49 protein-coding genes and 1 pseudogene (1 of these 50 running past the window's edge) are annotated in these 57,671 nt (G+C 53.2%); 37 read left to right on the forward strand and 13 right to left on the reverse strand.

Annotation, left to right across the window (positions count from 1 at the left end):
- Positions 1–207 (forward strand): annotated as a pseudogene (locus CPA45_RS22775) (hypothetical protein); the annotation flags it as partial.
- Positions 208–300: 93 nt separating this feature from the next.
- Here CPA45_RS22775 and cmoB read toward each other — a convergent pair.
- Both cmoB and cmoA read right to left on the reverse strand, forming a co-directional pair.
- A complete protein-coding gene (cmoB, locus tag CPA45_RS00010) occupies positions 301–1,311 on the reverse strand; it encodes a tRNA 5-methoxyuridine(34)/uridine 5-oxyacetic acid(34) synthase CmoB (RefSeq protein WP_096649144.1) in 1,011 nt (336 codons plus the stop codon).
- A 1-nt stretch (position 1,312) separates the two neighbouring features.
- Positions 1,313–2,056, reverse strand: a complete 744-nt coding sequence (cmoA, locus tag CPA45_RS00015; RefSeq protein ID WP_096649147.1) for a carboxy-S-adenosyl-L-methionine synthase CmoA — start codon at positions 2,054–2,056, stop codon at positions 1,313–1,315.
- A gap of 113 nt (positions 2,057–2,169) precedes the next feature.
- Between cmoA and pgi the strand changes: the two genes are divergently transcribed.
- From pgi to serB, 4 genes are all read left to right on the forward strand, one after another.
- Positions 2,170–3,864 (forward strand): glucose-6-phosphate isomerase, encoded by a 1,695-nt coding sequence (pgi, locus tag CPA45_RS00020; protein ID WP_096649150.1) that lies wholly within the window; start codon positions 2,170–2,172, stop codon positions 3,862–3,864.
- 181 nt (positions 3,865–4,045) lie between these two features.
- Entirely contained in the window at positions 4,046–5,941 is a 1,896-nt protein-coding gene (gene parE, locus CPA45_RS00025) for a DNA topoisomerase IV subunit B (protein WP_096649153.1), read from the forward strand.
- Between the two features lie 6 nt (positions 5,942–5,947).
- Positions 5,948–8,200, forward strand: a complete 2,253-nt coding sequence (gene parC, locus CPA45_RS00030; RefSeq protein ID WP_096649156.1) for a DNA topoisomerase IV subunit A — start codon at positions 5,948–5,950, stop codon at positions 8,198–8,200.
- A 20-nt stretch (positions 8,201–8,220) separates the two neighbouring features.
- The gene (gene serB, locus CPA45_RS00035) at positions 8,221–9,156 is read left to right on the forward strand and encodes a phosphoserine phosphatase SerB (RefSeq protein ID WP_096649159.1); all 936 of its coding nucleotides are present in this window, start codon (positions 8,221–8,223) and stop codon (positions 9,154–9,156) included.
- Positions 9,157–9,262: 106 nt separating this feature from the next.
- Here the strand turns inward: serB and CPA45_RS00040 are convergent, their stop codons facing one another.
- On the reverse strand, positions 9,263–10,099 hold the full coding sequence (locus CPA45_RS00040; protein WP_340639792.1) for a DUF6694 family lipoprotein: 837 nt from the start codon (positions 10,097–10,099) through the stop codon (positions 9,263–9,265).
- Between the two features lie 160 nt (positions 10,100–10,259).
- On the opposite strand from CPA45_RS00040, the gene CPA45_RS00045 reads away from it, so the two are divergent.
- From CPA45_RS00045 to CPA45_RS00055, 3 genes are read left to right on the forward strand one after another with little or no spacing between them, the layout of a single operon-like run.
- Positions 10,260–11,111 (forward strand): ion transporter, encoded by an 852-nt coding sequence (locus CPA45_RS00045; RefSeq protein ID WP_096649162.1) that lies wholly within the window; start codon positions 10,260–10,262, stop codon positions 11,109–11,111.
- Positions 11,112–11,121: 10 nt separating this feature from the next.
- The gene (gene leuA / locus CPA45_RS00050; RefSeq protein ID WP_096649165.1) at positions 11,122–12,840 is read left to right on the forward strand and encodes a 2-isopropylmalate synthase; all 1,719 of its coding nucleotides are present in this window, start codon (positions 11,122–11,124) and stop codon (positions 12,838–12,840) included.
- A gap of 6 nt (positions 12,841–12,846) precedes the next feature.
- On the forward strand, positions 12,847–13,995 hold the full coding sequence (locus CPA45_RS00055; protein ID WP_096650188.1) for a hypothetical protein: 1,149 nt from the start codon (positions 12,847–12,849) through the stop codon (positions 13,993–13,995).
- A 201-nt stretch (positions 13,996–14,196) separates the two neighbouring features.
- On the opposite strand, the gene epmB is transcribed toward CPA45_RS00055, so the two are convergent.
- Complete coding sequence (gene epmB, locus CPA45_RS00060) at positions 14,197–15,219, reverse strand: EF-P beta-lysylation protein EpmB (RefSeq protein ID WP_096650189.1); 1,023 nt, start codon at positions 15,217–15,219, stop codon at positions 14,197–14,199.
- Positions 15,220–15,320: 101 nt separating this feature from the next.
- Here epmB and efp point away from each other — a divergent pair, with 101 nt between their 5' ends.
- Complete coding sequence (gene efp / locus CPA45_RS00065; protein ID WP_096649169.1) at positions 15,321–15,887, forward strand: elongation factor P; 567 nt, start codon at positions 15,321–15,323, stop codon at positions 15,885–15,887.
- 89 nt (positions 15,888–15,976) lie between these two features.
- Positions 15,977–16,957, forward strand: a complete 981-nt coding sequence (gene epmA, locus CPA45_RS00070; RefSeq protein WP_096649172.1) for an EF-P lysine aminoacylase EpmA — start codon at positions 15,977–15,979, stop codon at positions 16,955–16,957.
- 3 nt (positions 16,958–16,960) lie between these two features.
- Here the strand turns inward: epmA and asd are convergent, their stop codons facing one another.
- From asd to rsgA, 3 genes are all read right to left on the reverse strand, one after another.
- Positions 16,961–17,794: an archaetidylserine decarboxylase gene (asd, locus tag CPA45_RS00075; RefSeq protein WP_096650190.1), complete on the reverse strand. Its 834-nt coding sequence runs from the start codon at positions 17,792–17,794 to the stop codon at positions 16,961–16,963.
- A 10-nt stretch (positions 17,795–17,804) separates the two neighbouring features.
- Positions 17,805–18,647, reverse strand: coding sequence for a sulfurtransferase (locus CPA45_RS00080; RefSeq protein ID WP_096649175.1), 843 nt, complete (start codon positions 18,645–18,647; stop codon positions 17,805–17,807).
- A 130-nt stretch (positions 18,648–18,777) separates the two neighbouring features.
- Positions 18,778–19,797: a small ribosomal subunit biogenesis GTPase RsgA gene (gene rsgA / locus CPA45_RS00085; protein ID WP_096649178.1), complete on the reverse strand. Its 1,020-nt coding sequence runs from the start codon at positions 19,795–19,797 to the stop codon at positions 18,778–18,780.
- 147 nt (positions 19,798–19,944) lie between these two features.
- Between rsgA and orn the strand changes: the two genes are divergently transcribed.
- On the forward strand, positions 19,945–20,538 hold the full coding sequence (orn, locus tag CPA45_RS00090; RefSeq protein ID WP_096649181.1) for an oligoribonuclease: 594 nt from the start codon (positions 19,945–19,947) through the stop codon (positions 20,536–20,538).
- On the opposite strand, the gene queG is transcribed toward orn, so the two are convergent.
- The gene (gene queG / locus CPA45_RS00095) at positions 20,514–21,662 is read right to left on the reverse strand and encodes a tRNA epoxyqueuosine(34) reductase QueG (RefSeq protein WP_096649184.1); all 1,149 of its coding nucleotides are present in this window, start codon (positions 21,660–21,662) and stop codon (positions 20,514–20,516) included. The two genes, orn and queG, sit on opposite strands and share 25 nt — an antisense overlap.
- 104 nt (positions 21,663–21,766) lie before the next feature.
- Here queG and CPA45_RS00100 point away from each other — a divergent pair, with 104 nt between their 5' ends.
- The 11 genes from CPA45_RS00100 (at position 21,767) to CPA45_RS00150 (ending at position 35,088) form a co-directional block, all read left to right on the forward strand.
- On the forward strand, positions 21,767–23,260 hold the full coding sequence (locus tag CPA45_RS00100; RefSeq protein WP_096649186.1) for an NAD(P)H-hydrate dehydratase: 1,494 nt from the start codon (positions 21,767–21,769) through the stop codon (positions 23,258–23,260).
- A gap of 11 nt (positions 23,261–23,271) precedes the next feature.
- Complete coding sequence (gene tsaE, locus CPA45_RS00105) at positions 23,272–23,769, forward strand: tRNA (adenosine(37)-N6)-threonylcarbamoyltransferase complex ATPase subunit type 1 TsaE (protein ID WP_096649189.1); 498 nt, start codon at positions 23,272–23,274, stop codon at positions 23,767–23,769.
- On the forward strand, positions 23,760–25,262 hold the full coding sequence (locus tag CPA45_RS00110) for an N-acetylmuramoyl-L-alanine amidase (RefSeq protein WP_096649192.1): 1,503 nt from the start codon (positions 23,760–23,762) through the stop codon (positions 25,260–25,262). Before tsaE ends, CPA45_RS00110 begins: the two co-directional genes overlap by 10 nt.
- 22 nt (positions 25,263–25,284) lie before the next feature.
- Positions 25,285–27,225: a DNA mismatch repair endonuclease MutL gene (gene mutL, locus CPA45_RS00115; protein ID WP_422821994.1), complete on the forward strand. Its 1,941-nt coding sequence runs from the start codon at positions 25,285–25,287 to the stop codon at positions 27,223–27,225.
- Between the two features lie 30 nt (positions 27,226–27,255).
- Positions 27,256–28,194 (forward strand): tRNA (adenosine(37)-N6)-dimethylallyltransferase MiaA, encoded by a 939-nt coding sequence (miaA, locus tag CPA45_RS00120; RefSeq protein ID WP_096649195.1) that lies wholly within the window; start codon positions 27,256–27,258, stop codon positions 28,192–28,194.
- Between the two features lie 137 nt (positions 28,195–28,331).
- Positions 28,332–28,580: an RNA chaperone Hfq gene (gene hfq / locus CPA45_RS00125; protein WP_009099947.1), complete on the forward strand. Its 249-nt coding sequence runs from the start codon at positions 28,332–28,334 to the stop codon at positions 28,578–28,580.
- Between the two features lie 36 nt (positions 28,581–28,616).
- Positions 28,617–29,927 (forward strand): ribosome rescue GTPase HflX, encoded by a 1,311-nt coding sequence (hflX, locus tag CPA45_RS00130; protein ID WP_096649197.1) that lies wholly within the window; start codon positions 28,617–28,619, stop codon positions 29,925–29,927.
- 312 nt (positions 29,928–30,239) lie between these two features.
- Positions 30,240–31,517, forward strand: coding sequence for an FtsH protease activity modulator HflK (gene hflK / locus CPA45_RS00135; RefSeq protein WP_096649201.1), 1,278 nt, complete (start codon positions 30,240–30,242; stop codon positions 31,515–31,517).
- The gene (gene hflC / locus CPA45_RS00140) at positions 31,518–32,402 is read left to right on the forward strand and encodes a protease modulator HflC (RefSeq protein ID WP_096649204.1); all 885 of its coding nucleotides are present in this window, start codon (positions 31,518–31,520) and stop codon (positions 32,400–32,402) included.
- A gap of 197 nt (positions 32,403–32,599) precedes the next feature.
- Positions 32,600–33,793: an ATP phosphoribosyltransferase regulatory subunit gene (locus tag CPA45_RS00145; RefSeq protein WP_096649207.1), complete on the forward strand. Its 1,194-nt coding sequence runs from the start codon at positions 32,600–32,602 to the stop codon at positions 33,791–33,793.
- Positions 33,793–35,088: an adenylosuccinate synthase gene (locus CPA45_RS00150; RefSeq protein WP_078087156.1), complete on the forward strand. Its 1,296-nt coding sequence runs from the start codon at positions 33,793–33,795 to the stop codon at positions 35,086–35,088. The genes CPA45_RS00145 and CPA45_RS00150 overlap by 1 nt, the downstream gene beginning before the upstream one ends.
- A 133-nt stretch (positions 35,089–35,221) precedes the next feature.
- Here the strand turns inward: CPA45_RS00150 and cobO are convergent, their stop codons facing one another.
- Positions 35,222–35,821, reverse strand: coding sequence for a cob(I)yrinic acid a,c-diamide adenosyltransferase (cobO, locus tag CPA45_RS00155; RefSeq protein WP_096649210.1), 600 nt, complete (start codon positions 35,819–35,821; stop codon positions 35,222–35,224).
- Positions 35,822–36,032: 211 nt separating this feature from the next.
- Here cobO and CPA45_RS00160 point away from each other — a divergent pair, with 211 nt between their 5' ends.
- The 5 genes from CPA45_RS00160 to CPA45_RS00180 all read left to right on the forward strand — a co-directional run bounded on the left by CPA45_RS00160 (position 36,033) and on the right by CPA45_RS00180 (position 41,793).
- Positions 36,033–36,518, forward strand: coding sequence for a YajQ family cyclic di-GMP-binding protein (locus CPA45_RS00160; RefSeq protein WP_096649213.1), 486 nt, complete (start codon positions 36,033–36,035; stop codon positions 36,516–36,518).
- A gap of 76 nt (positions 36,519–36,594) precedes the next feature.
- Positions 36,595–39,225 carry an aminopeptidase N gene (pepN, locus tag CPA45_RS00165; protein WP_096649216.1) on the forward strand — a complete coding sequence of 877 codons (2,631 nt, stop codon included), beginning with the start codon at positions 36,595–36,597 and terminating at the stop codon, positions 39,223–39,225.
- A 38-nt stretch (positions 39,226–39,263) separates the two neighbouring features.
- On the forward strand, positions 39,264–40,223 hold the full coding sequence (yegS, locus tag CPA45_RS00170; protein WP_096649219.1) for a lipid kinase YegS: 960 nt from the start codon (positions 39,264–39,266) through the stop codon (positions 40,221–40,223).
- Positions 40,224–40,286: 63 nt separating this feature from the next.
- Positions 40,287–41,042, forward strand: a complete 756-nt coding sequence (locus tag CPA45_RS00175) for a hypothetical protein (protein WP_096649223.1) — start codon at positions 40,287–40,289, stop codon at positions 41,040–41,042.
- A 94-nt stretch (positions 41,043–41,136) separates the two neighbouring features.
- Positions 41,137–41,793, forward strand: coding sequence for a LysE family translocator (locus tag CPA45_RS00180; RefSeq protein ID WP_096650192.1), 657 nt, complete (start codon positions 41,137–41,139; stop codon positions 41,791–41,793).
- 28 nt (positions 41,794–41,821) lie between these two features.
- On the opposite strand, the gene CPA45_RS00185 is transcribed toward CPA45_RS00180, so the two are convergent.
- Complete coding sequence (locus tag CPA45_RS00185; protein WP_096649226.1) at positions 41,822–43,771, reverse strand: transglycosylase SLT domain-containing protein; 1,950 nt, start codon at positions 43,769–43,771, stop codon at positions 41,822–41,824.
- Between the two features lie 100 nt (positions 43,772–43,871).
- On the opposite strand from CPA45_RS00185, the gene CPA45_RS00190 reads away from it, so the two are divergent.
- The 4 genes from CPA45_RS00190 (at position 43,872) to sixA (ending at position 47,901) form a co-directional block, all read left to right on the forward strand.
- A complete protein-coding gene (locus CPA45_RS00190) occupies positions 43,872–44,219 on the forward strand; it encodes a YkvA family protein (RefSeq protein WP_096649229.1) in 348 nt (115 codons plus the stop codon).
- Positions 44,220–44,318: 99 nt separating this feature from the next.
- Positions 44,319–46,223, forward strand: a complete 1,905-nt coding sequence (htpG, locus tag CPA45_RS00195) for a molecular chaperone HtpG (RefSeq protein WP_096649232.1) — start codon at positions 44,319–44,321, stop codon at positions 46,221–46,223.
- Between the two features lie 99 nt (positions 46,224–46,322).
- Entirely contained in the window at positions 46,323–47,390 is a 1,068-nt protein-coding gene (locus CPA45_RS00200; protein WP_096649235.1) for an NAD(P)H-dependent glycerol-3-phosphate dehydrogenase, read from the forward strand.
- Entirely contained in the window at positions 47,383–47,901 is a 519-nt protein-coding gene (gene sixA / locus CPA45_RS00205; protein ID WP_096649238.1) for a phosphohistidine phosphatase SixA, read from the forward strand. The genes CPA45_RS00200 and sixA overlap by 8 nt, the downstream gene beginning before the upstream one ends.
- 111 nt (positions 47,902–48,012) lie before the next feature.
- Here sixA and gatB read toward each other — a convergent pair whose 3' ends face one another.
- The 3 genes from gatB to gatC all read right to left on the reverse strand — a co-directional run bounded on the left by gatB (position 48,013) and on the right by gatC (position 51,311).
- The gene (gatB, locus tag CPA45_RS00210) at positions 48,013–49,467 is read right to left on the reverse strand and encodes an Asp-tRNA(Asn)/Glu-tRNA(Gln) amidotransferase subunit GatB (RefSeq protein ID WP_096649241.1); all 1,455 of its coding nucleotides are present in this window, start codon (positions 49,465–49,467) and stop codon (positions 48,013–48,015) included.
- Positions 49,467–50,927 (reverse strand): Asp-tRNA(Asn)/Glu-tRNA(Gln) amidotransferase subunit GatA, encoded by a 1,461-nt coding sequence (gene gatA / locus CPA45_RS00215; RefSeq protein ID WP_096649243.1) that lies wholly within the window; start codon positions 50,925–50,927, stop codon positions 49,467–49,469. Before gatA ends, gatB begins: the two co-directional genes overlap by 1 nt.
- Positions 50,928–51,023: 96 nt before the next feature.
- Positions 51,024–51,311: an Asp-tRNA(Asn)/Glu-tRNA(Gln) amidotransferase subunit GatC gene (gatC, locus tag CPA45_RS00220; protein ID WP_096649246.1), complete on the reverse strand. Its 288-nt coding sequence runs from the start codon at positions 51,309–51,311 to the stop codon at positions 51,024–51,026.
- Between the two features lie 229 nt (positions 51,312–51,540).
- Between gatC and CPA45_RS00225 the strand changes: the two genes are divergently transcribed.
- From CPA45_RS00225 to CPA45_RS00250, 6 genes are all read left to right on the forward strand, one after another.
- Positions 51,541–52,578 carry a rod shape-determining protein gene (locus CPA45_RS00225; protein WP_078087170.1) on the forward strand — a complete coding sequence of 346 codons (1,038 nt, stop codon included), beginning with the start codon at positions 51,541–51,543 and terminating at the stop codon, positions 52,576–52,578.
- A 23-nt stretch (positions 52,579–52,601) separates the two neighbouring features.
- Positions 52,602–53,543 carry a rod shape-determining protein MreC gene (mreC, locus tag CPA45_RS00230; protein ID WP_096649249.1) on the forward strand — a complete coding sequence of 314 codons (942 nt, stop codon included), beginning with the start codon at positions 52,602–52,604 and terminating at the stop codon, positions 53,541–53,543.
- The gene (gene mreD, locus CPA45_RS00235) at positions 53,543–54,031 is read left to right on the forward strand and encodes a rod shape-determining protein MreD (protein WP_096649252.1); all 489 of its coding nucleotides are present in this window, start codon (positions 53,543–53,545) and stop codon (positions 54,029–54,031) included. Before mreC ends, mreD begins: the two co-directional genes overlap by 1 nt.
- 106 nt (positions 54,032–54,137) lie before the next feature.
- The gene (locus tag CPA45_RS00240; protein WP_096649255.1) at positions 54,138–54,773 is read left to right on the forward strand and encodes a Maf family protein; all 636 of its coding nucleotides are present in this window, start codon (positions 54,138–54,140) and stop codon (positions 54,771–54,773) included.
- Positions 54,774–54,831: 58 nt separating this feature from the next.
- The gene (gene rng / locus CPA45_RS00245; RefSeq protein WP_096649258.1) at positions 54,832–56,295 is read left to right on the forward strand and encodes a ribonuclease G; all 1,464 of its coding nucleotides are present in this window, start codon (positions 54,832–54,834) and stop codon (positions 56,293–56,295) included.
- 2 nt (positions 56,296–56,297) lie between these two features.
- Positions 56,298–57,671, forward strand: the beginning of a protein-coding gene (locus CPA45_RS00250; RefSeq protein ID WP_096650193.1) for a YhdP family phospholipid transporter. 2,502 nt of this gene lie beyond the right edge of the window; only the first 1,374 of its 3,876 coding nucleotides appear in the window; its start codon is at positions 56,298–56,300; its stop codon lies beyond the right edge, outside the window.

The raw sequence follows: 57,671 nt of genomic DNA on the forward strand, positions 1-57,671 counted from the left end.
GCTTTCCTACTTCCCCGAAAAACTTGGTCCCTGATGTTGTTAACGAAGCGATCAAACCTACTGACCACACTGGCAGGACTGACACTCGCGACGCTGTTGTCGCCTTCTGCCTGGGCGCTGGACGAGAAGGCACAGGCTGCCAAAGATGAAGGCATGCGGCTATGGGACATTTCAGAATGGATAGAAATGCAGCCCTACTTGGAGTGATCTGCCGCAGCCGGTGAAGTGCATGGTTGCTTAAAGCCATGGCTTCCGGCTATGCCCCATTTTTGACGTTGCCGCTAGGGCGGCGACATATTCCTACTCCGGCTTATTCGCCAAAATTACCGCCCGGCGGGGGGCGGGGTAGCCTTCAATGGTGCGGGTGCGGTCATTGGGGTCAAGAAAGTCTGCCAGTGACTGGTAGGTCATCCATTCGGTTGAGCGTTGCTCTTCTAGCGTGGTGACCGCCTCATCGACGACCCGAACATTGGTGAAACCACTGCGTTCCAGCCAGTGGCATAGTGCCTTAGAAGAGGGTAGGAAATAGACATTTGGCATCGCAGCGTAGCGTTCACCGGGCACAAACACCGTTTGTTCATCACCTTCAACGACCAATGTTTCTAGTACCAGCTCGCCACCGGGGGTTAGTGCATCTTTCAACTGTTGTAAGTGCTCAAGGGGCGAAGGGCGGTGGTAGAGTACCCCCATGGAAAATACGGTATCGAAAAAGCCCAGCTTTTCCGGCACGTCTTCAATACCTACCGGCAGAAACTGAGTGCGCCCGCCATCTGCATCGCCAACAAAGTGACGTACCGCCTGAAACTGCCAATAAAAGCGTGGAGAAGGATCAATCACCAAGACAAATGCGGCTCCTTCACCGGCTATGCGCCATGCGTGGTAGCCGCTACCGCCACCAACATCCAGCACCTTACGGTATTTAAGGGGAGCAAGGTGTGGGGCAACGCGCTGCCATTTCCAGTCGGAACGCCATTCAGTGTCAATATCAATACCGCCCAGCCGAAAAGGGCCTTTGCGCCAGGGGGCTAGCTTTCTCAGCAGATTGAAGCACTGGCGCTGTTGACTATCGCTTAAAGCAACATCGATTGTCAGTGTGTCACTGGTTAGGTCAACGTGCCGCTCATCAGGCAGGGCCGGCAGTTTAGCGACGGCTTTCTCCCAGGCCGAAAGATCGCCATGGCGCTGGCGGTCTAGCCCTCGGGCGAGCTGTTCGGGCAGTTTGGCAAGCCACGGGGTTAAGGTGGCATCCTGGGTGGCTTGATCTAAAAATGCTTGGTACAGCACGCGATGATCGTCAGGAAGTAGCGGCACGTCACCCCTCCTTAAAGGCGATCAGTGAGGTGAAGTTAAGGTACTGGAACCACGTCATCGAGCGGGGAAAGCCCGCCTGAGCTAAACGGCCGTGGAGGGCGTCCAGGGTATCGGGAATCAGTACGTTTTCTAAGGCTGTGCGCTTTTGGCTAATTTCCATATCACTGTAGCCATTGGCGCGTTTGAAGTCGTGGTAGCGCTCAACTCGCCAGGCGTTGTCTCGCTCGTCGGCATCAATGGTTTTTTCCGACAAAATCAACACGCCCCCAGGCTCAAGGGCATCGTACAGCCGTTTCAATAGTGCATCACGATCGGCGGGGGGGAGAAACTGCAGCGTAAAGTTGAGAATGATCATGCCGGAAGGCGCATACTCAAGTGTACGTATGTCAGCTTCTTCAACCTGCATGGTGTGGTTAGAGCACTCTTCCTGAAAGGTTTGTTTGGCCCTGGCCACCATCGCAGGAGAAAGGTCTACCCCTGTGTAGCGAAACGCATCAGGGGGTAGCACGCCCGCCAGTGCCAGTCCAGATGCCCCCAGTGAACAACCCAGGTCGTAGACATGGGCGCCGTGGCGCAGGTGACGCTGGGCAATCAAGCTCAACATGCCAAGAATTTGCCCGTATCCGGGCACCGAACGACGAATCATATCAGGGAAGCACGCGACCACCTGTTCGTCGAAGGAGAACCTTGCCACCTTATCTAGGGGTGTTGAAAAGATAGCGTCGCGGTAAGATGCATCACTCATGGGCTAGCCAGGTTTATTAATGAGGCTGCGTAGTTTACGCGCCCTTGGTTAACCAGAACAGACCTGTCTATAACGATTCCTGCTGCATGGAACGACGCCAAAGGAGAGGGCACATGGCTTCAGCAACACGTACCACCCCTGATACGCTACCCGCTTGGCAAACGCTGCAACAGCACGCTCAGTCGCTGCAACGCGTTCATTTGAAAAATTTGTTCGGCGACGATGCCAGCCGTTGGACCAACTTTACCCGCCAGGTAGCAGGGCTTACCCTGGACCTTTCCAAACAGCGTTGGGACGATGACACGTTAGAGCATCTGTTAGCGCTCGCCCATGAAGCCGGTGTGCCAGCAGCAATTGATGCACTGTTGAGCGGGAAGCGGGTAAATGTGAGCGAGAACCGTCCTGCGCTACACACTGCTCTGCGGTTACCAGCCGATGCCGTTCTAAATGTGGAAGGCACTAACGTGGTCGGTGATGTGCACGAGAGCCTCGCCCAGATGGAGCGCTTAGTTCAGCGGCTGCATGCAGGGCAATGGCGGGGTGCCACTGGCAAGCCGATCCGCCATGTGGTGAACCTGGGGGTGGGTGGCTCAGACTTAGGTCCGCTAATGGTCACTCATGCGCTGGCAGATTATCGTCCGAAAGGTATTCACCCGCTAGAAGTGCATTTTGCGTCCACTATGGATGGCTCTCAGCTGGCGGACTACTTAAGCCGCTTTAACCCTGAAACGACTATTTTTGTGCTCTCGTCTAAGTCGTTTACTACCATCGACACACTTTCCAACGCCAATACGGCTAAGGACTGGTTGTTAGGCCGGCTCTCAACACATGGCGATATACCAAGTGCTACGCCCTTAAGCGCAGAGTTAATTGTCCGCCAGCACTTTATTGGGGTTTCTGCTTGCCCTGAAAAAATGAGCGAGTGGGGAATTACGGCAGACCACCAGCTTATGTTCTGGGAGTGGGTTGGCGGGCGTTATTCGTTGTGGGGGACCATTGGCCTGCCCATCGCATTGGTAGTGGGCATGGATAATTTCCGTGAGCTACTGGCGGGCGCCCACGCAATGGATACGCACTTCCGCGATGCGCCTATGGAAGACAACCTACCGATATTGCTGGGCTTAGCGGGTATCTGGAATGTTAACTTTCTGGACATTCGTGCTCATTCAATTCTGCCTTACGATGGACGGTTAGAGTACTTTGCTGCCTATCTTGAACAGCTGGAGATGGAGTCCAATGGCAAATCGGTTACCCGCCAAGGGCACCCAGTCAGTTACTCTACCTGCCCAGTGCTATGGGGCCAGCTGGGTCCCAATGCTCAGCACGCTTTTTATCAACTGCTTCACCAGGGGACTCAGTCGGTGGTATGCGATTTTATTGCCCCGTTGAAGCGCTACGATGATGTAGAAGATCCAGATACCCGCCGCCACTTAAAAGCCCAGCACCGCTTAGCGTTGGCGAACTGCTTTGCTCAGTCTCGGGTACTCATGCTGGGGGATGACGCCTTGGAAGATGATGGGCCGCGCCCTGAGCATAAACGCTATCGGGGTAATCAGCCTTCCACCACGGTGCTACTGGATAAACTAACGCCCGCCACCTTGGGGGCGCTGATCGCCCTATACGAGCACAAGGTATTTGTGCAGGCGGTGATTTGGGATATCAATCCATTTGATCAATGGGGGGTGGAGCTAGGCAAGCAAATTGCCACCGACACCCAGGCGATTATTGATGGTAAAGGTGATATCTCCCGTATGGACGCATCCAGTCGCGGTTTGATTGAGGCATTCTGGGCGGCAGAGCAGGAGTAGTAGAGCAGGAGTAGTACGGCATTTTGATTATCATGGCTGGATATACAGCTTTTTGCTTTTCCGCTATCCTGTGCTCTTTCGTCGGCCGCCTGCTGTGCTTTAAAGCAGTACCTTTAATTATGCTGTGTGGCCGCCAGGACTATTTTTTCAGGAAACGTTATTTTTCAGGAACCGACGCTACATGACCCAGTTTGATGCCTCCCAGTACGGCGCGAGCTCTATTGAAGTCCTGTCCGGGCTCGAGCCGGTACGTAAGCGTCCCGGTATGTATACCGATACCTCGCGGCCCAACCACCTCGCCCAAGAGGTGATCGACAACAGTGTCGATGAGGCGCTTGCCGGTCACGCATCAGCGATTAGTGTGGTGCTGCATAGTGATGGGGCTATCGAGGTGCAGGATAATGGTCGTGGCATGCCAATCGACCTGCACCCTGAGTATGGGGTATCGGGTGTTGAGTTAATATTTACCAAACTTCACTCGGGGGGGAAATTTTCCTCCTCCAGCTATCGCTTTTCAGGCGGCTTACACGGTGTTGGGGTTTCGGTGGTTAACGCCCTGTCGCGCCGGTTAGACGTAGAGGTCACCCGCAATGGTGCGCGCCACGCCATGGCGTTTGAATTTGGTGAAAAAGTCGCAGAGCTGCACGAAATTGGTAAAGCCGCCAAGCGGGCGACTGGCACATTAGTGCGGTTTTGGCCCGACGAAAGCTACTTCGACAGCCCTAAGCTTGCGCTTTCCAAGCTAAAACATCTGTTACGTGCCAAAGCGGTGCTGTGCCCAGGGCTTTCTGTCACGTTGGTAGAGCCTGATGGCACTAAAACCGAATGGGCCTACGCTGATGGCTTACGCGACTACCTGGCTGAAGCTACCGATGGTTACGAGGTGCTGCCCAAAGAGCCCTTTGTTGGTCACTTTGTGGATGATGAGCACGGCGTGGATTGGGCCATTCAGTGGTTGCCCGAAGGTGGCGAAGCGCTGTTGGAAAGCTACGTCAACCTGATTCCTACGCCTCAGGGTGGCACCCATGTGAACGGTTTTCGCTCAGGGCTGTTGGATGCGCTGAGAGAGTTTTGTGAATTCCGCAGTTTGCTGCCCCGGGGTATTAAGCTTACCGCCGACGACCTGTGGGAGCGGGCTTCCTTTGTGCTGTCGGTGAAGATGCTGGATCCCCAGTTTGCCGGGCAGACCAAAGAGCGCTTATCGTCGCGTACCATTGCTGGTTTTGTTTCCGGAGTGCTGAAAGATGCTTTCTCGCTGTGGTTGAACCACCACGTTGAGCAAGCAGAACAGCTGGCTGAAATGGTGATTAGCGCCGCCCAGCAACGCCAGAAAAAATCCAAGAAAGTTGCCCGTAAAAAGGTCACCTCCGGCCCTGCACTGCCTGGCAAACTGGCTGATTGCTCCGGCCAAGACCCTGCCCTGAGCGAGCTGTTTTTAGTAGAGGGTGATTCAGCAGGGGGCAGTGCTAAGCAGGCGCGCAACCGCGAAACCCAAGCGATTTTGCCGCTGCGCGGAAAAATTCTGAACACTTGGGAAGTCGATACCCACGATATTTATGGCTCCCAGGAAGTTCATGATATCGCCGTAGCAATTGGTGCCGACCCAGGCAGTGCCGATTTGGAAAAGTTGCGTTACCACAAGGTGTGCATCCTCGCCGACGCCGACTCTGATGGCCTGCATATCGCTACGTTGCTGTGTGCGCTATTTGTGCGTCACTTCCCAAGCCTGGTAGACGCAGGCCACGTGTATGTGGCGATGCCGCCGCTTTACCGTATCGATTTAGGTAAAGAGGTGCACTACGCCCTGGATGAGAGCGAGAAAGCCGCCATTCTCAAACAGCTGGCCAAGAAGCGTGGAACACCCAACGTCCAGCGCTTTAAAGGCTTGGGTGAAATGAGCCCATTACAGCTGCGGGAAACCACCATGGCTGTGGAAACCCGCCGTTTAGTTCAGCTCACCCTGGAAGAGGGCGACGGCACCATGGAAATGATGGATATGCTGCTGGCCAAAAAGCGAGCCAGCGACCGCAAAAAGTGGCTAGAAGATTACGGCAACCTCGCAGACATTGAGGTATAACCCCCGATGACCATGGATATTCAAGTAGCGGAGGGCGACGTCGAACGACTGTCCCTGCGCGACTACACCGAAAAAGCGTACCTCGACTACTCGATGTACGTTATTTTAGACCGCGCCCTGCCTAACATCGGCGATGGCATGAAGCCCGTGCAACGGCGGATTATCTACGCCATGCGTGAGTTGGCGCTGCACGCCAATGCCAAGTACAAAAAGTCAGCACGTACGGTTGGTGACGTACTGGGTAAATTCCACCCCCACGGCGATAGCGCCTGCTACGAAGCGATGGTGTTGATGGCCCAGTCGTTTAGCTACCGCTATCCACTGGTAGATGGCCAAGGTAACTGGGGTAGCCCGGATGACCCGAAATCCTTTGCTGCTATGCGCTATACCGAGGCCAAGCTTTCCAAGTTTGCTGAAGTACTCCTGAGTGAGCTAGGCCAGGGGACAGTGGAGTGGACGCCGAACTTTGACGGCACTATGCAAGAACCTGTCGTATTGCCAGCCCGACTACCTCATGTGTTATTAAATGGCGGTACCGGCATCGCAGTAGGTATGGCGACAGATATACCGCCGCATAACGTGACGGAAGTGGTCGAAGCTACCTGCCACCTGTTGCGTAACCCCAACGCTACCACTGCTGACTTGATGGAATTTGTGCCTGCGCCAGATTTCCCAACCGATGCGGAAATTATTACTCCGCCAGCAGACCTGCGGAAACTCTACGAATCTGGGCGTGGTTCGGTCAAGCTGCGTGCGCGTTACATTCGCGAAGAAGCCAATATCGTTATTACTGCGGTGCCCTACCAAGTGAGTGGCGCCAAGGTGCTTGAGCAGATAGCTGCTCAAATGCAGGCCAAAAAATTGCCTATGGTGGCTGATCTTCGTGATGAGTCGACCCACGAAGAGCCCACCCGCCTAGTGATTGAACCGCGCTCTAATCGCGTTGATGTTGAATCACTCATGGCGCACCTATTTGCGACCACTGACTTAGAAAAGAACGTGCGGGTGAACATGAACGTGATCGGTCTGGATGGCCGCCCACGGGTCATGCCGCTACCCGAAATGCTGGGGGAGTGGTTACAGTTTCGTCGTAGTACGGTGCGTCGCCGCTTAGAGCATCGCTTAGGCAAAGTGGAAGATCGTCTGCATATCCTGGAAGGCCTATTGATCGCCTACCTCGACCTTGATGAAGTGATCCGTATTATTCGCGAGGAGGACGACCCAAAAGCCTCGCTGATGGCTGCCTTTAGTCTCTCTGAGCGACAAGCAGAAGCCATTTTAGAGCTACGCCTGCGTCATCTTGCCAAACTCGAAGAGATGAAGATCCGAGGTGAGCAAGATGAGCTAGAGAAAGAGCGCAAATATCTGCAGGGGCTGCTGGGTAGCGAAGCCAAACTCACCACACTGATCGAAAAAGAGATTCGTGCAGCGGGTAAAGAGCATGGTGACGAACGCCGCTCACCCTTGGTTGAGCGTGCAGAGTCCAAGGCACTTTCTGAAGTCGAGCTAATGGGAGCTGACCCCATTACGGTGGTGCTGTCCGATAAAGGCTGGATTCGCGCAGCTAAAGGACACGATATCGATCCCGAGGGGCTCTCCTATAAGGCCGGCGATAGTTTCCACTTAGCGGCCCGAGGCAAAACCAATCAGCCGCTGGTGTTACTGGATGATACTGGGCGTGCCTATACGCTATCAGCACATAACTTACCTAGCGCCAGGGGGCAGGGGGAACCCGTCACCGGACGTGCTAACGTTGCTGCTGGAGCGAAAATGGCGGGTCTGATGTTGGCGCCACCCGAACGGCGCTTTTTGCTCGCTACAGATGGCGGCTATGGTTTCGTCGCGCGGCTCGATACGCTTACCGGTAAGAATAAAGCCGGTAAAGCGGTCCTTAGTGTGCCCAAAGGGTGCAGTGTAATGGCACCTATAGAAGTGCCTGAAGGTGAAGGGTTATGGGTAGCCTCGGTGTCCAATGAGGGTAGGCTGTTGCTCTTCCCATTGACGCAACTACCTGAAATGGCCAAGGGGAAGGGCAATAAAATGCTCGATATTCCTGGCCCTCGTGCGGCGCGCCGAGAGGAGTTTGTGCGAGCTATTACCGTGGTGGCTGAAGGCAGGGAGCTGATTATTCACGCGGGTAAGCGCAAACTCACCCTAAAAGCGGATGATCTCGCGTATTATCACGGCGAGCGAGGCAGGCGGGGGAGTAAGCTGCCACGTGGTTTCCAAAAAGTCGACCAATTAGAAGTAGGGGACTAAATAATGGCAGGAGCTAAGTGATGGCACGCGGTGATCTCCTTTTAACTGTATTAGCGCCGCGTTTAACAGCGGATATTCACGCGCAGGTGGCCGCTTTGGTCGCGCAGTTTGGCCTGCAGGAAGTAAGCATGCAGCAGCTGGCTGATGCGACGGCGTCACATGGCCAGGGCATTGACTGCACTGAGCAGCGTTTGAGTATGGGTAGTGGCAGCGCTGACCTTGACGCCCTGCGTCATGCTGCGTTATCGCTGGGTGAAACGCTGGACGTGGATATTGTTATTCAGCAAGATGAGCGTGATGCGGTGAGCCCCCGGTTGGTTTGCTTTGATATGGATTCCACACTGATTAAAGCCGAAGTGATTGACGAGTTGGCTCGTCGTCATGGGGTAGGCGATGAAGTGGCCGAAATCACTGAGCAGGCCATGCGTGGTGAGTTAGATTTCAAACAAAGCTTTCGTGCTCGAATGAGTAAGCTTGAGGGGCTGGATGAATCTGTGTTGGCGGAAATTGCCGCTGAGCTACCGCTGATGGATGGCGTTGAGCGCCTGATGAAAAACCTCAAACACTTGGGTTTTCGCACAGCGATTTTATCGGGCGGCTTTACCTATTTTGCCCACTATCTCCAGGACAGGCTTGGGTTTGATGAAGTCCATGCCAATGAACTGATCATCGAAGGTGGCAAAGTAACCGGTGGTGTACTTGAGCCGATTGTCGATGCTGAGCGTAAAGCCGACCTATTGGAGCATATTGCCCAAAGGGAGGGGTTTACCTTGGCGCAAACGGTTGCCGTAGGTGATGGTGCTAATGATCTGAAAATGCTGGCTAAAGCAGGGCTTGGCGTGGCATTTCGTGCTAAGCCGCTGGTGCGTGCCCAGGCGCGCCAGGCACTTTCTACAGCGGGTCTTGATGGTGTGCTTTACTTAATGGGCTACGGTGCGGCAGATTTAATCGACTGACAGATAGGTACAAGACAAGCCTGTGTTTAAGTAGTAACCCGGTGTTTAAGCAAACAGGTACTGCAGTGATGGCTAGCGGGGCGGTGCTGTGACACCGCCCCCTGCATTACTCATCAGCTGGCTGAGGAGTGGTGCTGCCATACTCGTGACGCAGCGTTTCAAGCCGTGCAATTTCATTGTCAGTCAGTGGAGGTGTACTCCAAAGCGGCTTGCCCTGGGCATCATTTACTCCTTGTAGGGTTAGCGTGAGAACCGCATTGCTAGGGATCTGGTCATTACCCCAAGGGCCAAAACGGTTCGGCGCAAGGCTCCAGTGAGCGGTTTCACCAGGCGCTAGCCCACCTGAAATGCGGTAGTAGAACGATTCATCGACCCAAGCCACTTCCTGGTTGGGGCTTTGCAGCAGACCACGAAGCAGTAGCTCTGAGATGGCTTGGTCGGAACCGTTAGTTACCTCAAGGTCAATCACTGGCTCCGGAGCACCAAAGGGACTGTTGCTGATATAGTATCTGGCCCTGTCGATACTCACCTGCGCTAGCTGCTGCTGGTCTTGCTCCGCATTAGCTTGTTTTGTTTCCAAGCGTTCAAGCATGCGCATTGCTTGCTCGCGCTCCCGTGCGCGACGCTCGCGCAGCATTCTATCGGCGCGCTCGATAACTTCGTCACCGGTCAAGCCATGCATATACGCATTGGCCGTTTCGGCAATCTCAGCGGCATTCATACGGTGTGGGCTTAATAAATTCACGCTACTAAACGATGACATAGCGATAATTTTTAGCGCTTGGTCAAACTCATCATGCTTATAGGTAGGCAATGAATTGCGTACTTTTTCAACAGAGACAACCGCCGCAGGCATTGAACTGGTATCGATTTTGGGGTCTGAGCACCCCGCCAATACCAGTGCCGTTAGGGATAGTGTCGACAGCCTAAATAGGCTCCACATAGGTGTACCTCACAACAGGCTAACAAACCGGGGGGAGCTTACCGTAAAGTAGTATGGACCACTAGCAGACAAGCCGAAAACTATGCATATGTCGGCCATGTGGAAAGATCAATAGTTTGGTATAAAGTGTGCCGATTAACCCCTAGAGAAACCTTGCTCCATGAGTGAACCCTTCAATACTTGGCAGGACCGTTTCGAAAAGCTGCGCAGTAATAAGCTATTTGAAACAGTGGTGATTGCCATTATCGTCGTGTCTGCCCTAATGATTGGGGCGCGAACCTACGATGAAGCGAGCCAGTTTGAGCAGTGGCTCATGTACCTTGACGTTGCGGTCACGGTGTTCTTTTTGGTTGAGTTGTTGATTCGCATGGCGGCAGAGCGAAACTTAATCAGCTTTTTCAAAAAGGGTTGGAATGTTTTCGATTTCCTCATTGTGACGGCTAGTCTCATACCCATGGATGATTCAGAAATGGTGCTGTTGGCGCGCCTGTTAAGAATCTTCAGGGTATTGCGCTTGGTATCGATGATTCCCGAGTTGCGCTTATTGCTGGTGTCACTGGTTAAGTCGATCCCGCGGATGGGCTATGTCGCACTGCTGATGTTCATTATTTTTTATATTTACGCTGCTATTGGTAGCTTTATCTTCCATGAGGTTGATGAGCAGCTATGGGGTAATATCGCTCTCGCCATGTTGACGCTGTTCCAGGTGGCGACTTTTGAAAGCTGGGCGACAGCAGTGCTTTATCCCACTATGGAGCACTTCCCCTATGCCTGGATCTATTTTCTGACCTTTATCTTTCTGAATGCGTTTATTTTCCTGAACATGATGATCGGCATCGTGCTGGACGTCATGCAAAAAGAGAGCGCGCTGATTGACTTGGAAAGCGGCGAGGGAGAGGCTGCAGAGATACAAGGATTACGTGCTGACGTAAAAGCGTTGCGTAGCCAGCTTGACCGTATGGAAGCCGCGCTTACCCAGCGTGCTGACACACCCAAAATCGACCGACGTTAGGAGCCCCGCCATGATGCTATCAGAGCCTTCGAAAAAATATCGTCCCTTCGTGGCTGTAGAGCTACCCGATCGCCAGTGGCCAAACCAACGTATTGAAGTAGCGCCTATCTGGTGCAGCGTTGACTTACGGGACGGCAATCAATCTTTGATTGATCCGATGGATCAAGAGCGTAAGCAGCGGTTATTCGATAGGTTGCTTAAAATCGGCTTTAAAGAGATTGAGGTCGGTTTTCCTTCGGCGTCGCAGACTGATTTCGACTTTGTGCGCTCGCTGATAGAGCAGGACAAAATTCCCGAAGATGTGACCATTCAAGTGCTGACTCAGGCACGTCCACATTTGATTGAGCGCACTTTCGAGGCCTTAAAGGGCGTCAAAAATGCGATTGTTCACGTCTATAACGCCACTGACCCAATGTTTCGTCGAGTGGTGTTTAACGTCGATAAAGCCGAATGTATTCAAATAGCGGTGGACGCCACGGCGCAAATTCGTGACTTGATGTCAGCTCATCCAGAGACGAATTGGACCTTTCAGTACTCTCCTGAACTGTTTACCACCACCGAGATGGATTTCGCGGTAGAGATCGTCGAAGCGGTAATGGACGCTTATGGCGCCAGCGCCGATAAACGTATGATCGTCAACCTGCCGGCCACTGTAGAGGTGGCGACGCCAAATAACTACGCTGACCAGATTGAATGGTTCTGCCGTCACGTTAAAAATCGTGATCACTTGATCGTTAGCGTTCACCCCCATAATGACCGCGGTACCGGAGTTGCAGCGGCAGAGTTGACGCTGATGGCAGGTGCTGACCGTGTGGAAGGGACGTTATTTGGCAACGGTGAGCGTACCGGCAACGTCGATATCGTCACCTTAGCCATGAACATGTATACCCAGGGTGTCCACCCGCAGCTCGACTTCTCCAATATCACCCCGATCATGCGTGAAGTGGAGTACTGCAACCAACTGCCCGTACATCCGCGCCATCCCTATGTGGGGGACTTGGTGTTTACCGCTTTCTCCGGCTCCCATCAGGATGCGATTAAAAAAGGCATGGCGGATCGCCGCGCTAACCCTGACGCTGTTTGGGATGTGCCGTACCTGCCCATTGACCCGTTGGATGTGGGGCGCAGCTATGAGGCGGTGATTCGCGTTAACAGCCAATCGGGTAAAGGCGGTGTGTCTTACCTGCTGGAGCAGGAGCACGGTATTGAATTGCCACGTCGGCTTTCCATTGAATTTAGCCAGGTGGTGCAAGAAGTAGCTGAGCGCACCGGTAAAGAGATCACCTCGCAGATGATCTATCAGGCGTTCTTAGATGAGTACCTTGAGAAGCGTGCTCCCTTTGGACTCATTAGCCACCGTCTCTCTTCTGAGCCTGATAGTCCCAAGGTGACGTTGGAGGCTGTGTTGGAAACCAAGCTAGCAACTGACACTAGTCGTCAAACGTTAAAAGGTGAGGGTAATGGCCCATTAGCTGCTTTTGTTAAAGCGTTGGTGGCAAATGGGCAAGATGTGGAAATCATCGACTATCACGAGCACTCCCGTGGTCAGGGGGCCGATGCCGAGGCCATCGCCTATGTAGAAGTACGTATCGAGGGTAACGCGGTATTTGGCGTGGGGACGGATGAGAGTATTACCAGCGCCTCCATGAAAGGGGTGCTTAGTGCCATTAATCGACACCTTTCTACCCAAGCTCCTGCTGCGAATGTGACGGTGGAGTCGCTGGGGTAAATGGCGATGCGGCCTTGGCAACTCATCGTGTTAACAGCGATTGTGATCGCAGGGCTGCTATCGGCCGTCGCTTCTAACGAGCCGTTTGATTCTCGGCTGGTGCACCTGGAAGTGCGGCGAGCGCTTCCAGCGCTTGCACCAACGCTTGAGCAAGAGTCACCCGAGATCAACGCGCTATTTCTCAGCTACGCGGCAGATCAGCCGCTGTGGATGAGTGCCTCGCTAGCGCTATATCGTCACAACGATATAGCGCGGAGTACGCTGCTCGACTATGGCTTTTCTCCTCAATTCCAGGAAGTGCTGGTGCGCTTTGGCGCCGATGCGGTGCTACCGGTGAGCTATTTCCGTGACCATGATATCGCCACGCTGCGTGCCCAGCACTGGGTTGGCGAGCGCTATCAGCAAGTCAGCCGCTGGTGGAGCGATGAGCCGTCGAATGGTGCTGAGATAAATGGTACAGCCGAAGCCGCAATAGCAGAATTAACTCCCTATCGACGTGGTCAGATGGGCATTGCGTTACTGGAGACCAACGGACACGGGCTGCTCAACCAGTTTGTGATAGGCGATGAGGGTAATGTTGAGTGGCTGCAAGGCGAGCGGGTAGTGTCGGGTGTGGGGGATTTCTTCACTAGTGGTTTACGCGATTTGGAAAGCCAGTGGAGACGCGGTGAGGCAATAGGCGCCAGTGACCTTGGCTGGGCTGGCGTTGATATATTGGTGATGGCCAGTACTGTCAAAGTGTTAAAAGCAGCTCGAACTGCACGTGCTGCCCGAGTAGGCAGCGTTGAAGCTCAGGGTACACGTGCAGGACTGCAGCAAGGAATCATTGCCTCTGGCGGTCGTTTCTCCACGCTGCCGCGCATGGCCAAGATTGCTGCGGTGGCTACCACCGGTTATGTGGTCGTTCGCCACCCGAGTCTAGTCAGTGCCTTAGGTGCTAACCTGTCTCAATGGCTAGGCTGGCCAACATGGCTTGGGCAGTTTCTTATCTGGCTCATTGTGCTATTGCCGGTGTTGATCATTACCCGGTTTATCTACCGCTGGCTGCTTACGCCATTGTTATGGTTACTGATGCCATTGATGCGGGTGTGTTTTAGGGCCGCTAGCCGTTCACGTGCCAGCCGAACTCAAGAGCAGTCCAAGGAGCTCGGCTAGTTAAGGCCCGTGTGTATGTGACTTACGGACGAGCCCTATAATCGGCGCTATGAGCGACTCACCAGCTATCCCTGCCAGCTACCAAGTCCGTAGCTACCAAGTCCGTAGCTACCAAGTCAGGTGATTCCCCGCCTTCAATGAACGTGCCTGCGTTACGAATAAGGCCACACTTTCACTTCCATGGTTTTGCCATTCATAACGTCACAGTGGCGTTTTACTCCCTCTGCCGGGCACTTCCCGCACGAGGCGCGGCATTAAGAATCCGGGTAAATGATCGCGCAATTGAGTGACCAATGTGCGTGCTTCATCATCGGGTACGTTAAAGTGGGCGGCACCCTGCACTGGGTCTAATACATGCAGGTAATAGGGCAGAACTCCTGCTTCAAATAGCCGTTCAGATAGTGTCTCTAAGGTGGCTACATCGTCGTTTACACCACGTAGCAGTACGCTTTGGTTAAGTAGCGTAGCGCCTGCTTGCTTAAGGCGCGTGCAGGCATCCATCACCGCTTGGTCAATTTCATTGGCGTGGTTAATATGCAGCACCACGACTTTTTGCAAACGAGTTGACGATAGCCAGCCAAGTAGGTCGTTATCAACGCGGTCTGGGATTACCACTGGCAGGCGGGTATGGATGCGCAACCGTTTCAGGTGCGGGATACTTTCAAGCTGTTCGACAAGCCATGACAGCTGGCGGTCGTTGGCAGCAAGCGGGTCGCCACCGGACAAAATCGCTTCATGTATAGAGGTGTTCCCTCGCAAGTAATCAAGTGCTTCCTGCCACTGGGCACGTGAAGGCGAATTATCACTATAGGGAAAGTGGCGCCTAAAGCAGTAGCGGCAGTTAATCGCGCAGTTGGGGCTGGCTATTAATAGTACGCGGTTTGCATACTTATGAATCAACCCTTTAACGGGTAGATGATCGGCTTCTTCCAGCGGATCTGTAACATAGCCGTGAGGCGTTAGCATTTCATCGCTAATGGGGAGAACTTGGCGGAGCAGTGGGTCATCAGGGTTATTGGCCTTAATTCGTGCCAGGTAGGCTTCGGGCACGCAAATATCAAACTGCAGGTGCCCTGCGTGAGCACCAGCTAGCCACTGGTCGCTCAAACCTAGCCGTTTGCAAAGGGCATTAGGGTCGCGGATCGCCTGGGAAAGTTGCTGCTGCCATGAGACTGGTGCCTGGGCAGACGTGCACTTACCAGCGATAATGATGTTCTCCTGCAAAAAGCCCTCCTTCGGGTTATCATGCGCGCACAGTTGAAGAACGATATAGCGAAGCGTGGCTTCGCGCATTATGCTACTGAAATAAAACATTGAGAGGCACTATGGCGAACTATTCTACCAACGAATTCAAGGGCGGTTTGAAAGTAATGCTCGACGGCGATCCCTGTTCGATCGTTGAGAACGAACTAGTTAAGCCAGGTAAGGGGCAGGCGTTTAACCGCGTTAAGCTACGTAACCTGATGACTGGTCGTGTGGGTGAGCGTACTTTCAAATCTGGTGATTCGCTGGAAGGCGCCGATGTCATGGATTTGGAGATGGAGTATCTCTACACCGATGGTGACATGTGGCACTTCATGAAAACCGATGGCTCCTTCGAGCAGTACGCTGTGGAAAAGAAAGCCTTGGGGGATACCGTTAAATGGCTTAAGGAGCAGGTTCCTTACACCATTACGCTGTGGAATGACAAAGCAATCTCTGTCACACCGCCCAACTTTATTGAGTTGGAAGTCGTTGAGACTGATCCAGGCTTGAAGGGTGATACAGCCCAGGGCGGCTCCAAGCCTGCTACGCTTTCATCCGGTGCTGTTGTACGTGTACCACTGTTTATCAATCAGGGTGAAGTGCTAAAGATTGATACCCGCTCAGGTGAGTATGTATCGCGCGCTTAATCACTGATTGATCAATAAGTCACGTAAGAGCCTAGCCCATAAAGCCACGCTGTACGCTGCGTGGCTTTATTACGTTGGGGAGAGAAGAAATGACGGTTAACTGGCGGCCGACAGCCTCAATTGAAACTTTGCGCGAGCGTGCGCGCTTAATAGCTACTGTGCGGGCTTTTTTTGCTGAGCGCGGCATCCTGGAAGTGGAAACGCCGGTATTGGGGCAGGGGGGGAGCACTGATGTGCATCTGGTGTCGCTTTCCACTCGGGCGCGTACTGATAAAGGCCAGCGTAGGCTGTGGCTGCAAACCTCACCAGAGTTTCATATGAAGCGCCTGCTAGCGGCGGGTAGTGGACCGATCTTTCAGCTTGCCAAGAGCTTCCGCGATGGTGAAGTGGGGGGGCGCCACAATATCGAATTTACTATGCTGGAGTGGTATCGCCCAGGGTTTACGCTTGCGCAGCTGATTGATGAAACCACCACGCTGGTTGCCACTGTGCTGCCAAGCTTTGCGGGCCCAGTGGTGCACTATCGCTATCGAGAACTATTTCATACCCACCTGTCGATTGACCCGTTTACTACCTCACTTGATGCATTGCGGACGTTGGCAGCAGAGCGTGGCCAAATGTCTATTCATGCATTAAAAGAAGAGGGGCGAGATACTTGCCTGGATCTATTAATGAGCATGGTAATTGAACCGCAGCTTGGCCAGAATGAACTAAGCGTGGTGGTAGATTACCCTGCTAGTCAGGCGGCCCTGGCGCGTCGCCATCAGGATGCGGATGGCGAGTGGGTAGCCTCGCGGTTCGAGCTTTATCTAAACGGTATTGAGCTGGCAAATGGCTATGATGAGCTAACCGATGCCGAGGAGCAGCGTCTGCGGTTTAGTGAAGATAACACTGAGCGACAGCGCTTGGGCTTGCCGGAAGTAGATGTGGATGAGCATCTGTTAGCCGCGCTGCAACACGGTATGCCTGAAAGTGCGGGTGTGGCGCTAGGAGTGGATCGTCTGCTGCAGCTGGCACTGGGTAAAGCACGCCTGGAAGACGTGCTCACGTTTTCAACACCTAACTGCTAATGGTTAGGGTGTACCCAGCGTTTGGCCCATCTCCACCTTTGCACCAAGAGGGTTATTTTCAAAGGTGACTGGCTCGGCAAAGCACATTACTACCGTGGAGCCTAGCTTAAAACGGCCCATCTCTGCGCCTTTTTCCAGGATGACTGGCTGGCCGAACTTCATACGCTGGGGATGACCGGAAAGCGGTGTTACCTGGCCTGCCCAGACGGTTTCGATAGCGGCGACGATCATCGCGCCGACTAGCACCATAGCCATGGGGCCGTGCTCAGTATCGAAAATACATACTAGGCGCTCGTTGCGGGCAAACAGGCCTGGCACATAGTTAGCAGTTGCCTGGTTAACCGAGAAAAGCCTTCCTGGTACATAGATCATTTCCCGTAGTGTACCGCTCACCGGCATATGTACCCGGTGGTAGTCTCTGGGGGAGAGATAGACAGTGGCAAAACTTCCGCCCATAAACTCTTCAGCCAGTGTGCAATCGCCACCCAATAACGTTTGAGCGGAGTAAGTGTGCCCTTTGGCTTGCACCAATTGGCCTGCGGTTAGGCGGCCATACTGGGAGAGCGTGCCATCGGCGGGGCTTAGTAGGCCCCCGCCTAGTGGGCGGGCATCGGCCTTTAGCGCCCTGGTGAAGAAATCGTTGAACGTGGCGTAGGCGGTGGGGTCTGGTTCCAGCGCTTGGCTCATATCGACATTAAAGCGCTTGATAAACGCCTTGATCAGGGTGTCTTTTACCCAGGGGTTATCACACTGGGCGAATTTGCCTGTCAGGCGCGAGAGCGCGTGGTGGGGCAATGGATATTGGAGTAGCGAAAAGGCTTTTTGAGAAAGGGTCACAGTAATATCTTCATTTTTCAATCGGAGTGTCGTCGCGGTTGCCCCATTCGCCCCAGGAGCCTGCATAACCGCGCATATTAAAGCCCAGTGCCTTGCCTACCAACCAAGTAAAGCTGCTGCGATGGTGGCTCTGGCAGTGGGTGGCAATTTCCATTTCCGGCGTTAGGCCGAGTGCTCCTAGCTCCGTAATGAGCTCGGCGTAGTCGCGGATGCGTAGTGCGCGGTTGCGATCCATTGCGTGCAGCCAATCCATATTGACGGCACCCGGTATATGGCCTAGATGCTTATTGTTACCGCGTATACCATCGTACTCATCTTTGGAGCGGGCATCCCATACCGCAAACTGCTTATCACCGAGCTTTGCTTTAATCTCGTCGCAGGTAATGGCCACCTGCGGATTGAGTATTTCGGCATGATATTCACTGGAGGTGGGGGCGACTGGCTCGACACTCTGATCAAAGCCCGCATCGCGCCATGCGTGAATGCCGCCATTCAGGTAGGAGTAACGGGTATGTCCGATTAACTCCAATGTCCATAGTAGCCGTGCTGCCCAACCGCCACCTTCATCATCGTAGGCCACCACGTGGGTATCGCGGGTTAGGCCAAGCGCACTAAATAATTGTGACAGGAACTCAACCGTGGGCACTTCGTTGGGCACTGGCCCTTCGCCGCGCATCAGGTAGCGAAAATCAAGATAAATGGCACCCGGTATATGGCCCTGACGGTAGCTGTCACCATTCGCCGGTACATCAATGATTAGCAGCTGCGGGTCATCTATATGCTGCAGCAGCTGTTCGGGTTCAACAATTAACGGCAGTACATTGGTTTCCGATGAGTGACTGACGGTGCTCATGTACGGCTCCCTGTCTCTATAATTTAAGGCTATTTAGGAGTTAAGGCGATAGAGCCTAAAGTGATAGAACTTAAGACGTTAGCACTTAAGACGTTAGCACTTAAAGCGATAGCACTTAAGACGCTAGCAACTATGTGTTCAAGCTATCAAGAATGCGCCGATAGCTGGTAAAGCGCTCTGGATGAATCTTGCCTGCCTCTACTGCTTCGAGTAAAGCGCAACCTGGCTCATTGCGGTGTCTGCAGTCGCGGAAGCGGCAGTGACCGAGGTATGGATGAAATTCAATAAAGCCATCGGTGACTTCCTGCTCATCTAAATGGATCAGGCCAAACTCACGAATACCCGGAGAATCGATCAGCTCGCCGTTACTCACCTCGTCGCTACGCATGGCATATAGCCTAGCCGTGGTGGTGGTGTGGGTACCCTTGCGCGAGTCTTCTGACAGAGCGCCAATGCGCAAGGTTTCATCGGGCAGCAGTAGATCAATGAGCGATGATTTGCCCACACCGCTTTGGCCTACAAACACCGAAGTACGGCCTTCCAATTGCTGGCGCAGTGCATCCAAGCCTGCTGGATTAGCTGTGGTGGTGCGTACCACGGGGTAGCCTAGCTGGTGGTAGCGCTCTAATAACTGACCTAGCTCACCGCCATCTTCGGGCAGCAGGTCGGTTTTATTGAGCACCAGTACCGGTGCAATACCGGTGGCCTCGGCGGCGACCAAGTAGCGGTCAATCAGGTTTGGGTGAGGTGCAGGCTCGACGGCAAATACGATCAGCAACTGATCAATATTGGCGGCGACGGGCTTTAATTGCCCGCGGGCATCTGGGCGCTTCAGGATGCTATCGCGCTCTTCACGTGCGACGACGACTCCAGAGCCATCCTGGGCTGCTCGCCAAATTACCCGGTCGCCGGTGACTAAGCCATCGAGGTTGGCGCGTAGGTGGCAGCGTACGGGCGTGCCGTCAGCATTGCGCACTTCCAGTGTGCGGCCGAAATGAGCCATTACTCGGCCCGGCTGTTCGGGGCCGTACTCACCCGCGGAGAGTTTTTCAGCATCTTGAACGTCGCGCTTTTCAGCACGTTGGGCACGTTCTGCTTGAATCTTCTCGACCCGCCACTGCTGCTGACGGCTTAATTTACGTTTGCTCATGACCACCCGTTGCTCGGTACAATAGGGGCATTGTACCCACCTGGGTGGCCTACTGTCCTGTATAGGGTTCGGGTTAGGGTAATATAAGCCACACTTTTACTTAATTCGCCGTCTTTTGAGGGCGAAAATGGCCAAGGAATGAAAGCAATGAGTGAACAAACCACACAGGGTGTTACACCACGCAGTGATCTATTGGTTTGGATCGACTTAGAGATGACCGGTCTAGAGCCAGACAAAGAGCGCATTATCGAGGTGGCGACGTTAATTACCGATGCCGATTTAAACGTGGTAGCGGAAGGGCCGATAATTGCGGTGAAGCAGCCAGATAGCCTGTTGGCCAAAATGGATAACTGGAATCAAAAGACCCATGGAGAGTCAGGTTTGGTCGCGCGGGTAAAAGCCAGTCAGATAGACACCGCTGAGGCCGAGCAGCAAACCCTGGCATTTTTGCAGCAGTATGTGGCGGCCGGTACGTCGCCCATGTGTGGCAACAGTATTCATCAGGATCGTCGCTTTTTAGAGCGTGAGATGCCTGCGCTGCTCAGTTTTTTCCACTACCGTAACCTGGATGTATCTACCCTTAAGGAGTTGGCAAAGCGCTGGAATCCAGGGGCGCTGGTGGGCTTTAAAAAGCAGAATGTTCATTTGGCAATGGATGATATTAAAGAGTCTATTGCTGAACTGGCTCACTATCGCAGTACTTTCTTGCGTGTTGATCAAGCCGGAGACGAAGAGGAGTAAAGTGTTTTAGTGGAAATGCGCTCACCGCGCTTAAGACGCTGCTCCTCAAGCGCCCAGGCGACATGTTCCCGCACCAACGCGCTGGGGTAAGCTCTACGTGCAAATAGTGCGGCTTCTACGGCTTCGCTCCAGGGAGCGTTGCCGAGGCCAATGGCGATATTGCGCAGCCAGCGCTCGTAGCCAATGCGCCGAATGGGGCTGCCAGCGGTTTTGTCCAGAAACTCTGCCTCGCCCCAGGCAAATAGACTGATAAGTGACGCGCGGTCAAGGTCGTGGCGTGGGGTGAAGTCGTCTTCCTGTGTGGTGCGAGTGAAGCGCGTAAAGGGGCATACCAGCTGGCAGTCGTCGCAGCCATAAACGCGGTTGCCCATAGGGCGGCGAAATTCAATTGGAATCGCGCCATGCAGTTCAATAGTGAGATACGAAATACACTTGCGTGAGTCGACCACTTTATCGTCAACGATGGCGCCGGTTGGGCAGGCGGTGCGGCAGGCGCTACAGCTGCCGCAGTGTTCGTGCTCAAAGGGTGGGTCAATGGGTAACGGTAGGTCGGTATACAGCTCGCCCAGGAAAAACAGCGAGCCTGCTTTGGGGTTGAGCAACATAGCATTTTTGCCAAACCAGCCAAGGCCTGCTTTTTGCGCGAGGGCGCGCTCCATTACTGGCGCTGAGTCGACAAATGCACGGTAGCCGATTTTTCCGACTTCCTGCTCAATCTTTTTCGCCAGTAGGGCTAAGCGTTTACGTATTAATTTGTGATAATCGCGGCCAAGAGCATAGCGGGACACATAAGCGCGCTGAGGTTGCCCAAGCACTTTTGCGCTTTCAACCTCAGCGGGCAGGTAGTCCATACGTACGCTGATCACCCTCTGAGTGCCAGGTTCAAGCTCTTCAGGGCGAGTTCGCTTAGTGCCATGCTTGGCCATAAAGCCCATCTCGCCGTGGTAGCCTTTCTCAAGCCAAGCATTCAGGTGCGTTTCGTGGGCGGCAAGTTGGGTATCTGTTATACCTACTTGCTGAAACCCGAGTTCGCGGCCCCAGCGCTTAATTAGCTCGGCAAGTTGGCTAAGCTGTTCACTAGTAAGTTGTTCACTAGAGAGTGGAAAAGTGGTGGAACTTGGCATTGTCAGTCAGCGTTAACCCGTTAAGCACGTTATGCTAACGCATTAGCCGCTGCTACAACATGCTGTCAGTGATAATGCTGGTGTAACACCCACAAGGAGATACCGTGTCCACGTTGAGTACGTCTTCACTACGCCCCCTCTACACCGCGGCGCAAGTGCGTGAGCTTGACCGCCGTACTATCGCGGGTGGAATCGAAAGTTTTGCCCTGATGCAACGGGCGGCATCCAGCGCTTGGCACAGCTTTCGTTCCCGTTGGCCTCATGCACGCAGCGTTACCGTGCTATGCGGCAGTGGTAATAATGGTGGCGACGGCCACGTGTTGGCGGCACTGGCAATGCAGTCGGGATTAAAAGTGCAGCGCATTTCTCTTAAACCGTTGGCTGTGTTGTCTGGAGATGTTGCCCGGGCAGCCGAACTTGCAACCGCGGCGGGTGTGGGGTTTGACGAGTGGCAGCCGGGCACCACATTGGTCGGTGAGGTAGTGGTAGATGCACTGCTGGGGACTGGGTTGGCCGGTGAGGTGGCGGGCGATGTAAAGCGCGCGATTAGCGCGATTAACGAGGCTAGCCAGCCGGTGTTGGCGTTGGATACTCCTTCCGGGTTATCTGCTGATACCGGGGCAGTGCTTGGTACAGCCGTAATGGCGACCTGCACGGTGACGTTTATCGGCGATAAAGTAGGTCTCCATACTGGAGATGCACCTGCCTATACCGGTGAGATTGATTTTCGTCCCTTGGGTGTTAAAGCTCAGGTGTATTTTGATATTCCCCCCTCGGCCTGGCGGCTGGATGACTCTCTTTTACTAGAGGCTTTTAGGCCGCGTTCACGCATATGCCATAAAGGCAGCCTGGGGCATGTGCTGGTAATGGGCGGTGCGCCAGGCTTTGGTGGCGCGGCACTGCTTGCTTCCCAGGCAGCGGCACGTTTAGGTGCAGGTAAGGTCACCTTAGCAACTTCTCCAGAACATGTGACCGCAAGTTTGGTGCGTTGCCCTGAGGTGATGGCTCACGGCATTCGTGGAGGCGCTGAGGCTGGCATGTTGCCCTCACAGGCGGATGTTGTCGTAGTGGGGCCAGGATTAGGGCAGGGCGCCTGGGGACAGGCGATTTTACAGAGCGCCTTGCAGTCATCTGCTCCCCTTGTTGTCGACGCCGATGCGCTTAACTTGCTGGCTAGTCACTGGCCAGAAGAGCGTCGTGATAATTGGGTTTTAACGCCCCACCCAGGCGAGGCTGCACGGTTACTGGGCTGTTCGGTGGCAGATATTCAGTCAGATCGGCCAGAGGCAGCGCGAGCACTACAGCGTGCACGAGGAGGGGTAATCATATTGAAAGGTGCTGGGAGCCTGGTGGTTGGGCCAAGTGGGTTAGTGGTGTGCCCCTATGGGAATCCCGGCATGGCGAGTGGCGGTATGGGGGACGTGCTAAGTGGCATGTTAGGTACGCTGGTAGCACAGAGTAGCACTATTGAACAGGCAGCTTGGTTAGGCGTTATGGCTCACGCGTTGGCGGGTGATGAGGCTGCAAAAACCGAGGGAGAGCGTGGCCTGCTGGCGAGTGATCTGGCATCCTATGCGCGAGCGTTTATTAACCCGTGAAGGCAGCCTACATGCAGGTGCAATTGAGTAATGAAACATTCCATGTGGCGTTTGGTGAAGCGCTAGGACAGGCGTTGAAAGGCCGTGGGCGTGTTTACTTAGAGGGCGACTTAGGCGCAGGCAAAACCACGTTAACACGAGGTATTTTGCGAGCGTATGGCTTTCAAGGGGCAGTGAAGAGCCCTACGTACACCTTGGTTGAGCCCTATGAAATAGGCGAGCAACGTATCTATCATCTGGATCTTTATCGTCTTGCTGACCCTGAAGAGCTAGAGTTTATTGGTGGGCGTGACGTGTTGGCCGATGGCGCGCTTTGCCTTATTGAATGGCCTAGTCGTGGAGAAGGCTGGTTGCCAGCACCAGACTTGCGTATAGAACTTAATGTTGCTGAGCAAGGGCGACTCGCAGTGTTAACAGCGAATAGTGAGCTAGGTGAGCTGGCTGTGAAGGTACTTGCGAAGCAAGCAGACGACATGCAACAGGAGCATGGTGTGATTCAATGGAAATGATAGGCGTATTAAAACGCTTAGCGCGTAAGTTAACTGCTGGCTGCGTCCTGACATTAGCAAGTATATCGTTGCTGCAGGCGGCTACTGTGGAAAGTATGCGCATATGGTCAGCCCCTGATCACGCACGCCTGGTATTCGACCTTTCTGAAGCTGCCAGTGCGAATGTTTTTTCGCTAGACAATCCCGCACGCTTAGTCATCGACCTTGATGAGAGTCGAATGAATACCGATGCCTCAACACTACCGCTAGATGGTAGTGCCATTGATGCTGTGCGTACCGGTACACGAGATGGCGGCGGACTACGAGTCGTGCTAGAACTCAACCGTGAAATCTCGCCACGTCACTTCTCCTTGCCGCCTAACGACCAGTACGGCCACCGTTTAGTCGTCGATCTGGAGTATCCTGGCGAGAGTGCGGTAGAGAACCCGATTGACCCTATTGAGGCGATGATCCGCGATCAAGAGATAATGGCCCAGCGGGCCAGTGTGCAAGCAGATTTACAGATAGCGGATGCGCAGGTTTCAGGTAGCGAAGCAGCCCCACCTGCAGAGCAGCGCCCACGCCCCGAAGCAGTACAGCAGCCTGCTCAGCCACATCCGCAGCGGGATATTATTATTGCTATTGATCCTGGTCACGGTGGAGAAGATCCAGGTGCAATTGGTCCAGCGGGTACCCGAGAGAAGGATGTAGTGCTTGAAATCTCACGTCGCTTGGCGTCGGAGATAAATGGCACGCGTGGCTTTAAGGCGGTATTAATTCGCGACGGTGATTACTATTTGGGATTACGCCAGCGTACCCAACTTGCCCGGGAGCAGAAGGCTGACTTTTTTGTTTCCATCCATGCTGATGCCTTTACTAGTCCTCGTCCTCAGGGTAGCTCAGTTTATGCGTTGTCTCAGCGGGGGGCGTCATCAGAAACTGCTCAGTGGCTAGCGGATAGCGAAAATCGTGCCGATCTAATAGGTGGCGTCGATGGCAGTCTTTCCCTACGTGATCGAGACCAAGTGCTGCGTGGTGTGCTATTAGACCTGACCATGACAGCAACGCTTAATGATTCGCTTTCGGTCGGTAGCCAAGTGCTGGAGCAACTTGGGCGTGTTAATAGGCTGCATAAATCTCGTGTTGAGCAGGCTGGGTTTATGGTGCTTAAGTCTCCAGATATTCCTTCGCTGCTTATTGAAGTAGGGTTTATCTCTAACCCGGAAGAAGAGCGACGGCTTCGCGACCCGGTGCATCAGCAAGGACTTTCTACTGCTATTTTTAGAGGGATGCGTGAGCACTTCGAACGCAACCCACCGCCAGCGAGCCTGCTGGCTTGGCAGAGAGATAATCAGCGCCAGCCGAGTGGCAACGAATACCGTATTCAATCTGGGGATACGCTATCGGCAATTGCGGTACGCCATGGTGTGCCTGTCAATCAGTTAAGGCAGGTGAACGATCTCAACGGCGATGTGATTCGCGTCGGTCAAGTGCTGCGTATTCCCAGTTCATGATAATAGACTTCTGAGGTGACGCTTGACTGAAGTGATCTCTTCGACATCACGTATCCATGTGCTTGACCCCCGGCTAGCTAACCAAATAGCCGCCGGGGAGGTGGTCGAGCGTCCTTCATCGGTGACCAAAGAACTGATAGAAAACGCGATTGATGCAGGTAGTCAGCGCATTGAAGTTGAGATTGAGCAGGGCGGTGCTCGGCTTATCAAAGTGCGTGACGACGGCATTGGTATTGGGGAGCAGGATCTGCCATTAGCGCTGGCGCGTCATGCTACTAGCAAAATTAGCAGCCTTGAGGATTTAGAGGGTGTTAGCTCGCTGGGGTTTCGCGGCGAGGCTTTAGCGTCGATTAGCTCAGTGTCGCGCTTAGAGCTGATCTCCAATGCCGAAGAGGATCCGCGTCAAGGCTGGCGAGTAGTGGCAGAGGGGCGTGGTATGGAAGCAAGAGTGACTCCAGCCCCTCATCCTCGTGGAACCAGCGTTGCCGTACGGGATCTTTTTTTCAATACTCCAGCGCGACGAAAATTTCTACGCACCGAAAAAACAGAGTTTGCCCATGTAGAAGAGGCGTTCCGTCGGCAGGCGTTGTCACGTTACGACATTGCCTGGGTGTTGCGCCATAACCAGAAAGTTATCCACCAGTTGCCGCCGGGTGTGACTGCTGTAGCGAGAGAGCGGCGCATTGCTTCACTGCTGGGCAAAAGTTTTATTGAGCACGCGCGTTATATCGAGCGTGAAGCGGGCGGGCTGCGATTAAGCGGCTGGGTAGGCCTGCCTACTCACTCACGCTCCCAAGCAGACCAGCAGTACTTTTTTGTAAATGGCCGTGTGGTGCGTGACCGCTTGGTTGCGCATGCGGTGCGCCAAGCCTACCGCGACGTACTTTATAACGGTCGCCACCCAGTGTTTGTGCTCTATCTTGAGCTAGACCCGGATGTGGTGGATGTCAACGTGCATCCCACTAAGCATGAAGTACGCTTTCGTGATGGGCGCATGGTGCATGATTTTCTGTACTCTAGTTTACACCACTGCCTGGCTGCTTCTAAGCCTGTTGACGACGGCCAGCAGCAGGGGGATGAGCAGCAGGATGATGAGTTGCAGGCTGTGGAGCGGCCGACTGGGCAGGCCGATGGGCTGGTAAATCAGCCATCTACGCCACGCTGGCAGCAACAGGGTATGGCCCTGGCGGAAAGCCCCGCACGTCACCCTGGTGCCGAGCGGGTACGTCGTTTTATGCAGGGCTATCAAGCATTGCATCCTGATCACGAAGAAACGCTACTCACGCCACAGCCGAGTGGGCCAAGCGCTAATAGCCTAAATGCCACGGAAGTGCGTGAAGCCCCGCTGAGTATGCCTGAGCATGATGCGACGGTAGCCCCGCCGCTCGGTTTTGCGCTAGGGCAGTTGCATGGGGTGTATATTTTGGCACAAAACGCTAAAGGACTCGTGCTTGTAGATATGCATGCTGCCCACGAGCGGATTGTGTATGAGCGTATGAAGAATCAGTTGGCAGCGGCGACGGGAATTGATGCCCAGCCCTTGTTGGTACCTGTTTCTCTAGCGGCGAGTCGTGCTGAAGTTGCCACCGCAGAGAGTGAGCGCGAAGCCATTACCCAGTTGGGCGTTGAGCTTGATGTGGCTGGGCCTGAAACTCTACTGGTGCGACAATTACCGGCCCTGCTAGCTCAGGCGGACCCAGAGGCGCTGGTGCGCGAAATGCTGGAAGAGCTGGCTCGCTTTGGCCGCACTCAGCAAGTGGAAGCGCGTATCCATGAACTGCTCTCCTCCATGGCGTGCCATGGCAGTGTGCGTGCTAACCGGCGCTTAACCATTGACGAAATGAATGCGTTATTGCGCGATATGGAGCGTACCGAGCGCAGTGATCAGTGTAACCATGGCCGCCCCACCTGGACGCAAATGAGTATGAAAGCGCTTGACCGCCTGTTTCTGCGCGGCCAATGAATAATAGATTAGATGGAGTGCTGAGAGCTGATGGCTGATACACGCCCCTGGGCGATTTTTCTTATGGGGCCAACAGCGGCCGGAAAAACAGATACCGCAATAGCGCTACATGAAAAGTTAGGGCATGAACTAATTAGCGTTGATTCTGCCATGGTATACCGAGGATTGGATATTGGCAGTGCCAAGCCCAGTGCAGATGAGCTTGCTCGAGCGCCCCATCGGCTAATTGATATCCGTGATCCAGCACAACCCTACTCGGCGGCTGATTTCCGTAACGATGCTCTGCATGAGATGCGGCAAATTAGCGCGGCAGGTAAAGTCCCGCTCTTAGTTGGCGGCACGATGCTGTATTACAAACGCTTGGTCGAAGGGGTGGCTAATTTGCCAGCGGCTGACGAGGCTATTCGCCAGCGCTTAGAAGAACAGCGCCAGTTGGAAGGATTAGAGGGCTTGCATCGTTCGTTGGCAAAGGTCGATCCCGCCTCGGCTACGCGCATTCACCCCAATGATCCACAGCGTTTAATGCGTGCGTTAGAGGTGTATTACGCCAGTGGTCGGCCTATGAGTGAGCTTTGGAAAGAGCAGCAGCCGGAAACCTTTCCTTGGCGAGTGCTGTCGATAGCGTTAGCTCCAAGTGATCGGCAGGTTTTACACCAGCGAATTGCTCAGCGCTTTAATATTATGTTGGCTGAGGGGTTGATAGATGAGGTTGCCGCCCTCAAACAGCGTAATGACCTTCACCTTGGTTTGCCTGCAATGAAAAGCGTTGGCTACCGGCAGGTATGGGATTATCTGGATGGTGAGTATGACCAAGCAGAGTTGTTAGAGCGCGGAATTATTGCCACTCGCCAACTGGCTAAGCGGCAGTTGACGTGGTTAAGAAGTTGGCCATCGCTTACATGGATTGATTCACAGCAACCGGACGTATTGGATAAGGTGCTGAAATTCGTGCGTGAAAGCGGTGCTTAGCGTAAGATAGTGAGTTCGTAAGCAAGTGTTTTCGAGTGGCCGGGTGAACAGGCCTTTCGGGCAACAAGATTGCGGCGTAGCACCAGTAGGGCACGCCATTGATAACCAACCCCAACGACAGTTTTAGGGAGAGCAACATGTCCAAAGGGCAGTCCCTTCAAGACCCGTACCTGAATATTTTGCGCAAGGAGCGCATTCCGGTCTCTATTTTCCTGGTAAACGGCATTAAGCTGCAGGGCCAGATTGAATCGTTTGACCAGTTTGTGATCTTGCTGCGCAATACCGTCAGTCAGATGGTTTATAAACATGCTATTTCTACGGTAGTGCCCTCGCGCAATGTGCGCTTGCCGGCACAGGATCCAGCCGCTCCTGATGCGGATATCTAACGCCGTTAGAAAGCAAGAGATTCGATGAGGTATTGATTGTTTTTTGAACGCCCAGATGCCGGTGAGACGGCAGTTCTTGTTCACGTTGATTTTCATGATGAGCAAGCACGTGAAGACCCGGGTGAGTTCTTGGAACTCGTGCGCTCTGCTGGTGCAGAGCCTGCGACATTGCTCACAGCGAGCCGGCAACGGCCTGATTCCCGTACGTTTGTCGGGACAGGTAAGTTGGAGGAGCTGCGAGCAATGCTCGCTGCTCACCAAGCCGAGCTGGTGATCTTCAACCACACCTTAAAACCTTCCCAAGAGCGTAATCTTGAGCGTGAGCTTAAGTGCCGAGTACTTGATCGTACCGGTTTGATACTTGATATCTTTGCGCAACGGGCAAGAACTCATGAAGGTAAGCTCCAAGTTGAGCTTGCCCAGCTTGAATATATGTCTACGCGCCTGATTCGCGGGTGGACGCACCTGGAGCGCCAGAAAGGTGGTATCGGTCTACGCGGCCCTGGTGAAACTCAGCTTGAAACTGACCGCCGCTTGTTGCGGGTGCGCATTAAGTCGATTCATAAACGGCTTGATAAAGTGCGTAGCCAGCGTGAGCAGAATCGTCGTGCTCGTTCTAGGGCTGAAATTCATAGTGTTTCACTGGTCGGTTATACCAACGCCGGTAAATCGACGCTATTTAACGCCCTAACGAATGCCGATGTTTACGCAGCTGATCAGCTATTCGCAACGCTTGATCCAACACTGCGTCGGCTTGAAATAGACGATGTCGGCCCGGTGGTTTTGGCAGATACGGTAGGTTTTATTCGCCATCTGCCCCATAAGCTGGTTGAAGCGTTTCGTGCGACATTGCAAGAGGCTGCTGAGGCAACGTTGCTAGTGCACGTTATTGATGCAGCGGATCCGGATAGAGACTTGAACGTCGAACAAGTCGAGCGTGTTCTGGAGGAAATTGGTGCCGATAGTGTGCCGGTCCTCAAGGTCATGAATAAAATTGACAAGCTAGATAGTGCGCCGCGTATTGAGCGTGATGGACAAGGTCGGCCGGAAGTAGTTTGGCTCTCTGCCCAGCAGGGGCTGGGGTTAAACCTTCTGCTTGAAGCGTTGACCGAGCGATTGGCAAATGATGTTATCGGCTTTTCGCTGACCCTTTCGCCTGAGCAGGGCAAGCTAAGGGCGGGGCTCCATGAGCTAAACGCTGTACGAGAAGAGTCTTTTGATGAGCAGGGGCGTTCAGTACTGGATGTGCGTCTGCCAAGACGAGATTTTAATCAGCTAATGGCCCAGCTAGGCGAGCGTGCTGACACCTATTTGCCAGAAGCGCTGCGTGAGTCTGACGAGTGGTAGTCTTTAAGCGTGATGACAGTCTTTAGATGATAGTCTTTAGATAGTCTTTAAACGTGGTGATAGCTTTTGCACATGAGGTGGCTTTTACGCGTGTTAGCCTTTGCGAGTTTTTTGTGTGTTAGCTTTCACGCTCACTTAGTTCTAAGGTTCGCTTTAGCAGCAGGTTTTATTAACAGCAGGTTTTATTAACAGTTGTATCACTTGATTGTAGAAAAGTGGTACAAGATTGATACAGTAATAATATTAAAAAGCACGGCGGCCTCACCTCCGAGCGAGGTCGTGTGCAGGTGAATACCTTAGTGGAGATGTAGTATGGCCTGGAACGAGCCTGGTGGCGGTAACCAGCATGACCCCTGGAGCAGCGGTGGCCGGCGCGGTGGTAATAGCGGCGGTGATCGTGGGGGTAACGGCGGTAATAATGGTGGCAATAACGGAGGAAACAACGGCGGCAATAACCAGGGTCCTCCCGATCTTGATGAGGCGCTTAAGAAATTCCAGGACAAGCTTAACGGTATGTTAGGCGGCGGTAAAAAGGGCGGCGGCAAAGGTGGTGATGGTAAGGGGGGCGGTAAGCCGCGTAACTCTCTTGCGTTACCTGGGTTGCTCGTTGTTGTTGCTCTTGCTATCTGGGCGGCGTCTGGTTTCTATCTGGTTGACCAGTCAGAGCGCGGTGTAGTATTGCGTTTTGGGGAGTTCCAGGGGATTGTTGACCCTGGTCTACAGTGGAACCCACCTCTCATTGATGATGTTCGCATGGTAAATGTGACGCGAGTGCGCTCAGTAGCACAAACGCAGTCAATGCTTACCCGCGATGAAAACATCGTTGAAGTAGAAATCTCTGCTCAATACCAAGTATCTAACCCGCGTGACTTCGTGCTTAACGTGCGCGACCCAGGGCTTTCTATTGAAAATGCCTTGGACTCTGCGTTACGCCACGTCGTGGGTGGTACCGATATGATTGATATTTTAACCTCAGGTCGTGAAATTTTAGGTAGCTCGGTAGCAAGCCGCTTACAGACTTACCTTGACGCCTATGGGGCGGGTATTCGTCTACAAACCATCAACATTGAGTCTACTTCTGCACCTGCACCAGTTATCGATGCGTTTGATGACGTTATTCGTGCCCGTGAAGACCGCCAGCGTACGATTAACGAAGGTATGGCTTACGCCAACGCCATTATTCCAGCTGCTCAGGGTCAAGCTCAGCGCGTGGTAGAGCAAGGTCAAGGTTACCGCGAGTCAGTGGTAGCTGAGGCTCAAGGTCAGGCTAACCGCTTTAATGCGCTACTAACCGAGTACCGTAATTCGCCCGCTATTATGCGTGAGCGTATGTACCTGGATGCCATTGAAGAAGTGTTTGGCAGCACGCCCAAAGTATTGCTGGATATTAGCGAAAATGCTCCATTGATGTACTTGCCTTTGGATCAAATGAGAGGCAGTGCAAGCAGTGGTAGTGGTAGCAGCGCTAGCAGTAGCAGCAGTAATAATAGTAGCGAGGCGATTGACCCGCGCGTCTTGGATTCTTTACGCACCAGCCAAGGTGGCACATCGTCTTCAAGTACTAGCTCTATTCGCAGGGAGGGCCGCTAAATGATTAATAATCGATCCCTGCTAATCGTAGGTGGCCTTGCTGCCGTGGCTTGGTTGGCCAGCAACAGCCTGTATGTGGTGGATGAAACCGAGCGGGCCGTTAAGCTGCGCTTTGGTGAAGTAGTTGAAGAGAACATCCAGCCGGGACTGCATACTAAAATACCGATTGCTCAGACAATCCGTAAGTTTGATACTCGCCTGCTGACGTTAGATACCGACACTAGTCGCTATCTGACCCTTGAGCAGAAAGCGGTAATTGTTGATTCTTACGTGAAGTGGCAAGTCGTGAATCCGACGCGTTACTACGAGGCGACAGCGGGTGATGAGATGATGGCAATTCGCCTGATCCAGCCGCGTGTTGACGAAAGTCTGCGTAACGAGTTTGGTCGGCTTAATCTGCAGGAAATTATTGCAGAGCGTCGCGATGATCTGATGACTGGCCCAACCGCAGAGTTGGATGAGTTAATGCATGATGAGCTTGGCGTGGCAATTCGCGATATTCGTATTAAGCGTATTGACTTGCCGGAAGACGTATCAGCTGCAGTATTTGAGCGTATGCGTTCCGAGCGTGAGCGTGAAGCTCGCGAGTGGCGTGCACAGGGTCAAGAAGAGGCTGAGCGTATCCGTGCTAACGCTGACCGCCGTCGTCAGGTACTGTTAGCCCAGGCTAATGAGCGCTCTGAGACGTTACGCGGTGAGGGTGATGCTGAAGCTGCAGCGATCTTCTCTCAAGCATATAGCCAGGACCAGGAGTTCTTCTCTTTCTGGCGTAGTTTAAATGCTTACCGTGAGAGCTTTGCTGGCGATGGCAACCTGCTAGTGTTGGAACCGGATAGCGATTTCTTCCGCTATCTGCGTAGCCCTTTGCCGGTTAATGCCGAGTAAAAGCGTTGGTTGAATCCCGTGGGCTTATGCATGCCTAGCGGGGTTCATCTCAAGATTAAACGTGATAGACTTTATTCACCGGGCGTCGCCCGGTTTTTTTGTGGCCCTCATTTCACGATTGCTCTTCTGAAGGCGAATTAAGCGCCTCAGTTGGGAGCTGGGTAAAAGGGCCTTCATCGTCTTGCAGGATTGTTCACATGACCATCGCTGACCGCTGGCTGCTGCCCGACGGCATGGATGAGGTGCTGCCGCCTCAGGCAAGCCGCATGGAAGAGCTGCGCCGTGCGCTGCTTGATCTTTACCATTGTTGGGGCTACGACCAAGTAATGCCGCCACCGGTGGAGTTTTTGGACTCCTTGCTTACCGGTACCGGTACCGACTTAGACCTTCAGACGTTTAAGCTAACGGACCAACTCACGGGCCGTATGATGGGGGCATCTGCTGATGTCACTCCTCAGGTGGCGCGTATGGATGCCCACTCGTTAAAACGTCAAGGGCCGGTGAGGTTGTGCTACTGCACCAACGTATTACGTGCCAAAGCCGACCAGCACCAAGGTGGGCGCAGTCCGGTCCAGGTTGGCGTTGAGCTGTTTGGGCATCCAGGGTTAGAAGCCGACAGTGAAATTATTCACTTGGCGCTGTCGAGCCTGAAGGCCGCTGGGGCTGAGGAAGTTCATTTGGCGCTGGGCCATATTGGTATCTACCGTAGCCTTGTGGAAGCAGCCGCACTGAGCAAAGAGCAGGAGGGGGCGCTATTTGCCGCGTTATCGCTAAAATCTCCTGGGCAGTTGGCTGAGCAGATTAGCGCAAGCGTGAGTGACCCCGTGTTAGCCGACATGCTAATGGCGCTAGGCGAGCTACATGGCGATGCTGATGTGCTGAGCCAAGCTCGTGAGCGATTTGCTGGTGCGCCTGCGCCGGTTACGGCGGCACTGGATCAGCTAGAGGCGCTTTACAAAGGCGTGTTGGCACGCTTTGACGTATCGCTCTATTTTGACTTGGCAGAGCTACGTGGCTATCAATATCACACGGGTATGATGTTTGCCGCTTATGTGCCTGGCTATGGACATGCACTGGCAAAAGGCGGACGCTACGATGACACAGGTCGTGCTTTTGGAAGAGCGCGGCCAGCGACCGGCTTTTCGATGGATTTAAAACAGCTTGCATCGTTAGCATTAGCGTCACCCAGTCGTGGGGCTATTTGGGCGCCAGCTCAAGAAGATGAGTCGCTTAATGCTGCCATTGCTGCGCTGCGCGAGCAGCAAGAACGTGTTATTCAAGCGCTGCCTGGGCAGCGTACTGGGCCGGCGGAGCACAGTTGCGACCGCCGTCTTGAGTTTATCGATGGCCGTTGGCAGACAACGGCCCTGACACAAGAGACGAGTGCATAATGGGTAAGAATGTCGTAGTCCTGGGTACCCAGTGGGGCGATGAAGGCAAGGGTAAAATTGTTGACTTGCTTACAGAATCCGCTTCAGCGGTTGTTCGCTTTCAAGGAGGCCATAACGCTGGTCATACGCTGGTCATTGAAGGTGAAAAAACCGTCCTTCACTTGATCCCTTCCGGCGTATTGCGTCCTGGTAAAACCTGCGTGATCGGCAATGGTGTTGTGCTATCTCCAGAAGCGCTAATCAAAGAGATTCGTGAGCTCGAGGCTAAAGGTGTGCCGGTGCGTGAGCGCCTTCGCCTGTCGCCTGCCTGCCCGCTGATTCTGCCTTACCACGTGCGTCTGGACCAAGCGCGAGAGAAAGCCCGTGGTGTGGCTAAAATTGGCACGACCGGGCGCGGTATTGGCCCTGCCTACGAAGATAAAGTGGCGCGTCGTGGTCTGCGGTTAGGTGACATGCTTCACCGCGAGCGTTTTGCCTCCAAGCTTGGCGAAGTGCTGGACTACCACAACTTCGTCCTGGTGAACTACCACGGTGAGCCAGCGGTAGACTTCCAGGAAGTGCTGGATAGCGCCATGCAAATGGCTGAAGAGCTACGCCCGATGGTGACCGACACTGTCAGCATGGTGCATGACCTGCGCAAAGCGGGAGAGAACATTCTGTTTGAAGGTGCCCAGGGCTCATTGCTGGATATTGACCACGGCACTTATCCTTACGTCACCAGCTCCAACACCACTGCAGGCGGTACCGCCACTGGTTCTGGTGTTGGCCCGTTATACCTGGATTATGTGCTGGGTATCACCAAGGCTTATACCACACGCGTTGGTTCTGGCCCATTCCCGACTGAGCTGTTTGATGATCATGGTCGTCATTTAGCCGAGCGTGGGCACGAGTTTGGCGCGACTACTGGCCGCCCTCGTCGTTGTGGTTGGTTTGATGCCGTGGCTCTGCGTCATGCGGTACAGATTAACTCGGTATCGGGTATCTGCTTAACTAAGCTTGATGTGTTGGATGGTTTAGAAAACATCCGCGTATGCGTAGGCTATCGCAGTAAAGATGGTGATGTGCTGGACAACCCGGTGGACTCAGAAGGCTACGAAGCAGTTGAGCCGCTTTACCACGATTTACCCGGCTGGAAAGAGTCTACGTTGGGTGCCAAGCGGGTAGAGGACTTGCCTGCCAATGCTCGCGCTTATATCAGTTTCCTGGAAGAGCAGGTAGGTACCAGCATTGATATTATTTCAACTGGCCCTGACCGCGTTGAAACTATTGTGCTGCGTAATCCGTTTGATGGATAAGCGGGTTTAGGTTGGTATAAATACACTGTGTTAATAAAGAGAGGGGCGATTTTATCGCTCCTCTTTTGTTTTTTTGTTCTGTTTGTTCAGTCTTGTTTTTTCGGCCGTGTTGGTTTGCAGCGCCACCAAAATGTTAGAAATCAATACCACGGCGAGCTTGTAGGCCATTATTGAAGGCGTGGCGTACTTCCTGCATTTCAGTCACCGTGTCTGCCATTGTCACCAGCTCTCGGTGGGCGTTGCGGCCTGTGATAATCACGGTTTGCTCATGTGGCCGGTTAATCAGTGCTTGTTTGACGGTAGCGATGTCCAGGTAGCCAAATTTTAGCATGTAGGTGATTTCATCCAGTACCACAAGGTAAGTGTCCGGATCCGCCAACATTTTCTCGGCTTCTCGCCACACTTCCAGACATGCCGCTGTATCTGTAGCACGATTCTGTGTGTCCCAGGTAAAGCCTGTGGCCATAATCGCTACGCTAAGGTTAGGGTCTTCTTCCAGTCGGTTGCGTTCGCCGCACTCCCAAAGCCCTTTGATAAACTGCACGACGCCTACCTTATAGCCATAGCCTAGTGAGCGTGTGACAGTGCCCCAGGCGGCGGTGGTTTTACCTTTACCATTGCCTGTATTGACGAGCAATAGCCCGCGCTGCTCTGTGGCATTAGCCACTTTTTCATCTACTCTTGTTTTCAGCTTTTCCATTGACGCCTTATGGCGTGAATCACGATCACTCATTGTCTTTCTCCATCAGGCGGTTGGTTTGTATCGTGGCAGTAGGTTACGTCATCTTTTTAAAATTTAACATTGCCTGGAATAATGCTTGTATAACTTTTGCGCTGCTGTGAGTTGTAAATGCAAAGTAATGTGCAGCTTTTGGCAAGAGAATTGGCCGGTTGGGGGTAAGCTGCTCTAGAATGGGGGGTCATGTCTTGTCAGGAACTACTCCATGCCCTCATTTGATATTGTGTCAGAGTTTGATCAGCACGAAGCATCCAATGCTATCGATCAAGCAAATCGCGAAGTTCAATCCCGTTTTGATTTTAAAGGTGTCGACGCCAGTTTTGCCTTGGAAGGGGACAAGGTTCAGCTAGAAGCCGAAGTGGATTTTCAGCTTAAACAAATGCTAGACGTGCTGCGTAATCGCTTAATAGCACGCGGTATCGATGCCCGCTGTATGGATATTAAAGATGCGCAGTTATCGGGAGTTAAGGCCCGCCAGGAAGTGGTACTTAAGCAGGGCCTGGATCCGGCAGAAGCCAAAGATATTGTTAAGCGTATCAAGGGCAGCAAGCTAAAAGTACAGGCTCAGATCCAGGGTGAGAAAGTCCGCGTTACGGGCAAAAAACGCGATGATTTGCAGGGCGTGATGGCGCTGCTGCGGGGTGAAGAAGGTCCTGAGCTGCCGCTGCAATTTGATAACTTCCGCGACTAACGCACGCCCCGTTGATGCGATGGCGCCGTGGTCGGCGCTATCCTTTCTTTAAAACAGCTTACAGGAGTCACGTACCATGTCTGATCCGCAGCCGGTTTATTTAAGCGACTATCAGCCGCCCAACTACCAGGTTACCCATACCGAGCTGACGTTTGATCTTGACCCTACCGCGACTCGCGTTAAAGCGCGACTGATGATTGAGCGTCACTCCGAGGCCAGTGATGATGCTCCACTGGTACTTAATGGCGAGCATCTGACGTTGCTTAAGCTAGCCCTGGATGGCAGCCCCCTCACTGAAGCAGATTACCGGCTTAATGATGAAACACTGCGAATCGAAGATGTGCCCGCAGCGTTTATATTAGAGAGTGAGGTGGAAATTGCCCCTAGTAGTAATACAGCCCTTGAAGGGCTCTACCAATCTAATGGTATGTACTGCACTCAGTGCGAAGCTGAAGGTTTCCGGCGTATTACCTATTACCCCGATCGCCCCGATGTCATGGCGACCTTCAAGGTTACCGTCATTGGTAATGCCACTAGTGAGCCAGTTCTGTTAGCTAACGGCAATCCGGTTGCTCAGGGGGCGTTAGAAAATGGGCGTCACTTTGTTACTTGGGAAGATCCACACCCCAAGCCTTGCTACTTATTTGCTCTGGTTGCCGGTGACCTGCATAAGGTTGAGGATCGCTTCACTACCATGAGCGGCCGTCAGGTGGCACTGCAACTGTGGGTGGAGCAGGAGAACCTCGACAAAACTGAGCATGCCATGGCCTCACTTAAGCGTGCTATGGTTTGGGACGAGCAGACCTATGGCCGTGAGTACGATCTAGACCTGTTTATGATTGTGGCAGTGAATGACTTCAATATGGGGGCGATGGAGAACAAAGGGCTTAATATCTTTAACTCTGCGGCTGTGCTCACCCATTCCAATACGGCGACAGATGCTGCTTTTCAAAATGTCGAGGGGATTGTTGCCCACGAGTATTTTCATAACTGGTCAGGTAATCGGGTAACGTGCCGCGACTGGTTCCAGCTATCGCTTAAAGAAGGCTTTACGGTTTTTCGCGACCAGTGCTTCTCGGCTGATACCAATTCAGCACCGGTTAAGCGTATTCAAGATGTTTCATTTTTCCGTACTGCACAATTTGCCGAGGACGCAGGGCCCACAGCGCATCCCATTCGGCCCGATCACTTTATTGAAATTACAAATTTCTACACCCTGACGATTTACGAAAAGGGTGCAGAAGTCGTTCGAATGCTACGTAATCTATTGGGGTGGGAAGATTTTCGTCGTGGCTCTGACCTCTATTTCGAGCGTTTTGATGGTCAGGCGGTCACCATTGAAGACTTTGTGGGCTGTATGGCAGAAGTATCGGGTGCCGACCTGGAGCAATTTATGCGTTGGTACTCCCAGGCGGGTACGCCTGAAATTGATGCCCGTGGCGAGTATGACTATGCCCATGCTGAATACCATCTAACGCTGCGTCAGCGCACGCCTGCGACTCCTGGTCAGCCGGATAAGTTACCACTACATATTCCCGTGCGTATGGGCTTGGTGGGCACCAAGTCAGGAAAAGATTTACCCCTAACGATGAATGGCGAAACGTTAGGTAAAGACGCGGTTATCCACCTGCGGGAATATGAGCAAACTTTTATATTTACTGATGTGGCTGAAGCGCCAGTACCTTCGCTGTTGCGCGATTTTTCGGCACCTGTGAAGCTGCATTTTCCTTACTCCCGTGAAGATCTAGCGTTTCTCCTTACCCATGACAGCGATGGCTTTAACCGCTGGGATGCAGGACAGCGTCTTGCCATGCTGGCGTTGGACGATTTAATCGCTGCCCACCGCAACGGTGTGGAGAAGGTAATGGACAGCCGTGTTGTGGAGGCCTTTAGAACACTGTTAACCGGTCAAGTAAGTGACAAAGCCGTGTTGGCTGAAATGCTGACCTTACCCTCTGAGGCATACATTGCTGAGCAGCAGCCCATCATTGATGTTGATGCGATTCATGCTGCCCGAGAATTTGTACGCCAATCGCTGGCGATGGCGCTCCGCGATGAGTTTATTGCTATCTATAATGACAATGTTAGTGATGAGCCCTACGCGCCTACGCCCGAACAAATTGCTCAGCGTAGTCTGAAAAACGTAGCGCTTGCGTATTTAATGTCAATTGAAGATGAGCAGGGGCTAGCGCTATGTGAAGCGCAATTTGCTGCAGACCATAATATGACCGACGTGCGCCACGCATTGACTCTGTTAGTGCATAGTGACCGTGATGATCTCGCTTCACCGGCGCTTAAAGCGTTTGGGCAAAAGTGGGCTCATGACCCGCTCGTGATGGATCAGTGGTTTACTATTCAGGTAACGCGTCCTCAGCTTGACGTGTTGGAGCGCGTCGAATACCTCATGCAACACCCGGCGTTTTCAATTAAAAACCCTAATAAGGTGCGCGCACTAGTTGGTGCATTTGCTCAGAACAGAGTGAATTTCCATCGTTTGGATGGCAAAGGCTATGCCTTGCTGGCTGATGTGGTAATTGAGCTCAATCGTCTTAACCCTGAAATAGCGGCACGGCTGATAACCCCTTTAACTCGCTGGCAGCGCTTTGATGAAGAGCGTCAGCAACTGATGCGTGAGCAGCTCGAGCGAATTAAGCGAGAGCCGCTATCATCGAATGTGTTTGAGGTGGTCGAGAAAGCGCTGGCCTAATAGGTGCTGGCGGATTAACCACGGAAAGGAAGATCTCGGTGAAAGAGACACAGCAGCGTTGCTTGCTTATTATTAATGGTAAGTCGGCCGGTAATCCGGCGCTTCGCGAAGCCGTCGAAGAGCAGAGAAAGGCAGGGCAGCATATTACTGTCCGCTCTACCTGGGAAGGTGGAGACGCTGCTGAGTTTGCCGCGCAGGCGGCTGAAATGGGCGTAACGCGCGTGATTGCCTGCGGTGGCGATGGCACGGTTAACGAAGTGGTTAATGGGCTGATGCGACTAGCCCATGACCAGCGCCCTGCGCTCGGCATTGTGCCCCTTGGTAGTGCCAATGATTTTGCTACGTCTGTGGGGTTGCCTCTCGAGCCAGGGCCTGCCTTGGCTGCTGCCATGGTACTCTCGGCATCACCTATTGATGTTGTACGCGTGACTACAGGCACCGGGGATGAGCGCTCGACCAGCTACTACGTGAATATGACGACAGGAGGCTTTGGTGCGGAAATAACCTCTTCCACACCTAAAACGTTAAAACGTATGTTGGGCGGGGGAGCTTACTCACTGATGGGGGCTTTAAAGGCATGGCGGCATCGCAGCTATCGTGGCACCCTCAAGTGGGAAAATGGGGAGCGTAGTGCTTCGTTGCTGCTGCTCGCGTTGGGCAATGGGCGACAGTCCGGCGGGGGGCAAGTATTGGCACCTAGAGCCAAGCTTGATGATGGCCGCCTTGATATATTAGTGGTTAAGGACTTCTCTTCCGTATTAGAGCTACCGACGTTGATTAGCGAGCTGCAGCATTTTCCTGCTGAAGGGCACTATGTAAGTTATTTTACGGCTAGCCAGCTGGTCGTTACTACCCAACAAGATGATCCACCCTGGCCGTTAACGCTGGATGGGGAGGCGCGCCATTATGATCAATTCTGCGTCGAGGTTGTGCCGCTTGCTTTAAAAGTGCTGCTACCCGATGAGTGCACGCTGTTATCGGCTAACGACCGACACTAGCGGCCGTTACTATGACCAAACGTTGTTATATTTTACAGATAGCCACCTAAGGAGAATGGTTCAATGGCCAATCGTTTGTGGATACCTGCGCTTGCTGCGTTGGCACTACTGCTAAGTGCCTGTGGCGATAGTCAGGAAGAGCCGACCGCTGCCCCTGAAGAGGGTGCCTCTTCCGTCTCGGATGATGAGGTGGCTCAAGAAGAGGAAACGGCGGCTGCTGAAATGCCTGAGCCTGAAGTAATTGAAGATGAGGTGGAGGCGCGCCAAGCCGCTGAGGAGTTGGAGCAAGCAGAGGCCTTGCGTGCTGAAAATGGTGACGAACTGACCGAGCAGCCTGACGCTGGTGAAGAAATCCAGGCAGGCGAAGACACCTTGGCTACAGACCCAGAAGATGCACTGAATGAAGCAAGTGCTATGCCTGGTGAAACAACTCGCTCAGACGTAGACGATGTCATCGCTGAAACAGAACGCCGTTTTGAAGAGGCTCAGCGCCGACTGGAAGAACAGTTCCAAGAGGTTGAACAGCAATCTTACTCGCTGGAGCCGATGGAGAATGATGATCTTCCAGCAAGTTGGGAAACGGAAAGTAGCTTGCCAGAGAGCTCTCGTTTAGAGGATGACCTGGAAGCTACCGATGTGGATGCACTGATCGAAGATACTGAGCGTCGCTTTGAAGAAGCTCAGCGGCGCTTAAATGAGCAGTTTGAAGAAATTGAACGTGAACGTGCCAATGGGGGCGTGGGCCTAGAAGCTGATAGCGGAGCTACCGACGATACGGGTGCAGAGACGGAACTTGATCACTTGAACGCTACACAGTAAGCGTTTTAAGGCTATCAACATAAGGGCTCGCACTGCGGGCCTTTATGTTATTTATTAGGTAAAACCTACGTTGCCCCTTTGATGAGCTTACATGATGCTGCAAATCAACCTTATTGATAGTCAATTCATTCCTTTTCTAATCGCTATTACGCTGCTTTCGGTAAGCCCAGGCGTTGACACGCTACTAGTAATACGCAATACCGCTCGTGGGGGTGTTCGTGATGGGGTGGTGACGAGTGTGGCAATTTGCTGTGGACTGTTTGTGCATGCCACGATCTCTGCATTAGGTATTTCTCTGATTTTGCTACAGTCTGCGTGGGCGTTTCATCTGCTTAAGCTCGCTGGGGCGGCTTATCTGATTTGGCTTGGGGTCGCTAGCCTGTTAGCGGCTCGCCGTGGTACGGCCTTGCCGGTCCAGAGTGTACTGCAATCCGCATCGCCAGTACCTATATGGCAGCCAGTGAAAGAGGGGTTACTTTCCAATGTGCTTAATCCTAAAACAGTAGTGTTCTATATGGCATTTTTGCCGCAGTTTATTGCCCCATCCGACCCTGCCTTGTTGAAGTCGCTATGGCTTGCTTGTGTTCACTTTGTGATTGCCAATATCTGGCAAATCAGCGTTGTGTTAATGGTTGGGGGGGCAAGTAAATGGTTGTCCAGTGCACGTTTTGCGCAAACGTTAAATGCCGCGACTGGGGCTGTGTTGGTAATGTTTGGTGTGCGTTTGGCGCTAGAGCAGCGCCCGGTGTAACCGGGCGCTGGTAGAGGTAGGGTGCCGGTTAACGACGAGCGAGTAGGGCGCGATCGTAGCGCACCATTTTTTCGTTGTCGCTTAGCAAACTTACCCCTTCGCTATTACCACCGTTGGTTAAACTTTCGAAGATAACGCGATAGCTCAGCACTGCCTGGACATAGTCGCGGGTTTCGCGGAAAGGAATGCTCTCTACAAATAAATCAAACGATTCAACTCCGCTGCCTAGCCACTGATCCACTCTACCTGGGCCTGCGTTATAAGCCGCTGCTGCAGCTAGTCTGTTGCCCTGATAGCGCTCAAGTTTGTCGCGTAAATAGGTGCTTCCCAAGCGGATGTTGAGCTCTGGATCCAGTACGCCATAAGGGCCTGGATCGCTAATGCCTAACTGACGGCTCACCTGGGTGGCTGTGCCGGGCATTAGTTGCATCAGCCCGCGAGCTCCCGCTGGGGAAAGGGCAACGGGGTTGTAGGCGCTTTCACGCCGGGTAATCGCCATTAGCAGGTAGGGGTCAACGCCGGTTAAGCGACCCCAATGTAAAAAGCTGTCGCGATATGCTGGTGGGAAGCGCCAGTCCAGTGCATCCCACATTTCTCCGGCAATAGTAGTTTGCACTAAACGCGCATGCCATTGCTGATGGGCTGCATAGTCTGCAAGTGCGCGAGCCTGCTCAGGAGAGCCGTTTTTTACGGCATGTAGCCATTCACTGTTTGCAAGGCCCTCTTCGCCAATGCGTAGTAGAGCTTCGGTTCGTTGAACGGCCGGAAGTTGGGCTGTGTGCTGCCTGGAGGCCTCGTCAAAATGGTTGCGCTCTAAATTGAGCTGGTAGGGTTGATTCAGTCGTTCAGCGGCGGCAAAGCCATAAAAGCTACGGTCAGTAGCTGCCTGGCGGTAGCGTGCTTCAGCCGCCCCTTGATTGCCGAGCTGTTCGTTGGCTCGCGCCAGCCAATACTGCCATCGGCTGCTTTTCTGCTGGCTGGCTGACATTTCTGCAATCCAGTGAATGACCTCTGTCCATTGACGCTCGGCTAAAGCACGACGAACCCGGAGTTCCAGTACGCGTTCGCTGTCCAGGCTGGGTAATACACTGTCTACCCAGGCTGTAGTGCCTGGCACATCACGCACCAGGGTATAAAAGGCGAGTTCTTCTTCAATAGGCTGCCGGTCCGCGGGCGCTAAGTTAAGGCGAGGCGAGACTTCCTGCCAAGCGGCGAAAGCGGCGGGTGTGTTTTCCCGGGTGTAGCGCTGCATGGCCGCTTTATAAAAGGCAGCAGAAGCTGCGCATTCCGGGCCAAGGCATGCCGGAGCGGAGGTAATAGCACGACTATTGTTGTTGACCAACTTAACCGTATCACGGGCTGTTTGCCATTGGCCGCTCAGTAGCCCACCTAAGTAGCTGCTTAAACGCTCCTCTCCTGCCTGCCAGGCGAGCATCTTACGTTCCCAGATCGCCGTGGCATTGATCGTTCCATCAGCCCTTAGGCGGCTAAATAGAGTATTACAGGCATCAGGCTGAGAGCTGCCTACCCGCCACAGCTTAAGACCTGCTTCTCTGGCTTGCTGGGGCTCTCTGTCCAGTAAGGCTGTATAGTAATAGCACTGGCGGGCGGCGCCTGCAGGCTCTCCGTTAGCAATTGCCAGGAGATCACCATAACGGCCCGCGTAACCATAGTTGGCAATCGCTTGGCCTCGCAACCACTCTGACAGTGGGGAGTCAGCGTATTGATCAATAAATCGCTGCACCTGGTTCGAAGATAAATTGGGTAGCTGGTTGCGTAAACGGTGGTACTCAACGTAGCCACTGAGGACATGCCCCTCAATCGCGCGTTCATCAATCTGTTGCCACTGTTGCTGACGCGCCGCTTCCAATGCATCGCGCATAGCGGCGTCGGAAGCAGCCCAAGAAACAACCGGTAGCCCTACCAGTACAGCCGTACAAAGGCTGCGTAGGGTGGAACGAAATGGCGAAGCCTGCATGGCACATCCTCTTGCTGGCTAGCGGGACGACAGCCGCTATAGTGAACTTAAAGAATAAACAGTGCTCTGACAATCGTGACACTTAGAGGATTCAATTACGATGGCCCCATTATCCACTTGGTGGTTATTACGTCGACTTAAAACTCGTGTATGGGCAGTAAAACGTATTGGTCGTGCGCTTAAACTGTTTGCGCCCATGACGCGAGATGTACTGCGTGGTGATTTCCGTCCGGTACCCTGGTCCGCGTTTGGCATGATGGCATTAGCGCTAGCCTATCTGGTTATGCCTTTTGATCTCATTCCCGACTTTTTGCTAATCATCGGTTTGGTCGACGATGTAATCATCGTAGGTTGGCTGCTCAATCGAATTGATCAGCGTCTTGCTGACTACCGTGCTTGGAAGCACGATAACGTCGATACTTCCACTTCTCAGCATTCAGCTTCTTGAAATTACTCTGCCTATCCCCATATTGAGTTCACATCTTTTTCACTTTCGTCTCCAGTAGACGAAAGTACACGATAAACGTGATCAATGAGGGCTAAGCGCATGACAACTGCGACCCACGAAGAAACTCTTGGCTTTCAAACGGAAGTTAAGCAGCTCCTGAATCTGATGATTCACTCCCTGTACTCCAACCGGGAGATTTTTCTACGCGAGCTTATTTCCAACGCCGCCGACGCCTGCGATAAGTTGCGCTACGCTGCACTGGATAACGATGCGCTATATGAAGGTGATAGCGAGCTACGTATCGAAATTGAGCACGACCGCGACGCTAACACCATTACGCTGCGTGATAATGGCATTGGTATGAACCGCGAAGACGTGATTGCCAATCTGGGCACTATTGCACGTTCGGGCACGGCAGAGTTCCTTAAACAGCTTTCGGGTGAGCAGCAAAAAGACGCCAAGCTGATTGGTCAGTTCGGTGTTGGCTTTTATTCGGGCTTTATCGTCGCTGATGAGGTGACGGTACGCACTCGCAAAGCGGGTACAGCGGCCTCTGAAGGTGTTGAGTGGCGCTCCAAAGGTGAGGGTGAGTTCACGGTTGCTGATATTGAGTGCGAGATTCACGGCACCGAGATTACCCTGCATCTGAAAGAGGATGCTAAAGAGTTCGCTGACGACTACCGCCTACAGGGGCTGGTGCGTAAGTATTCTGACCATATCGAAGTGCCGGTGCGCATGCCGAAAACCGAAACGGCGAAAGATGAAGATGGCAATGAGGTTGAAGGCAGCGAAGTCACGACCTGGGAAACCGTCAACGAAGCCACCGCACTATGGGCACGCCCGAAGAGTGATGTCTCCGACGACGAGTATAAGGCGTTCTATAAGCACGTTGCTCATGACTTCAGTGACCCGCTAACCTGGAGCCATAACAAGGTTGAAGGTAAGCTTGATTACACTAGCTTACTGTACGTTCCAGGCCGTGCGCCGTTTGATATGTTCGAGCGTGACGGTGCCCGTGGCGTCAAGCTCTACGTTCAGCGCGTATTTATTATGGACGACGCCGAGCAGTTCCTGCCGCTTTATCTGCGCTTTATCAAAGGTGTGCTGGATACCCGCGACCTATCGCTGAATGTTTCCCGCGAGCTGCTTCAGCAAGATCCTAAGGTTGATAAAATTAAGGGTGCGCTGACTAAGCGTGGGCTGGATATGCTTAAGAAGCTGTCCAAAGACAGCGAGCAGTATCAAACCTTCTGGAACACCTTTGGTAGCGTGTTAAAAGAGGGGCCGGGCGAAGATTTCGCTAACCGCGAAAAAATTGCTGGTCTGTTGCGCTTTGCCTCCACCCATACCGATACGGCTACCCAAGAGCATGCCTTGGCAGATTACGTTGAGCGCATGAAGGAAGGCCAGAAGAAGATTTACTATGTGGTGGCAGACAGCTTTAATGCTGCTAAAAATAGCCCACATCTGGAGATTTTCCGTAAAAAAGGTATTGAGGTCCTCCTGCTATCGGACCGTATTGATGAGTGGTTAATGAGCCATCTCACCGAGTTTGATGGTAAATCTTTTGCTGATGTGGCAAAAGGCGAGCTAGACCTTGGCGATGTGGAAGACGAGGCCGAGAAGAAGGCACAAGAAGAGACGGCCAAGGCTAAGGAAGACCTGGTGAAGCGCGTTAAAGAGGCGCTCAGTGACGGTGTGCAGGAAGTTAAAATCACCCATCGCTTAACTGATTCGCCGGCCTGTGTCGTTCTTCCAGAGCATGAGATGGGCTACCAAATGCGCCGCATTATGGAAGCTGCTGGGCAAAAAATGCCAGAAGTAAAGCCGATTTTAGAGCTGAACCCTGACCATGCGCTGGTTGCACGCTTGGAAAATTCTGAAGGTGACCTGTTTGGTCAGCTAGCTCACATTTTGTTGGATCAGGCGATTATCGCAGAGGGTGGACAGTTGGACGATCCTGCCGCCTACGTTAAGCGACTCAACAGTGTATTAACTGCCTGATGACCAGCTAATGTTGCCACGGCCCGCTTGAAACCCAAGCGGGCCGTTTAGTTTGGTAAGGTGTACGACATATCAGTGACAAACTACCAGGATATCGTTATGGCTGAACAGCGGATCAATGTCGCGGTACTGGGTGGCGGCAGTTTTGGCACTGCCTTGGCCAGCATTGCGGCGGATAACGGCGCTAACGTGCGTCAGTGGATGCGCGACGAAGCGCTGGTGGCACAAATTAATCAAGAGCACCGTAATGGGCGCTATTTACCGAACTACGCCATTAACCCGGCGGTACAGGCATCCACTCATTTGCAGGCGGTGCTAGAAAACGCCGAATTGGTGTTGATTGCGATACCCTCCAAGGCATTTCGTAGCGTTGTACAGGCCGCTAAGCCATGGCTTACATCTACGCAAATTTTAGTCAGCACCACGAAAGGTATCGAGCAAGACAGCTTTTTATTGATGAGTCAGGTGCTTGAGCAGGAGACTGGATTTTCCCATATTGGTGTTATTGCTGGGCCTAACTTGGCATCTGAAATAGCGGACAAGCAGTTAACCGCTACGGTAATTGCCAGTGCCGATTCCCTTACCCGTACTCGGGTGCAGCAGGCGCTCGGCTGTCGCTATTTTCGGGTATATGCAAGCAATGACCGGCATGGGGTCGAGCTTGGTGGTGCGCTTAAAAATATTTATGCCATTGCCGCCGGTATGGCCGCAGCGTTGGGGATGGGCGAGAACACTCGCAGTATGCTAATCACCCGTGCCCTGGCTGAAATGAGTCGTTTTGCGGTAGCGCAAGGGGCTAATCCGATGACGTTTTTGGGGTTGGCTGGGGTTGGTGATTTGATTGTTACCTGCTCGTCCAATTTATCTCGGAACTATCGAGTCGGCTTTGCTATGGGGGAGGGGCGCGGTCTTGAGGATGCTGTTTCAGCGCTTGGGCAAGTGGCTGAGGGGGTTAATACAGTTAAGCTGGTGTGTGAAAAGGCCCGTGAAATGGGCGTTTACATGCCGCTCGCAGAGGGTTTAAACCGCGTACTGTTCGAAGGGGTTCCCGCTCAAGAGATGGCGAAAACGCTGATGATGGGTGAGCAAAGCAGCGATGTAGAGTTTATCCTGCCCCGTGAAGCGGTTCAGCAGGCGCACCGCAATAACGGAGGGTGGCATGAGTAGTGGGGTAAGTGGTCTCAAGAGAAGTGCCAAGCAGCATCTTTTGATTATGCGCCATGGCGAAGCTGCCCCTGGATTTCCTGATCAGTCTCGATTGCTTACGCCCCATGGAGAGCGCGAAGCCAGTAGCATGGCGCGCTGGTTGGCGTTACGTGTTGAGCAAGGTGAGTTGCCGCAGCCCAAGCTATATGCAAGCCCCTATGTGCGCGCACAGCAAACGGCTCAGCACTTTAGTGACGCTTTGAGAATACCGCTAGACACTCTGGATTTTATTACGCCTGATGACTCCCCCGTAGCGGTAAATGATTGGCTGCTGAGTCAGCCTGAAGATGCAGCAATTCTGCTGGTTAGCCATATGCCACTGGTGGGAGAGTTGGTGGGCGTGTTGATGGAGGGCGCGCGGAGCCGGGGAGTAGGGTTTCCCACTGCTGCTATCGCAGAGCTGGAGGCAGAAGTTTGGGCGGCAGGCTGCGCGCAGCTTAAATGCTTTACCCAGCCCAGCCAATTACGTTAACAGTACAAAAAAGCACTAACACAAAAAAGCGGCTGCTGAGGCAGCCGCTGTCATCTAAAGCAAGAGATGTTGTTGCAAGGCTAAGGTCTGAATCAGCCCGTAGCAGGGGGGTTATAAAAGTGCATCCAGCTTCGCTTTTAGCACGCCATTGACCTGTTGTGGATTAGCAGTGCCGCGAGATGCTTTCATCACTTGGCCCACAAAGTAGCCAATCATCTTGCCGCGTTTTTCTGGCTCGGAATCGCGGTACTGGGCTACCTGGGCGGGACTTTCAGCGATCACCTGGTCGATCATGGCTTCAATCGCGCCTGTATCGGTCACCTGCTTTAAGCCTTTGGCTTCTATCACTTCATCGGCGCTGCTGCCTTGGCCATTCCAGAGTGCCTGGAAGACCTGCTTTGCTGCTTTTCCGTTGATGGTGTCGTCTAGTACCCGGCCAATTAGCCCACCGAGTTGCTGAGCAGAAATGGGACTGTTCTGAATGCTCAGGCTTTCTCGGTTGAGAGCGCCTGCAAGCTCACCTTGTACCCAGTTGGCAGCCTGCTTGGCATCGCCACATACCCGGTGTACTTCCTCGAAAAACTCAGCCATTTCACGGCTAGCAGAAAGCACGCTCGCGTCGTAGGCGGACAGGCCAAGCTCTGTTTGGAAGCGTGCACGCTTGTCGGCTGGCAGTTCGGGTAGCTGGCTGCGCAAATGCTCTAGATAGGCCTGATCAAGCACGACGGGCAGTAAATCTGGGCAGGGGAAGTAGCGATAGTCGTTGGCCTCTTCCTTGGTGCGCATGCTGCGGGTTTCGTCCCGCTCAGGGTCGAACAGGCGAGTCTCTTGGACGACTTTGCCGCCATCTTCGATTAGCTCGATTTGCCGTTCAACCTCAAAAGCAATCGCCCGTTCGACGAAGCGGAACGAGTTAACGTTTTTGATTTCAGCACGTGTGCCGAAAGCTTCCTGGCCTTTAGGGCGAACCGAAACGTTAACATCGCAGCGCATAGAGCCCTCTGCCATGTTGCCATCAGAAATGCCCAAGTAAGTGACGATGGAGTGAATCGCTTTTAGATAAGCCGCGGCCTCTTTGGCGTTGCGCATATCTGGCTCGGATACGATTTCTAAAAGGGGAGTGCCCGCCCGGTTCAGATCGATGCCGGTCATGCCATGGAAGTCTTCATGTAACGACTTGCCGGCGTCTTCCTCAAGGTGGGCATGGTGGATGCGAATACACTTGGTGGTGTTGTCATCCAGGGTGATTTCAACTTCGCCAGCGCCCACGATGGGATGGTACATCTGGCTGGTTTGGTAGCCTTTGGGCAGATCGGGGTAGAAGTAATTTTTACGATCAAATACTGATACTTCAGGAATATCTGCGTGGATTGCCAAGCCAAATTGTACCGCCATGGCGACGGCTTGCTCGTTGAGCACTGGCAAAACACCAGGCAGGCCAAGATCAACGGCACAGGCCTGGGTGTTTGGCTCTGCACCAAAGGCAGTGGAGGCGCCGGAGAAGATCTTCGAGCGTGTCGCGAGCTGAACGTGGACTTCCAGCCCGATCACAGTTTCCCATTGCATTAGGCGTTCTCCTCGGCAAAAGCGGGAAGTTTTAAGTGCCAGTCTGTGGCCTGTTGGAATTGGTGCGCCACGTTGAGTAGTTGGGCTTCTGCAAAGTGGGTGCCGAGTATTTGTAAGCCTACCGGGCGCCCTGCCGCGAAGCCTGCTGGGACGCTGATACCTGGAATACCTGCTAAGTTGACGGCGATGGTGTAGATGTCTTGCAAGTACATCGACACCGGATCTTTTTTAGCACCAAGATCAAAGGCTGGGGTGGGCGAAGCTGGCCCCATCAGCACATCCACGTCCTCAAACGCGTCAAGAAAATCTTGGCGGATTAGGCGGCGTACTTTTTGAGCTTTTGTGTAATAAGCGTCGAAAAAGCCTTCAGACAGTGTGTGGGTACCGATCAAAATGCGGCGCTTAACTTCTTCACCGAAGCCCTCGGCCCGAGAACGGGTGTAGAGATCGATCAGATCAGCCGGTGCGTCGCAGCGATGGCCAAAGCGCACGCCGTCGTAGCGTGAAAGGTTCGAAGATGCCTCGGCCGGTGCGATCACGTAGTAAGCCGGAATCGCATAGTGGGTATGAGGCAGGCTGACTTCCCGTACTGTAGCACCTAGAGATTCATACACCTTCACTGCATCGCGTACGGCTTTTTCTACCTCGGGATCAAGTCCGTCACCGAAGTACTCTTTAGGAAGGCCTATTTTAAGGCCTGACAGTGGCGCATTCAGGGTTTCGGTGTAATCGGGAACGCCGCGGGCCACGCTGGTGGAGTCGCGTACGTCGTGTCCAGCGATGACATTGAGCAGGTGGGCACAGTCTTCGGCGCTGCGCGCCATCGGGCCAGCCTGATCAAGGCTTGATGCGTAGGCGATGATGCCATAGCGGGATACACGGCCATAGGTAGGTTTTAACCCCGTGATTCCACAAAACGCTGCTGGCTGGCGAATAGAGCCGCCTGTGTCGGTGCCCATGGCGGCAGGTACAAGCCCGGCAGCTACCGCTGCCGCGCTGCCGCCGGAGCTTCCACCGGGAACTGCTGAGAGATCCCAGGGGTTTTTTACCGCGCCAAAGTAGCTGTTCTCGTTGGATGAGCCCATGGCGAACTCGTCCATATTGGTTTTACCCAGGCTGATAGTGCCCGCTGCACTGAGCTTTTCAACCACCGTAGCATTGTAAGGCGCGATAAAGTTATCGAGCATTTTGGAGCCACAGCTGGTTTTCACACCTTGGGTGCAGAAAATATCTTTCAGGGCAAGCGGTATGCCGGTTAACGTACCGGCATTGCCTGCTGCGCGTAGTTGGTCGGCAGCTTCGGCTTGTTTGAGCGCTTGTTCGGCGGTAACGGTAATAAAGCTATTAAGATTGCCATCGGCTTGCTCAATGCGTTGCAAAAAGTGCGAAGTAAGCTCGCGACTGGAAAACTCACCGCTTTTAAGTGCAGCGGCCAGTTGGGTGACAGTTTTATCATGCATTACCCGGAAACTCCGTTCGGGGGCGAAAAAGAGAGGCGGAAAATGGCGGCACCAGCTGCCCAATTGATTTCCACTTTTTCCACTATTTGTTTCTACTTATTCCACTACGCGCGGTACAAGATAGAGGCCCTCTTCCACCGCCGGGGCGCAGCGCTGGAAATTATCGCGCTGATTGGTTTCCGTTACCTCGTCAGCACGTAGGCGCTGGGTAGCATCCAGTGGGTGTGAAAGTGGAATAACACCTTCAGTATCAATGCTTTGTAGCTGGTCGACCATGTCTAGGATGCGGCTTAGATCGTCCACAAAGCTACTGGCTTGGTCATCGCTGACGGCGATTCGGGCCAAGTGCGCGGCCCGGCGCACATGAGAGTCTTCAAGCGCCATGATCGAGATTTCCTCGCAAATGTGATGGAACATATTCCGCGTTCAGCGGTATACATACGGTCATCTTAAATTCGTCTTGTGTTGCAGACGTGGAAAATAGCCATAAAAGGTACCACATATTGCCCCTCGCTGGCAGTATTAGGCGTGACTCGCGCTTGCTGCCAAGGGGTTGCAGTGATACCGTTTGCATCCGCACAGGGTTCCCGGTCTGCACTAGGTAACAACATCCATGTTCAAACGTCTGAGGGGGCTGTTTTCCAGCGATCTATCGATCGACTTGGGTACGGCCAACACACTGATTTATGTACGCGGTCGTGGCATCGTCCTTGACGAGCCATCCGTGGTCGCCATTCGCCAGTCTGGCAATATGCGCAGCGTGGCATCTGTAGGTGCTGATGCAAAGCGTATGCTTGGCCGTACGCCAGGCAATATTACCGCTATCCGTCCAATGAAAGACGGCGTTATCGCCGACTTTACCGTTACCGAGCAAATGCTTCAGCACTTTATCCGTAAAGTCCATCAGAGCACTTTTCTCACTCCAAGCCCACGGGTTTTGGTTTGTGTGCCTTGTATGTCTACCCAGGTTGAGCGGCGCGCTATCCGCGAATCTGCGGAAGGGGCTGGTGCTCGAGAAGTGTTTCTGATCGAAGAGCCCATGGCAGCTGCGATTGGTGCCGGTCTTCCCGTTGAGGAAGCGCAAGGCTCGATGGTGGTGGATATCGGTGGTGGTACTACAGAAATTGCCATTATTTCATTGAATGGCGTGGTTTATTCAGAGTCTATCCGCGTAGGCGGTGACCGCTTTGATGAGGCGATCACCGCCTACGTGCGCCGTCACTACGGCAGCCTAATTGGCGAAGCCACTGCCGAACGCATTAAAGAAGAAATTGGCTGTGCTTACCCCGGTGGTGAGCTGCGTGAAATTGATGTTCGCGGGCGTAACTTGGCGGAAGGTATTCCACGTAGCTTTACGCTCAACTCTCACGAGATTCTAGAGGCGTTACAAGAAACGCTTGCATCTATTGTTGCAGCGGTGAAGAGCGTACTAGAGCAGTCTCCGCCAGAGCTGGCCTCCGACATCGCTGAGCGCGGTTTAGTATTAACTGGTGGCGGCGCGCTGTTACGCGATCTCGACAAGCTGATTGCCGAAGAGACAGGGTTGCCGGTGATTGTGGCGGAAGATCCGCTCACTTGTGTAGCGCGTGGTGGTGGTAAGGCGCTTGAAATGATTGATCAGCATACGTTTGAGTTGTTGTCGAGCGACTGATCTGAGCGGTTTATCGCGGGGGATTGCCTATTAAACCGCTGTTTTCGCACGGGCCGTTGCCGGGTTATCGGCTGTTCTTCTGCGTGTTGGCGGCAAGCATTTTGATGTTTGTCGACCAACGCTTTACGCGTATGGAAGATGTACGCGCCCAAATGACCATGATTGTTGCACCGGTTCAGTGGGTAGTTAGCGTGCCTAGCGACCTGCTGAACTGGGGTGCGCTAGCGCTATCTGACCAGCAAGCGTTGGTGGATGAAAATCGCCGTTTACGTGAGCAAATTTTGACGCTATCTCACCGTGGCCAGCGTTTAGCCAGCTTAACTGCTGAAAATGCTGAGCTACGTACTCTGCTGCAAGCCGCTGAGCGCCATGAGATTCCCTATATGGCTGCAGAGTTGTTGTCGCTGGATAATGACCCTTTTAGCCATCAGATGGTCATTGATCGTGGGCATCGCAATGGTGCCTATGTAGGTCAGCCAGTGATTGATGCATTTGGCCTGGTAGGTCAAGTGACGGCTGTTTCCGCTTACTCCAGTCGAGTTTTATTGTTAGCCGATGCAAGCCATGCGTTGCCGATTCAAGTTAATCGCAACGGGCTGCGCTTTATTGTCCAGGGGTCCGGCCGCTATGGCAGCGTTAACGTACTGCACGTGCCTGATACGGCCGATATTCGTGAAGGTGACTTGCTTACTACCTCGGGATTGGCTGGGCGATTCCCTCCTGGCTATCCGGTGGCAAGAGTGACAGAGGTGTATCACGATCCTGGCCAGCCGTTTGCTCGGGTAACCGCAGAGCCATCTGCTCAGTTGCAGCGTTCGCGGCACTTCTTGTTGCTCTTTCCGCCGCTTCCAGAGGAGTTGGATGAGACGGTGTGGGATGACACTATGGATATTTCAGCCAATGCGATACATGCGGCGCAGCGCCTTGGGGCTGCCCATGATCAGGCCGCTCAGGAGGCGCCTTAATGGCCAGAGCACCTGTCGTACCATTAGTGATGGTTTGGCTAAGCTTTCTCTTTGCGCTCTGCTTGCAGGTAATGCCGCTGGCTGATGGTTGGCAAGTGTATCGCCCTGAATGGATTGGCTTGATACTGATCTATTGGTGTATGCGTATACCGAGCCGGGTGGGGGTTTTTCACGGTTTTGTGATTGGCATTTTAATGGATTTAATTGAGGGTACGTCGCTTGGCCAGCACGCGTTAATATTGTCGTTGCTTGCCTTTCTGTGTGCGTTGGTTTATCCGCGTTTTCGTGCCTACTCATTAGTCCAGCAGTCAGTATTGGTGTTGGTTTTGTTAGGTTTAGTGCAGCTGGTTGAGCAATGGCTGCGAACGTTAACCGGTGATTTCTCAATCCACCTGTCTTTCTTGATACCCTCTATGATCAGCGCATTGCTCTGGCCGTGGCTAGCAACCATGTTGCGCGCTTTGGAGCGCCGCCTAGCAGGAACATAAAATAATAAGTGGCAGTGGCATAAATAGCAGAAATATAAAGAGTTTGAGTGTGATGGAAATGTGAGACGCTATTTACGTGCGCTAGCTGTATAAGAGAGAGGCTGTGATGAAGGAATGTCCATTAGATGTCACTGCAGCGTCGCTCGAGGAGCAAGAGCCGGTGCTGTGTCTTGCTTCTAGCTCGCCCCGACGTAAAGCATTACTGGCTTCGATTGGTGTTCCTGTCAGTGTGCTACCCAGCAATGTGGACGAAACCCCGTTAGCGGGGGAGCAAGCTGAGGCGTATGTCGAGCGGTTGGCTATTGCTAAAGCCCAAGCTGCTGTGCCAAAGACTGCACTGCCTGTGTTGGGCTCTGATACGGCAGTTGTTGTTGATGGCACCATTATGGGCAAGCCATGTGACGAGCAAGATGCCGCGGCTATGCTCTCAGCGCTTTCAGGGCGCACCCATCAAGTGTTAACAGCAGTCGCGGTGGTAGGGCCTCTGGGTGTACTCTCATGCTGTGTAACTACCCAAGTTAAAATGCGCGCTATCCAGCCGCATGAAATAGCCAACTATTGGCAAACTGGTGAGCCAGCTGATAAAGCTGGCGGCTACGCTATTCAAGGTCTTGCGGCGGTGTTTGTTGAGGAGATTCACGGTAGCCATTCGGCAGTAGTAGGACTGCCGCTATTCGAAACAACGCGCTTGCTGTGCCAGCAAGGGGTGACAATATGGGCGGGACGTTATCAGAGTATATAACGCCGCCTCATCGCCTGCTGCGCTGGCAAGGAATATGTGACCCAATAAGGAATTTTGCATGAGCGGTGAAGTCCTCATCAATTTAACGCCAATGGAGACCCGCGTTGCGCTGGTAGAGAACGGTGTATTGCAAGAGGCGCTGATTGAGCGCTCCCGCCGGCGCGGTATCGTAGGCAATATCTACAAAGGCAAAGTAGTTCGTGTACTGCCTGGAATGCAGGCTGCCTTTGTTGATATTGGCTTAGAGCGAGCAGCATTTATTCATGCCCACGAAGTGATGCCGTCGGGCACGCCCAGTGATGAGCAGCAAGCTATCGCTCAGTTGCTCCATGAAGGTCAAGCACTGGTAGTGCAAGTCACTAAAGACCCGATTGGTACCAAGGGCGCGCGGCTTACAACGCATCTTTCAATTCCATCGCGCTACCTTGTCTATATGCCAGACTCGCCTCATCACGGAGTGTCTCAGCGTATTGAGGATGAGCGAGAGAGGGAGCGCCTCAAGACCTTGCTAGATAAAAGTATTGAGGAGCAGACTGTCGAGGTGACCGGTGGCTTCATCGTTCGTACGGCTGCTGAAGGCGTGGGAGATGAAGAGCTGGCGGGGGATATGTACTTCCTGCTGCGTATTTGGCGCAAAGTAAGTGAGCGTAAAATAACCGCAGCGCCACCTAGTGTTATCTATGATGACTTGCCGCTATTTATGCGCACGTTACGCGATGTTATGCGTGATGACATTGAAAAAGTGCGTATCGACTCCCGGGAAAACTTCGTCAAATTAGTCGAATTCGCCGAAGAGTTTATGCCTGATGCAGTGAATCGTATTGAATATTATCCAGGCGAGCGACCTATCTTTGATCTCTACAGTGTTGAAGATGAGATTCAAAAAGCGCTCGGGCGCAAAGTTCAGCTGAAATCGGGTGGCTACTTGGTGATTGATCCCACTGAAGCCATGACGACGATTGATGTTAATACCGGTGGCTATGTTGGCCACCGTAATCTTGAAGAAACCATTTTTAAAACAAATCTCGAAGCGGCTACTGCCATCGCGCGCCAGCTGCGGCTACGAAATTTAGGCGGCATCATCATTATCGATTTTATTGATATGATTGATGTAGAGCATCAGCGCCAAGTGCTGCGCGTGTTAGAGAAGGCGCTGGAGCGGGATCACGCCAAAACGAAATGTACAGGGGTAACTGAGCTTGGCTTAGTGCAGCTGACCCGTAAGCGTACTCGGGAAAGCCTGGAGCAGACGCTGTGTGAAGCGTGTCCCACCTGCAGTGGGCGCGGCACTCTGAAAACGCCTGAAACGGTCTGCTATGAAATTTTTCGCGAGATACTGCGTGAAGAACGGGCCTACAGTGCGGAAACCTACATGGTACTCGCTTCCCAGCCGGTGGTAGATCGTTTGCTGGATGAAGAGTCTGCGGCAGTGGCTGATCTTGAAACCTTTATTAACAAAACAATTCGTTTCCAGGTCGAACAGCACTACTCCCAAGAACAGTACGACATTGTGCTGATGTAATGATGGTGCCACGTTTGCTGGTTCGGTACACGTTAGTAACATTGGCTTGGCTGTGTGGCACGCTTGCTGTGCTGCTATTGCTGTTGCGCCTGTTGATTAGTCAGGTCGGTGCGCTAACGCCAAAAATAGAGGCGACTCTTGAGGCGCGTATCGGTGTTCCGGTCACTATTGATCATCTTTCTCTCACCCTTGAGCGCAACGATTTATTCTTGCGCTTAGAGGGTGTGCATGCCTCAACGCCCGATGGGCAAAAGCTTATATCCCTTGAGCAAGCTCATCTTCGGCTTGATAGCTGGGGGACACTACTTAATGCTGCACCTATTTTTAATGATGCCCGCGTAGCAGGGTTGGATTTCCACCTTTATCAGCAGCAAGATGCTGCCTGGGGTTGGCCAAGCCCAGCTGAACTGCCAGCGTTTATAGCGCCCGAACCTACGATGGATTTAGCAAAAATCGATAAGTGGGTGGGCATTGTTCTACGTCAACGCTTGTGGGTCGATAATACACGTGTCGTGCTGAATGGTAAGCAGGATACGGTGACCATGCATGCTCCTACCTTATTGCTTAATGGTGATGAGCGACGAACCAGGCTTGAGGGTGCAGTGAACATCCTTGAATCGTCTGATCTACGCGATGAGAGTATGCTGCCTGCGCTAAATATGCAGGTGGAAATGCAGCCTGGGCAGCGAGGATTCAGCGATTTTTCAGCAGCGCTTCAGCTTGATATGCAGCTTGATCACTTGGTGGCGCTAGCGGCAGTGTTTCGGCCAGACTATATGCCACACCTTGAGCAGGCGGGGGGCGAAATTAAACTTTGGGGACGTTGGCATAGCGGGCGCCTTGATGAGGCACGGCTTGCAGTCGATATACCCGAGCTAACTTTGCGCCACGAGCTGCAGTATGCGGTACTACAGGATATTCAGGCGAGTGGCCTTTGGCAGCGCGACAATGATGGTGGTAAAGCATGGCTAAGCGGCAATGCTGAAAGCGTGGAGTGGGCGCAGCCCGACGGCATTAGCGATGGCCCGGCACTGCCTAAACACTGGTATTTGTCTCACCAACCAGACCGGTGGGAACTGCGTACTAGCGCCTTTGAATTAGCTTCTTTAACCGCTTGGCGCGACTATGTGCTGCTACCGGAGTCAGTAACACGCGTGCTTCAAACCCTATCGCCCAGTGGTCAGGTTCAGGGGCTGCGAGTCGGCCAGCGAGAAGGGCGCTGGGGAGTTGATGCAGCACTCACAAATGTTGTCGTCTCACCATGGGAGCAAGCGCCCGGTGGCGGTCCTTTAGATGCCTGGGTACAAGCGCGTGACTTGCGTGGCCGCGTTATCTTCAATAGTGTCGGTGAGAGTACGCTTCACTTTCCTGCTCTG

Source organism: Vreelandella nigrificans, assembly GCF_002374315.1.
In the GTDB taxonomy this organism is placed as follows: domain Bacteria; phylum Pseudomonadota; class Gammaproteobacteria; order Pseudomonadales; family Halomonadaceae; genus Vreelandella; species Vreelandella nigrificans.

Excerpts from the sequence above, each read along its gene's own strand:
- cmoA (WP_096649147.1), bottom strand. The coding sequence starts at position 2,056 with ATGAGTGATGCATCTTACCGCGACGCTATCTTTTCAACACCCCTAGAT.
- pgi (WP_096649150.1), top strand. The coding sequence starts at position 2,170 with ATGGCTTCAGCAACACGTACCACCCCTGATACGCTACCCGCTTGGCAA.
- parE (WP_096649153.1), top strand. The coding sequence starts at position 4,046 with ATGACCCAGTTTGATGCCTCCCAGTACGGCGCGAGCTCTATTGAAGTC.
- parC (WP_096649156.1), top strand. The coding sequence starts at position 5,948 with ATGACCATGGATATTCAAGTAGCGGAGGGCGACGTCGAACGACTGTCC.
- serB (WP_096649159.1), top strand. The coding sequence starts at position 8,221 with ATGGCACGCGGTGATCTCCTTTTAACTGTATTAGCGCCGCGTTTAACA.
- CPA45_RS00040 (WP_340639792.1), bottom strand. The coding sequence starts at position 10,099 with ATGTGGAGCCTATTTAGGCTGTCGACACTATCCCTAACGGCACTGGTA.
- CPA45_RS00045 (WP_096649162.1), top strand. The coding sequence starts at position 10,260 with ATGAGTGAACCCTTCAATACTTGGCAGGACCGTTTCGAAAAGCTGCGC.
- leuA (WP_096649165.1), top strand. The coding sequence starts at position 11,122 with ATGATGCTATCAGAGCCTTCGAAAAAATATCGTCCCTTCGTGGCTGTA.
- CPA45_RS00055 (WP_096650188.1), top strand. The coding sequence starts at position 12,847 with ATGCGGCCTTGGCAACTCATCGTGTTAACAGCGATTGTGATCGCAGGG.
- efp (WP_096649169.1), top strand. The coding sequence starts at position 15,321 with ATGGCGAACTATTCTACCAACGAATTCAAGGGCGGTTTGAAAGTAATG.
- epmA (WP_096649172.1), top strand. The coding sequence starts at position 15,977 with ATGACGGTTAACTGGCGGCCGACAGCCTCAATTGAAACTTTGCGCGAG.
- CPA45_RS00080 (WP_096649175.1), bottom strand. The coding sequence starts at position 18,647 with ATGAGCACCGTCAGTCACTCATCGGAAACCAATGTACTGCCGTTAATT.
- rsgA (WP_096649178.1), bottom strand. The coding sequence starts at position 19,797 with ATGAGCAAACGTAAATTAAGCCGTCAGCAGCAGTGGCGGGTCGAGAAG.
- orn (WP_096649181.1), top strand. The coding sequence starts at position 19,945 with ATGAGTGAACAAACCACACAGGGTGTTACACCACGCAGTGATCTATTG.
- queG (WP_096649184.1), bottom strand. The coding sequence starts at position 21,662 with ATGCCAAGTTCCACCACTTTTCCACTCTCTAGTGAACAACTTACTAGT.
- tsaE (WP_096649189.1), top strand. The coding sequence starts at position 23,272 with ATGCAGGTGCAATTGAGTAATGAAACATTCCATGTGGCGTTTGGTGAA.
- CPA45_RS00110 (WP_096649192.1), top strand. The coding sequence starts at position 23,760 with ATGGAAATGATAGGCGTATTAAAACGCTTAGCGCGTAAGTTAACTGCT.
- miaA (WP_096649195.1), top strand. The coding sequence starts at position 27,256 with ATGGCTGATACACGCCCCTGGGCGATTTTTCTTATGGGGCCAACAGCG.
- hfq (WP_009099947.1), top strand. The coding sequence starts at position 28,332 with ATGTCCAAAGGGCAGTCCCTTCAAGACCCGTACCTGAATATTTTGCGC.
- hflK (WP_096649201.1), top strand. The coding sequence starts at position 30,240 with ATGGCCTGGAACGAGCCTGGTGGCGGTAACCAGCATGACCCCTGGAGC.
- hflC (WP_096649204.1), top strand. The coding sequence starts at position 31,518 with ATGATTAATAATCGATCCCTGCTAATCGTAGGTGGCCTTGCTGCCGTG.
- CPA45_RS00145 (WP_096649207.1), top strand. The coding sequence starts at position 32,600 with ATGACCATCGCTGACCGCTGGCTGCTGCCCGACGGCATGGATGAGGTG.
- CPA45_RS00150 (WP_078087156.1), top strand. The coding sequence starts at position 33,793 with ATGGGTAAGAATGTCGTAGTCCTGGGTACCCAGTGGGGCGATGAAGGC.
- cobO (WP_096649210.1), bottom strand. The coding sequence starts at position 35,821 with ATGAGTGATCGTGATTCACGCCATAAGGCGTCAATGGAAAAGCTGAAA.
- CPA45_RS00160 (WP_096649213.1), top strand. The coding sequence starts at position 36,033 with ATGCCCTCATTTGATATTGTGTCAGAGTTTGATCAGCACGAAGCATCC.
- pepN (WP_096649216.1), top strand. The coding sequence starts at position 36,595 with ATGTCTGATCCGCAGCCGGTTTATTTAAGCGACTATCAGCCGCCCAAC.
- CPA45_RS00175 (WP_096649223.1), top strand. The coding sequence starts at position 40,287 with ATGGCCAATCGTTTGTGGATACCTGCGCTTGCTGCGTTGGCACTACTG.
- CPA45_RS00180 (WP_096650192.1), top strand. The coding sequence starts at position 41,137 with ATGCTGCAAATCAACCTTATTGATAGTCAATTCATTCCTTTTCTAATC.
- CPA45_RS00185 (WP_096649226.1), bottom strand. The coding sequence starts at position 43,771 with ATGCAGGCTTCGCCATTTCGTTCCACCCTACGCAGCCTTTGTACGGCT.
- CPA45_RS00190 (WP_096649229.1), top strand. The coding sequence starts at position 43,872 with ATGGCCCCATTATCCACTTGGTGGTTATTACGTCGACTTAAAACTCGT.
- htpG (WP_096649232.1), top strand. The coding sequence starts at position 44,319 with ATGACAACTGCGACCCACGAAGAAACTCTTGGCTTTCAAACGGAAGTT.
- CPA45_RS00200 (WP_096649235.1), top strand. The coding sequence starts at position 46,323 with ATGGCTGAACAGCGGATCAATGTCGCGGTACTGGGTGGCGGCAGTTTT.
- sixA (WP_096649238.1), top strand. The coding sequence starts at position 47,383 with ATGAGTAGTGGGGTAAGTGGTCTCAAGAGAAGTGCCAAGCAGCATCTT.
- gatB (WP_096649241.1), bottom strand. The coding sequence starts at position 49,467 with ATGCAATGGGAAACTGTGATCGGGCTGGAAGTCCACGTTCAGCTCGCG.
- gatA (WP_096649243.1), bottom strand. The coding sequence starts at position 50,927 with ATGCATGATAAAACTGTCACCCAACTGGCCGCTGCACTTAAAAGCGGT.
- gatC (WP_096649246.1), bottom strand. The coding sequence starts at position 51,311 with ATGGCGCTTGAAGACTCTCATGTGCGCCGGGCCGCGCACTTGGCCCGA.
- CPA45_RS00225 (WP_078087170.1), top strand. The coding sequence starts at position 51,541 with ATGTTCAAACGTCTGAGGGGGCTGTTTTCCAGCGATCTATCGATCGAC.
- mreD (WP_096649252.1), top strand. The coding sequence starts at position 53,543 with ATGGCCAGAGCACCTGTCGTACCATTAGTGATGGTTTGGCTAAGCTTT.
- CPA45_RS00240 (WP_096649255.1), top strand. The coding sequence starts at position 54,138 with ATGAAGGAATGTCCATTAGATGTCACTGCAGCGTCGCTCGAGGAGCAA.
- rng (WP_096649258.1), top strand. The coding sequence starts at position 54,832 with ATGAGCGGTGAAGTCCTCATCAATTTAACGCCAATGGAGACCCGCGTT.